Annotated in this window: 44 protein-coding genes (1 of these 44 running past the window's edge); 32 read left to right on the top strand and 12 right to left on the bottom strand. The window is 47.6% G+C overall.

Annotated elements, in window-relative coordinates:
- Positions 1–465, top strand: the 3' end of a protein-coding gene (tkt, locus tag RID09_RS23390; RefSeq protein ID WP_446338318.1) for a transketolase. 1,554 nt of this gene lie to the left of the window's left edge; the window shows 465 of its 2,019 coding nt (coding positions 1,555–2,019); the start codon falls outside the window, past its left edge; it ends in the stop codon at positions 463–465.
- Positions 466–740: 275 nt separating this feature from the next.
- On the opposite strand, the gene RID09_RS23385 is transcribed toward tkt, so the two are convergent.
- Positions 741–2,522 carry an autotransporter domain-containing protein gene (locus RID09_RS23385; protein ID WP_446338317.1) on the bottom strand — a complete coding sequence of 594 codons (1,782 nt, stop codon included), beginning with the start codon at positions 2,520–2,522 and terminating at the stop codon, positions 741–743.
- Between the two features lie 254 nt (positions 2,523–2,776).
- On the opposite strand from RID09_RS23385, the gene RID09_RS23380 reads away from it, so the two are divergent.
- Positions 2,777–2,998: a hypothetical protein gene (locus tag RID09_RS23380; protein ID WP_446338316.1), complete on the top strand. Its 222-nt coding sequence runs from the start codon at positions 2,777–2,779 to the stop codon at positions 2,996–2,998.
- 106 nt (positions 2,999–3,104) lie between these two features.
- Here RID09_RS23380 and RID09_RS23375 read toward each other — a convergent pair whose 3' ends face one another.
- The gene (locus tag RID09_RS23375) at positions 3,105–3,326 is read right to left on the bottom strand and encodes a ferredoxin-thioredoxin reductase variable chain (protein ID WP_446338315.1); all 222 of its coding nucleotides are present in this window, start codon (positions 3,324–3,326) and stop codon (positions 3,105–3,107) included.
- Between the two features lie 184 nt (positions 3,327–3,510).
- On the bottom strand, positions 3,511–4,593 hold the full coding sequence (locus RID09_RS23370; protein ID WP_446338314.1) for a PIN domain-containing protein: 1,083 nt from the start codon (positions 4,591–4,593) through the stop codon (positions 3,511–3,513).
- A 533-nt stretch (positions 4,594–5,126) separates the two neighbouring features.
- On the opposite strand from RID09_RS23370, the gene hemW reads away from it, so the two are divergent.
- Complete coding sequence (hemW, locus tag RID09_RS23365; protein WP_446338313.1) at positions 5,127–6,350, top strand: radical SAM family heme chaperone HemW; 1,224 nt, start codon at positions 5,127–5,129, stop codon at positions 6,348–6,350.
- Here hemW and RID09_RS23360 read toward each other — a convergent pair.
- Entirely contained in the window at positions 6,334–7,422 is a 1,089-nt protein-coding gene (locus tag RID09_RS23360; protein ID WP_446338312.1) for an MFS transporter, read from the bottom strand. The two genes, hemW and RID09_RS23360, sit on opposite strands and share 17 nt — an antisense overlap.
- Before the next feature lie 92 nt (positions 7,423–7,514).
- Between RID09_RS23360 and RID09_RS23355 the strand changes: the two genes are divergently transcribed.
- From RID09_RS23355 to RID09_RS23335, 5 genes are all read left to right on the top strand, one after another.
- The gene (locus RID09_RS23355) at positions 7,515–10,301 is read left to right on the top strand and encodes a TIGR02921 family PEP-CTERM protein (protein WP_446338311.1); all 2,787 of its coding nucleotides are present in this window, start codon (positions 7,515–7,517) and stop codon (positions 10,299–10,301) included.
- A 161-nt stretch (positions 10,302–10,462) separates the two neighbouring features.
- Positions 10,463–10,858: a hypothetical protein gene (locus RID09_RS23350; RefSeq protein WP_446338310.1), complete on the top strand. Its 396-nt coding sequence runs from the start codon at positions 10,463–10,465 to the stop codon at positions 10,856–10,858.
- 103 nt (positions 10,859–10,961) lie between these two features.
- On the top strand, positions 10,962–11,918 hold the full coding sequence (locus RID09_RS23345) for a fused MFS/spermidine synthase (protein ID WP_446338309.1): 957 nt from the start codon (positions 10,962–10,964) through the stop codon (positions 11,916–11,918).
- Between the two features lie 352 nt (positions 11,919–12,270).
- A complete protein-coding gene (locus tag RID09_RS23340) occupies positions 12,271–14,523 on the top strand; it encodes a CBS domain-containing protein (protein WP_446338308.1) in 2,253 nt (750 codons plus the stop codon).
- A gap of 137 nt (positions 14,524–14,660) precedes the next feature.
- Positions 14,661–15,863 (top strand): HhoA/HhoB/HtrA family serine endopeptidase, encoded by a 1,203-nt coding sequence (locus tag RID09_RS23335; RefSeq protein WP_446338307.1) that lies wholly within the window; start codon positions 14,661–14,663, stop codon positions 15,861–15,863.
- Positions 15,864–15,974: 111 nt separating this feature from the next.
- Here the strand turns inward: RID09_RS23335 and RID09_RS23330 are convergent, their stop codons facing one another.
- Positions 15,975–16,532, bottom strand: coding sequence for a hypothetical protein (locus tag RID09_RS23330; protein ID WP_446338306.1), 558 nt, complete (start codon positions 16,530–16,532; stop codon positions 15,975–15,977).
- A 186-nt stretch (positions 16,533–16,718) separates the two neighbouring features.
- On the opposite strand from RID09_RS23330, the gene RID09_RS23325 reads away from it, so the two are divergent.
- From RID09_RS23325 to atpC, 3 genes are all read left to right on the top strand, one after another.
- A complete protein-coding gene (locus RID09_RS23325) occupies positions 16,719–17,750 on the top strand; it encodes a choice-of-anchor L domain-containing protein (RefSeq protein WP_446338305.1) in 1,032 nt (343 codons plus the stop codon).
- A gap of 321 nt (positions 17,751–18,071) precedes the next feature.
- The gene (gene atpD, locus RID09_RS23320) at positions 18,072–19,520 is read left to right on the top strand and encodes a F0F1 ATP synthase subunit beta (protein ID WP_446338304.1); all 1,449 of its coding nucleotides are present in this window, start codon (positions 18,072–18,074) and stop codon (positions 19,518–19,520) included.
- Positions 19,521–19,675: 155 nt separating this feature from the next.
- Positions 19,676–20,086 carry an ATP synthase F1 subunit epsilon gene (atpC, locus tag RID09_RS23315; protein WP_446338303.1) on the top strand — a complete coding sequence of 137 codons (411 nt, stop codon included), beginning with the start codon at positions 19,676–19,678 and terminating at the stop codon, positions 20,084–20,086.
- A gap of 162 nt (positions 20,087–20,248) precedes the next feature.
- Here the strand turns inward: atpC and RID09_RS23310 are convergent, their stop codons facing one another.
- The gene (locus RID09_RS23310; protein ID WP_446338302.1) at positions 20,249–20,548 is read right to left on the bottom strand and encodes a 30S ribosomal protein PSRP-3; all 300 of its coding nucleotides are present in this window, start codon (positions 20,546–20,548) and stop codon (positions 20,249–20,251) included.
- An 81-nt stretch (positions 20,549–20,629) separates the two neighbouring features.
- Here RID09_RS23310 and RID09_RS23305 point away from each other — a divergent pair, with 81 nt between their 5' ends.
- The 4 genes from RID09_RS23305 (at position 20,630) to RID09_RS23290 (ending at position 24,479) form a co-directional block, all read left to right on the top strand.
- Positions 20,630–21,445, top strand: coding sequence for a TIGR01548 family HAD-type hydrolase (locus RID09_RS23305; RefSeq protein WP_446338301.1), 816 nt, complete (start codon positions 20,630–20,632; stop codon positions 21,443–21,445).
- Positions 21,446–21,699: 254 nt separating this feature from the next.
- Positions 21,700–21,855: a hypothetical protein gene (locus tag RID09_RS23300; RefSeq protein WP_006103253.1), complete on the top strand. Its 156-nt coding sequence runs from the start codon at positions 21,700–21,702 to the stop codon at positions 21,853–21,855.
- Between the two features lie 256 nt (positions 21,856–22,111).
- Positions 22,112–23,305 carry a D-Ala-D-Ala carboxypeptidase family metallohydrolase gene (locus RID09_RS23295; protein ID WP_446338300.1) on the top strand — a complete coding sequence of 398 codons (1,194 nt, stop codon included), beginning with the start codon at positions 22,112–22,114 and terminating at the stop codon, positions 23,303–23,305.
- A 274-nt stretch (positions 23,306–23,579) separates the two neighbouring features.
- Positions 23,580–24,479, top strand: coding sequence for a sugar phosphate nucleotidyltransferase (locus RID09_RS23290; protein WP_446338299.1), 900 nt, complete (start codon positions 23,580–23,582; stop codon positions 24,477–24,479).
- A gap of 327 nt (positions 24,480–24,806) precedes the next feature.
- Here RID09_RS23290 and RID09_RS23285 read toward each other — a convergent pair whose 3' ends face one another.
- Both RID09_RS23285 and der read right to left on the bottom strand, forming a co-directional pair.
- Positions 24,807–25,811, bottom strand: coding sequence for an energy-coupling factor transporter transmembrane component T family protein (locus RID09_RS23285; protein WP_446338298.1), 1,005 nt, complete (start codon positions 25,809–25,811; stop codon positions 24,807–24,809).
- Positions 25,812–25,867: 56 nt separating this feature from the next.
- The gene (der, locus tag RID09_RS23280; RefSeq protein ID WP_446338297.1) at positions 25,868–27,253 is read right to left on the bottom strand and encodes a ribosome biogenesis GTPase Der; all 1,386 of its coding nucleotides are present in this window, start codon (positions 27,251–27,253) and stop codon (positions 25,868–25,870) included.
- 223 nt (positions 27,254–27,476) lie between these two features.
- Between der and RID09_RS23275 the strand changes: the two genes are divergently transcribed.
- Positions 27,477–28,688 (top strand): aspartate aminotransferase, encoded by a 1,212-nt coding sequence (locus tag RID09_RS23275; protein ID WP_446338296.1) that lies wholly within the window; start codon positions 27,477–27,479, stop codon positions 28,686–28,688.
- Positions 28,689–28,763: 75 nt separating this feature from the next.
- Here RID09_RS23275 and RID09_RS23270 read toward each other — a convergent pair whose 3' ends face one another.
- Positions 28,764–28,919: a hypothetical protein gene (locus RID09_RS23270; RefSeq protein WP_446338295.1), complete on the bottom strand. Its 156-nt coding sequence runs from the start codon at positions 28,917–28,919 to the stop codon at positions 28,764–28,766.
- Positions 28,920–30,143: 1,224 nt separating this feature from the next.
- Between RID09_RS23270 and RID09_RS23265 the strand changes: the two genes are divergently transcribed.
- From RID09_RS23265 to RID09_RS23230, 8 genes are all read left to right on the top strand, one after another.
- Positions 30,144–32,141 (top strand): S8 family peptidase, encoded by a 1,998-nt coding sequence (locus RID09_RS23265; RefSeq protein WP_446338294.1) that lies wholly within the window; start codon positions 30,144–30,146, stop codon positions 32,139–32,141.
- A 348-nt stretch (positions 32,142–32,489) separates the two neighbouring features.
- Positions 32,490–32,726 carry a cyanobactin biosynthesis system PatB/AcyB/McaB family protein gene (locus RID09_RS23260; protein ID WP_446338293.1) on the top strand — a complete coding sequence of 79 codons (237 nt, stop codon included), beginning with the start codon at positions 32,490–32,492 and terminating at the stop codon, positions 32,724–32,726.
- Between the two features lie 250 nt (positions 32,727–32,976).
- Entirely contained in the window at positions 32,977–33,198 is a 222-nt protein-coding gene (locus tag RID09_RS23255; RefSeq protein ID WP_446338292.1) for a cyanobactin biosynthesis PatC/TenC/TruC family protein, read from the top strand.
- Positions 33,199–33,441: 243 nt separating this feature from the next.
- Complete coding sequence (locus tag RID09_RS23250) at positions 33,442–35,775, top strand: TOMM precursor leader peptide-binding protein (protein ID WP_446338291.1); 2,334 nt, start codon at positions 33,442–33,444, stop codon at positions 35,773–35,775.
- Between the two features lie 44 nt (positions 35,776–35,819).
- Complete coding sequence (locus RID09_RS23245) at positions 35,820–36,302, top strand: hypothetical protein (RefSeq protein ID WP_446338290.1); 483 nt, start codon at positions 35,820–35,822, stop codon at positions 36,300–36,302.
- A 128-nt stretch (positions 36,303–36,430) separates the two neighbouring features.
- Complete coding sequence (locus RID09_RS23240) at positions 36,431–36,712, top strand: microcyclamide/patellamide family RiPP (RefSeq protein ID WP_446338289.1); 282 nt, start codon at positions 36,431–36,433, stop codon at positions 36,710–36,712.
- A gap of 163 nt (positions 36,713–36,875) precedes the next feature.
- A complete protein-coding gene (locus tag RID09_RS23235; RefSeq protein WP_446338288.1) occupies positions 36,876–37,796 on the top strand; it encodes a LynF/TruF/PatF family peptide O-prenyltransferase in 921 nt (306 codons plus the stop codon).
- 64 nt (positions 37,797–37,860) lie between these two features.
- Positions 37,861–38,808, top strand: coding sequence for a LynF/TruF/PatF family peptide O-prenyltransferase (locus RID09_RS23230; protein WP_446338287.1), 948 nt, complete (start codon positions 37,861–37,863; stop codon positions 38,806–38,808).
- 15 nt (positions 38,809–38,823) lie between these two features.
- On the opposite strand, the gene RID09_RS23225 is transcribed toward RID09_RS23230, so the two are convergent.
- Positions 38,824–39,480: a hypothetical protein gene (locus RID09_RS23225; protein WP_446338286.1), complete on the bottom strand. Its 657-nt coding sequence runs from the start codon at positions 39,478–39,480 to the stop codon at positions 38,824–38,826.
- 157 nt (positions 39,481–39,637) lie between these two features.
- On the opposite strand from RID09_RS23225, the gene RID09_RS23220 reads away from it, so the two are divergent.
- Both RID09_RS23220 and RID09_RS23215 read left to right on the top strand, forming a co-directional pair.
- On the top strand, positions 39,638–42,700 hold the full coding sequence (locus tag RID09_RS23220; RefSeq protein ID WP_446338285.1) for a PatA/PatG family cyanobactin maturation protease: 3,063 nt from the start codon (positions 39,638–39,640) through the stop codon (positions 42,698–42,700).
- A gap of 152 nt (positions 42,701–42,852) precedes the next feature.
- Entirely contained in the window at positions 42,853–43,653 is an 801-nt protein-coding gene (locus RID09_RS23215) for a DUF5829 family protein (protein WP_446338284.1), read from the top strand.
- A gap of 419 nt (positions 43,654–44,072) precedes the next feature.
- On the opposite strand, the gene gcvT is transcribed toward RID09_RS23215, so the two are convergent.
- Positions 44,073–45,194 (bottom strand): glycine cleavage system aminomethyltransferase GcvT, encoded by a 1,122-nt coding sequence (gcvT, locus tag RID09_RS23210; protein WP_446338283.1) that lies wholly within the window; start codon positions 45,192–45,194, stop codon positions 44,073–44,075.
- Positions 45,195–45,202: 8 nt separating this feature from the next.
- On the opposite strand from gcvT, the gene RID09_RS23205 reads away from it, so the two are divergent.
- Positions 45,203–45,379 (top strand): hypothetical protein, encoded by a 177-nt coding sequence (locus tag RID09_RS23205; protein ID WP_446338282.1) that lies wholly within the window; start codon positions 45,203–45,205, stop codon positions 45,377–45,379.
- Positions 45,380–45,463: 84 nt separating this feature from the next.
- Positions 45,464–45,763 (top strand): RNA recognition motif domain-containing protein, encoded by a 300-nt coding sequence (locus tag RID09_RS23200; RefSeq protein ID WP_446338281.1) that lies wholly within the window; start codon positions 45,464–45,466, stop codon positions 45,761–45,763.
- 112 nt (positions 45,764–45,875) lie between these two features.
- Here RID09_RS23200 and RID09_RS23195 read toward each other — a convergent pair whose 3' ends face one another.
- Positions 45,876–47,939 (bottom strand): ABC1 kinase family protein, encoded by a 2,064-nt coding sequence (locus RID09_RS23195; protein ID WP_446338280.1) that lies wholly within the window; start codon positions 47,937–47,939, stop codon positions 45,876–45,878.
- A gap of 320 nt (positions 47,940–48,259) precedes the next feature.
- Here RID09_RS23195 and recN point away from each other — a divergent pair, with 320 nt between their 5' ends.
- The 4 genes from recN to RID09_RS23175 all read left to right on the top strand — a co-directional run bounded on the left by recN (position 48,260) and on the right by RID09_RS23175 (position 57,565).
- Positions 48,260–50,029, top strand: coding sequence for a DNA repair protein RecN (recN, locus tag RID09_RS23190; RefSeq protein WP_446338279.1), 1,770 nt, complete (start codon positions 48,260–48,262; stop codon positions 50,027–50,029).
- A 329-nt stretch (positions 50,030–50,358) separates the two neighbouring features.
- Positions 50,359–52,986, top strand: a complete 2,628-nt coding sequence (locus RID09_RS23185) for a GAF domain-containing protein (RefSeq protein ID WP_446338278.1) — start codon at positions 50,359–50,361, stop codon at positions 52,984–52,986.
- Between the two features lie 226 nt (positions 52,987–53,212).
- Positions 53,213–55,663 carry a CHASE2 domain-containing protein gene (locus RID09_RS23180; protein WP_446338277.1) on the top strand — a complete coding sequence of 817 codons (2,451 nt, stop codon included), beginning with the start codon at positions 53,213–53,215 and terminating at the stop codon, positions 55,661–55,663.
- Positions 55,664–55,981: 318 nt separating this feature from the next.
- Positions 55,982–57,565, top strand: a complete 1,584-nt coding sequence (locus RID09_RS23175; protein WP_446338276.1) for a tetratricopeptide repeat protein — start codon at positions 55,982–55,984, stop codon at positions 57,563–57,565.
- Positions 57,566–57,671 lie beyond the last annotated feature (106 nt).

The following is a 57,671-nucleotide window of genomic DNA, read 5'->3' as shown; positions in this document are numbered from 1 at the left end:
GCCAATGGAATGTCAACACCGAGTCTGTTAGCATTGTCCCGGCAAGGGCTACCTAACCTAGACGGAAGTTCGATTGATGCTGTCGCCCAAGGTGCTTACATCCTATCTGATAGCGATGGCACACCCGACATCATCTTAATTGGCACAGGTTCCGAAGTTCACATCTGTGTTGATGCGGCGGAAAAACTCCGGGGTGAAGGCAAGAAAGTCCGCGTGGTTTCGATGCCAAGCTGGGAACTGTTTGAGGAACAGGATGAAAGCTATCGGGAATCTGTACTACCGAAAGCCGTAACCAAGCGCCTAGCAGTGGAAGCGGGTTCTAGCTTTGGCTGGTGTCGCTATGTTGGCGCTGAAGGTGACACGATTAGTATTGATCACTTTGGCGTATCGGCTCCCGGTGAGGTTGCTTTAGAGAAGTTTGGCTACACGGTAGATAATATCGTGGCTAAGGCTAAGGCGCTTTAAGGATAGTAATTTCAGTCGTAGGGAAACGGAACTGCCGTATCCCTAAGTAGTCGGACAAAACTTTTGGGTGCTGTATAAAGTTTTGTAAACATCACCCAGCCTCTCTTGAGGTAAAGGTGACAAGCATTTTTAATGTCTTGATACAGTACCGTTTATTTATGTTCGACCACTTACAATCAGAAAGGCTCCCTAGAAATAGAGAGCCTTTTTCACTATTCTTGAGTGCTTGACCTCAGATTGGCAATTATAAAACATCTGTGTTGTTTAGGTGTTGTTTAGAATTGGTAGCGCAGTTGTGCTCTAACCCTATGGTCGGTGTAGTCTTCGCGCCCGACGACAGTTTCGTAATCGATCGCGCTGGAAAAATTCTGGGAAAACTGCACGTCCACTCCAGCCCCTAATCTGACGTAATCGCGATCGGGGTCGTCTGTAGTCGCCCGCATCGGGATGCCGGGTTGGGTGAGGAGTTCCGTCTCGATTTCGCGGCTGTCGTTGGCGAACTGGTGTTCGTAACTTGCCCGGATATTGGGTGTCACTGTAGTGTTGCCAGCTTTGAACACATAAGCCGCCTGAACGCCCGCACTGAGAACCAGCGATTCCACTTCTTGGTCTTGGACTTTCATGTTGAGGCTAAGAGCACCTTCCTCAGTGTAATCATCAATTTCGACGCGATCATAGCCAACTCCTAGGGTTGGTCCATAAGAAAAGTTGCCCAATCTGGTATTGTAACCACCGTTCACTTTGACCGATAGCTGGTTCCCGTCCGTGTCAGCAGTAGCCCTGCGGTTGTCGAATTCGATTTGGCGGGTTATCTCATAGTCATTCCAACCATAACTGACAACGGCATCCGTATAAAAGTTACCCCGAACATAGTTGCCATAGATAGAAACGGCATAACCATCAACTTCAACCTCGCCAAGGTCATCATCAAGTTCGGTGTCATTGCTGAGGTGACCGACAGCAACTCCCATCGCTAGGTCGCCCGTGACGCGATAGTCAATGCCAGCAGTAATGCCTGTTGTTGTCAAATCATAACCCGGTTCGCTATTGCTGGTATCTTTATCGCCGAAGTTGATGTCACCGTTCACGAAGGCACCGACCCGTTGTTCGGGGGGAGTTTCGCGGACACCTCGCAGGGACCGCAACCGAGCGTCAATCGTTTGAGTCTGCCTGCGAGCAACGCTTAAGGCAATGTCGGCTTGGGGGATAACTGTTTGAGGACTAATCAGCACTGCCAAAGCCGCTTCTCCAAGCAGCTCATGAACGGCAGCAGTCGGATGAATTTCATCCCAAAAAAAATACTCGTCGGGGTTGGGACAAACCGTATCTGTTGCATCATTTAAGCAAGGTTCGGTCACGTTTGTTATGCCGTATCTGGCTGGCTCGGCGAGAACTTCATTAACCAGAGCATTGACATCGAGCGGTATGATCTGAACTTCACGGTTTTGAGCTAACATTTGCATAGCTGCATTTAAGTTGCGGTTGTATTGATTGACTGCGGCGGTGATGGCGTCGGGAGGAAAGGGAGAGGTTAATCTTAGAGGCGTCCTTCCCAAATCTGGCAGGTTGACTACTATAATCGTTTCAGCACCGTTTGCAATCAGCGTTGTCACCGCATTAGATAGGGTGTTGACCGTGGTTGTCGTGTCTATATCTGTTGGGTTTGTGCCTGGAGCTACGTCGAGGTAGTCGTTGGCGCCGCCCCAAACAGTATAAAGACCATTGGAATCGAGTGGTTGCCTTGTGGTGGTCAACTCAATAACCTGCTCCAGCACGTCCTCTGAGGTTGCACCACCAAGGGCAAAGTTATTAGCTGGATTGTTATCAATTCCTAACTCTAATCCGAGAACTTCCACCCAGACCAAGCCGTTAGTAAAACGTCCCTCAAAATAGGGAGGGCTAGGAGGGAAGAGACCTTGAGAGCTTTCAAATCTGTTACCAACGTCTGAGAGACTATCGCCAAAGATGTAAAACTCCTCAAATTTCTGTGCCGAAGCATCGAGCGGCAACAGGGTAGATAATAAAACAGATGCGATCGCTAGAGCTTGTTTTTGCATGAATATTACCCTAAGCTAAATAGCGCTGACTTAAGCACTAATGTGCTACTGAAACTTTAGTAATGAGAATGACATGATCCCCCGATCATCTTTGCAGTTACTCTAAGTTTTTCTAGTCTAACTTTAATTGGATTTCCATACAGATAACCAATAAATTCGCTAAATCTATCAGCATAGTGAACATATCCTGACCGAGCCTGTTACACTAAACATCGTGGTCGTTGACTTGTGCTAAACCCAATACTCTTTAATCCATGTCAGAGGAATTCCGCCAAATTGTCCCCACTCCTCCACCTGCTGCGGATATTTTTGCCACCTACCAACTCACCTACGAGTTCCACCGAGAAACCCAGTATCGCCAAGAATTCCAGTCCTACTGCCAATGGTATCGCCAAACCGCCAAACGCCACCAACAAGAACTCCAAAAAATGCAAGGCGACATCAACCTGTTTAGGTGGTTCTGTCGCCGTCGCTAATGATTCAAATGAATAATAATACGCCGTTAACCGTCAACAAAAAAGCTGACTAGGATAGGTATTTTCACCGAGCAACTGACTGATTTTGTTGAGAAGAACTGAACATTCATACCACTTCTAACTCATCTTCCCGGAAGTGACCGCGAAACTTTTTATCAAATTTGACCTGAATCGGTAAGTTAGCGCTCACAGGTCGCCCTTGCCATTCCGTAACGATAGCAATGACTTCGCCTTCCGTACCCTTGATATCAAACGGCTCATTGCGGTGGGCAGGATTGTGGTAAACAATAACAGATGTCTTAACTCGAACGCGATCGCCAACTTTCATAAAAAGCTCGTTTTCTCTTAAACAGCCTACATCTTGCCAGAAATTTCTCTGACAATCCTAAACCATTCTTACACAGCAGTGTTCCTTCCTAGAGATTAGTTAGACAACTGATCAAAAACGATGCTGATTTTCCAGCACCGTTTCCAGAAGTATAAGCCACCTCAACCGCAGCCGATTTATGGCTTCACGCCGCCACAGAAGCTTGAGGACGAGCAAAAATCATCCGTCCGGCAGAAGTCTGTAAAGCAGAGGTCACCACAACCCGCATTTCAGCGCCGAGGTAGTTACGTCCTTCTTCTACAACCACCATCGTGCCATCATCTAGGTAACCCACGCCTTGAGAGGGTTCTTTCCCCTCCTTGAGGATTTTCAGTTCCAGACTATCACCCGGTAGATAAATCGGACGCATAGCGTGAGCCAAGTCATTGACATTGAGTACAGGGACTTTTTGCAAATTAGCCACTTTACTCAAATTGTAATCATTGGTCAAAAGCGTGCCATTAATGTCCTGAGTAAACCGCACCAATTTGGCATCCACCGTCTGAATATCCTCATAATAATCAGCCGGGTGAATAATCAGGCGTTCCGGATAAGCCGTTTGCATTGCCTTGAGAATATCCAACCCACGTCGTCCCCGAATCCGCTTTTGATCATTCGCTGCATCAGCGAGCTGCTGCAACTCCTGCAACACAAACTGGGGGATCAGGATTTGACCCTCGACAAACCCTGTATTCAACAGTTCCTCAATGCGACCATCAATAATACAGCTTGTGTCCAGTACCTTACTCGCTGCCGCTTTGAGCGTCCCTTCTGCCACCAATATCGTGTCCAAGCTGTTCGGATTAATAAGTCGCAAAAAAGTCCGACCGTGGGTATCTGCCAAACTGATTCCCAGAAAGGCAAACATCACACTGCCCAAAATTGCCGCTAGGGGCTTGATAAAGGCAAACTCAGAGGGAAAAGGCAGTAAGAAAATCGGTGCTAGCATTAAATTCGCTAACAGCAGCCCCAACACCAAACCGACTGCCCGGGTTAAAATTACCTCAATTGGCAGTTGGCGCACCTGCTTTTCCAAACGACGATAGGTCACCTGCACGGTTAACCCAACCGCAAAACCGATAATGGCGGTAAAACTGGCTAAAATCCAGCGCAGCGCTTCCAGATTCGTGATCTGTTCCTGCACGGAGGGCGGCAGCAATTCAACGGTGTCGAACCCTACACCGGCTCCTCCTAGGATGAATAAAAGAATAATGACAAAATCAAGCATGGTTCCAATCCAAGTGGTTTATCTGACAAATCTTCCAATACTATTCGAGATTTATAATCATAGAGGTTAATCTCATTTATTATATCTTTCACTTCATTTTGTTTTCCTATGCCTATCGGCTTAGCTCAAATCTTCAGTTTTTCGTATATTCGTATAAGAGAATACTGTTCTCGGCAGGCGGCAAAATCAAGGTGAACGGTCAGGAGCGTCATTTTTCATTGGCAAAAATTTGAGACAAATTTACATAACGTAATAAAGTTGAGTTTATTTCTACCCACCTACTTAGCCCTGCTTTAGTTGATGGCTCAAGACTTGTTCTAAAACTATCTTGAAATAACAATTCATTTGTCATACTCGCTCATCAAGAAGCAGGCTACGTCTTATGTCAGGGTTTAAGGTGTATTTACAGAACGTGATAGAGTTGGGTTGATTTCCATTGACCTACTGACTTGTTAATCAAACTTTAAGAATTGCTCCCCGAATTCCGGAAAAATGTGTTAAATTTTTTAAACAAATCTGAGAAAGTCATAGAGATGGGAATTCCTCGTTCTGCCTACATCCACATTCCCTTCTGCCGCCGTCGCTGCTACTACTGTGACTTTCCTGTATCCGTAGTCGGCGATAAAGCCACGGGTAGCACGTCCGGCACGATTGAGGAATATGTTGAGGTATTGACTCAGGAAATCCAAACAACACCAGCCTCGACTTGTTCTCTATCAACCATTTTCTTTGGCGGTGGCACCCCCTCTCTGTTATCGACTCAACAGTTAAGCCGCATTCTGGATACCTTAGCACAGCAGTTTGGCATAGCTACCGATGCGGAGATTTCCTTGGAAATGGACCCAGGCACATTCGACCTGTCCCAGATCAAAGGATACCGGGATGCTGGCGTGAATCGAGTTAGCTTAGGAGTTCAAGCCTTTCAAGATGAACTATTGGGCATTTGTGGGCGATCGCACCAGCTTAATCATATCTTTACCGCTGTCGAGTTGCTCCGCCAAGTAGAGGTTCCCGACTGGAGTTTAGATTTGATTTCTGGATTGCCCACTCAAACCTTAGAACAGTGGCAGGAATCCTTGAGATCCGCCATTCAGCTTACCCCTACCCATATCTCATGCTATGACCTGACTATAGAACCCGTCACCGCCTTTGGACGACAGTACAGCCCCGGCATTTCTCCCTTACCGACTGACGAGACAACCGCTCAAATGTACCGCCTTGCCCAGACGCTCCTCACTGATGCCGGGTATGAACATTATGAGATATCCAACTATGCTTTACCCACTCACCAATGCCGACATAATCGGGTGTATTGGGAAAACCATCCTTTTTATGGGTTTGGTATGGGGGCGGCGAGTTATGTCCAGGGGCGGCGGTTTACTCGCCCCCGCACTCGGCGAGAGTATTATACTTGGGTGCAACAGTTCATTGAAGCGAATGGGATCTGGGAAAGTCCAGAACTCTCGGACGTGGATATTTTGTTAGAAACTCTAATGCTAGGACTACGCTTGGCAGAAGGTGTGAGTCTATCTACACTGGTGCGGCAGTTTGGCGAGAAGACTCTCGAACAGATTGGGACAACTTTGCAGCCCTACTACCAGCAAGGTTGGGTAGAAGTTGTAGAACGAGATGGAAAAGCCTGGGATTGGCACAATGCCCAGAAACTACCGATGACTGGGCGGCTGAGATTAAGTGATCCAGACGGGTTTTTGTTTTCTAATCAGATTCTGGCTGATTTGTTTAGTCGCTGTATGTGAGTGAGGGTACAGAAATTTTTCGGCTCATCCCATACAGAAGTAGTGCCAGCGCAATAAACCCGTAAGGGAAATAGGCTGGGTTACCGATTTGACCTAAGAGTGCCGGAACAGAGGTTTTGCCCAGGTAGGCAGCGTAAAATAGATAGCCTATTGCCACATGACCACACTTGTGTTGCACTAAAGCAAATACGGTGGCAAAGGTGGGACCGTAGAGGAAGGCAGCCACAGCAAACAAGATACCAAAGGGAAAAACACTCGTCAAGCTCACCACGGCTAATCCAGCCAGCAGCAACCATTGCAATCGTCGAATCGGTTGGGGATTGACCCAAATGCTCAACGTTAAACGCCCCACTGTCAATCCTCCCCAATAGAGAGAAAGCAGGGTGCCACTCCAAACAACACTCTCACCCAAGCTTCTCAAGTAAGCGCCACTCCAGGTACCGATCGCACTCTCTAACCCGACATAGAGGAAAATCACCACCAGAAAGGGGGTAGCCTGTTTCCAAGGCATGCGATCGCGCTTAGGTTGATAGTTTAAAACATGGGGCGCTCTCCAGGCTAAAGCAACGGAACCCAGCGCCAAAATTGCCACGAGTCCAAACGCCAATCGCCAAGGGAGAAATGTTCCCATCAGAGGCGCACTTAATGCTCCAACTCCAAAGGTAGCATTTGCCCAGTTGAGCAGCACAATTCGCCGTTGGGGATGAAGTTCGCCAACTAAGCTGTTGCATTGGAGATTGAGAATTCCGTCTCCAAATCCGATCAGGAGTGCGGCTAGTCCAATCCAGGTAAATGTAGGGGATAGGGAGATAAGGGCGAATGCTACCATAACCGTAACAAATGCCAGAGCAAACCAAGGATGACGTTCGACTCGCCGCGATGCTAATACCAGTCCAGCTAAACTACTAGGCAAAAACGCCGTGTAAAAAAGTCCAACATTCACGGTTTCGCCAAATGCTGCCGTCCATTGGGGCAGAAACGCCCCTGGTGCTGCCACAATAATGCCATGTAAAAATAGTCCCATAAATCCGGCAGTAGTTAGTCGCAGGGATGCTAATTTTTGAACGGTCATGAATTTCTCGGCATAAAATGGCAGATATATTTGAAGGTTAAACAACAATCCCCCGTCTTCCGGAAAAATCCTAACTTATATCATTGGGTTTTATGAAAAAAAACACAACACTGAAAACATTACTCCACACAAGCAGCCATGCTATCTTTTGGCTCTGGAATCTTACCTTTTTGCTGGTCGTATACTTTGGGATATTGCCCCAGATTGGGGTTGATTTGGTCGTCGCCATATTTTCTGGTGAGATTGAAACTGAATTCCTCCTCCCCTTGGTCGGTCTAATTGCCGTACCCACCGTCTGTACCTTGATTGGATGGTGGCGTTTGCGCCGACAACCTTTAGAGCTAATGCGTCTATTCTATGGCGTAGAAGCTCCCCTATTTGCCCTGTGCCTAGTTCGCCTATTCCTCCTGCGAGAACTCACCCCCGCTAGCACCTTGATTGTAGGAACAGCAGTGGCGTGCATGGTGGCATTTTTGCTGGAGGTGCTGTATGGCTATGCTCAACGGAATCAAAAATTAGCATGGCTACAACTGTTCGCTCACAGCTTGATGCTGTTGGTTGGTGTATTCACCGGATTGTTGCTGCTATTCTATGCCGTACCTGCGGCGGCGGTTTTAGTACGTCAGTTTTTTACCTTTGACTGGATAGACGAACTTTGGTGGATTTTGCAGGATGACCTGTCTTTCGCCTTTTGGGGAGTACTTGGGCTTCTACTCTATGGGTTTAGCTTTACCCTATTCCTAGGGATGCCCTCGGCATTAGCCGCCTTATATGTTCAATCCGGGCATCGTATCTTAAACAAGTTTGCCTCCCAGTATGGCAAAAAACGCAGGGTTCAGGGTACTGTTGCGGTAATCAGTGTCTGGATGATTCTGTTTATCTCATTCACGACACAGCCCCAAGTAAAAGCCTTTAAGTTACTGGCTCAACCCGCCCAAACCGATAGCGCTAGGACAGCACTCCTAGACCAATCAGAGGTGATTCGCACCGGACTACTGAACGCCTATTTGTCATCCTATCGCTATCTCAGTCCAATAGAAGAGAATAACCATATCCAGACGATGTATCGTAGCGTCTTTGGTTTACCAGAGTCGCTTTGCCTGTTTTTACAAGTGAGTTATAACCAACTGATGTCGCCGTTTTTGTACAACGGTTCTCGTTCAGATATCGAAAAAGCCGAAAAACTCTACGCCGAATTCTTTGACACTCCCATCCAAAAAGCTGAGCGCAAGGCAGTACAACGCGCCTTGCAATCCACGGCAATTGTAGACGAGGCAAAGGCAGGTGTCTTGAATATTAACCAGAAAAAGGTATGGCTGCGATCGCAACAAGTCAGCGTTACCGAACACGGGGATTGGGCGGATGTGGAACTCTACGAGGTGTATGAAAACCAAACCAATGATGTAGAGGAAATACTCTACTACTTTTCTTTACCCGAAAGCGCCACAATTACAGGCTTGTGGCTTGGGGACACCGATAAGCGATCGCAAAGTTTCCCATTTAAAGTTTCACCACGGGGGGCGGCGCAAAAGGTTTACAATTCTCAGGTGAGACGATCGCGACCCGTTGATCCAGCGTTACTCGAACAGGTTGGACCCCGCCTTTATCGCCTCAGAGCCTTCCCAGTTCCGCCCAAATTATCATTTCGGGAACAAAGAAATTCAACCGAACGACCCACGCAAATGCATCTATGGTTAACTTATAACGTGATGCGACAAGCACAGGGATGGGCGCTGCCTCGATTAGCAGAAAAACGGAATATCTTCTGGACAAAGGACACCCAACGCTTGGGAAATGGAGACGCGATCGCAACATCTGAAGATGAGTGGCTTCCTCCATTTTTAAGAGCCACCGATCAGCAGCAGCCAAAAGTCCATCAAGTGAATTTCCCAGAGGGTTTCCAGATTACAGCAAAGCCACTCGCTCAAGAGGATTACGCCTTACCCCAAGGCAAGCGGTTTGCTGTCGTGGTGGATAGTTCGCGCAGTATGTCAGCCCAGGTTAAATCACTGATAAAAACCTTCAATTGGTTAAACCAACAGGGCTTCGCGGATAACACCTTTGCCAACAATGATGCCGATTTGTACGTTACGGCTGCTGCGGGGAAACAACCTCAGCGTATCGACAATATCCAGACGTTTAATCCGGCAAAGATCACGTTCTATGGCACAATCCAATATCGGGAGATGCTGCAACAGTTTCTCCAATTACAAGGTGATACGCCTTATGATGGTATTTTACTGGTAACGGATGAGGGGAGTTATGAATTATCCGAGGATAGTAAAGATGGGCTAGACATGCCTGCACCGTTATGGATGGTGCATCTGGGGGCATTGCCACCCGCTTATGATGATGGGACGTTAAAAGCCATTCAAGATAGTGGGGGTGGTGTGTCTACAGAACTCCCAGAGGTCTTGCAGCGACTGGCAACAAAGGCAGCATTAGCCCCATCGGTGGTGAGTGTTGTGGATGGCTATGCTTGGTCGATGGTAAAAACTCCCAGTGAAACCACGGCTAACAAAGGTTTTGAGCCATTAGCCGCCAGACAACTCGTCAAAGGATTGAGTCAACAGATACAGGGAAATAATCTGGCTCAACTGGATGCCATTCATGCGATCGCCAAAACCTATAAATTGGTGACGCCCTACTCATCAATGATTGTCCTTGTCAATGATGAGCAGCGAGAGGCACTGAAGAAAGCCGAAGCCGAAAATGATCGTTTTGATCGGAAGGTGGAAGACGGAAAAGAACAGCTCCCTCAGCCAAACAATCCTAATTCCGTCAGCGTGTCCGAACCTGGCATGGTCATGGGTCTGTTAGCGATCGCGCTGATCCTATTCCTCAAACGCCAGCAAGGATTGAATCAGAGGGCATCGTAAAGGTTCAACATCAATCACTTGATAGGTGGCGGCAAATTTCCTCTCTCCACCTAGAAATCCGGAGTCATTGGCGATATGGGCGTATCCAGTATATAGTTTTAGCGATCAGCTTACCTTTATGGGGATATACCAGGGAGCTGAGACCCAAATTCGTGACGCAGATGGATCAAGATGAAATTAAACGATTAGGGGCTTCCCTCAGACAGATCGATCCAGGGATATTAAGCCCAGCGAAAGAGGGAATTACCAAAGTTTGGTATCAAGGAGGCGAGCCTTATTTCGACGTAGTGGTTGAACTTCGCCACGACCAAATTGAGTGGTTTCAATTTACCTTGCGGGGTAAATCCATATCCTGGAGACCGAGGTTTTCGGGTTTACAAACGGGAAGTACTAACGAATTAGAAGCTGATGATCTGACGTTTCATCCAGCCAGTAAATTGATTGAGTATAACAACCAACGAGATCATAAGTTTATTGAATTAGCTCGCGCCATTTTACAAACTCGCGCTCATGAACCTCTATTTAACCAAATTCTCACCTTGTTCGATTCAGCTTAGATCATCGGCTACGATGTCAAACTGGGATGTTCCCGTTACCTGTTGTCTGTTGGCTATTTCTGCAATAATGACGATCGGTATAACCTAGGAAGGAGGGGGCTATATGGCTGGCAGTCATGTTGGTGCTGATTTGTGGATAAGCGAGTATATCACACCTTGGGATATGTATGTTCATGGGATTACCAAGGTTTTGGCTTACAAGAAAACCGCCTATCAGGAGATGTATATTGTTGAAACAGGAGCTTATGGCAAAGGCTTAGTTTTAGATGGCAAATGGCAGTCCTGTACGGGCGATGAGTTTATTTACCATGAAGCCTTGGTTCAGCCTGTGATGATCAATCACCCTAATCCACGCCATGTTCTCGTCTTGGGAGGGGGTGAAGGAGCAACGGTGCGCGAAATCCTGCGCTGGAAAACAGTTGAGCGGGTGATGATGGTGGATATTGATGGTGAGGTTGTGGATGCTTGCCGACAACACCTGCCGGAAATGCACCAAAATGCCTTTGATGATCCTCGGACTCAATTGGTGATTGGTGATGCTCTAGAGGTGTTAGACAACCTGGAGCAACAGTGGGATATTATCATATCCGATCTGTCTGATCCGATTGAAGAAGGACCATCCTATAAACTTTTTACCAAAGAGTTTTTTGAGAAAGTCCAGCGAGTTTTAACACCTGATGGGTTTTTAGTCCTACAAGCCGGACCCGTTGGACCTGTCTCCGTCAAAGCCCATGGTCGCCTAGTTCACACCCTAAACACCGTTTTTCCCAATGTACATTCCTATTGTTGCTACACCCCCACCTACGGTGAGCCGTGGGGATTTGTGATCGCCTCTCTCCAAGCCATTGATACTCAACCCCTACCTGCCACTGTTGACCAACGCCTGCAAGAAAACACAACCGGGGGCTTGCGCCTAATCGACGGCGTAGGGTTATTAGGAGTGTTACAAACCCCTGCCTATATCCGTCAGGCGATCGCTTCTGCCACTCAGGTATACACCTTAAATGAACCACCGAAATTCTTTGGCAAGGGAACATTGGGTAAATCGTCTCAATCTTGATTGATCCAGTATCTGTTGAAAATCCCTGGTATTTATACCAGGGAGAGGTTAGTGTGAATGTAATGATTTATTACAACCTTAAAAAAAATAGGCAGCAACAGGTCAAGCCACAGCGTAAAATTGCCTGTAAAACCGAGTGATTGAAGTTCTACAGATTTCTAGGGTGCAACTCTCATATTTCTATAGTTCCCAATGTAAGCTCCTCCTTGGCAGGCGAATAGCTGCCATAGCTATAAAACAGCATATACCATAACCAAGCCAAATTGTCAAGCTCTGTCTAATCGTTAGTGTTCACTTCCCATCGCCGTAACTCTATCCAACTACGCCAATCATCACCCCAGAGACATTGCTCATGCAGCCGAGTGGTCTGCCTTTTCATTCCTTAGCGCTAGAACCAGCAATTGATGCTCATTTTTTGACCGTCGCACCAGATACCCCTCTGGGGGATGTCTTGGCGCTCATGAGTCGATTTCGCAGTTGCCGGTTACCCACCCAGGCGTTAGCGACTGACATTAATCAAAGCCTAGGAAATCTCCCAAAAATTTCATGTTTATCTCAGGAAGAAGATACAGCTTTTGGTATCGCTGATACGGCGGCGGGTTGTGTATTGGTGATGGAGGGAGGGCGACTGGTGGGAATATTCACCGAGCGCGATATCGTTAAGTTAGCGGCTGCGGGTCTTCCCTTAAGCCGAGTCAATATTGCCCAAACCATGACTCAACCCGCGATTACGCTGCAACCGTCACCGTCTCACGATATCTTTACCGCATTGGGACTCTTACGCCAGCATCGGATTCGTCACCTGCCGATTGTCAATGAGCAAGGGCAACCTATGGGAATTGTGACTCATGAGAGTATTCGCAAAGCGCTGCAACCGGTGAATCTACTGACGCGATTACGCTGTGTACAAGATGTCATGACCACAGCGGTGATTCATGTACCCGTGACCACATCGGTGCTACAGTTAGCACAGCTAATGACAGAGCATCAGGTTAGTTGCGTGGTGATTACTCAACTCAGAGTTCCAGAAATTCAGTATCAGGAACAAGCCGCCCTCAGCCAAACCGGACGTTCTGTTCCTTTGACTCAAGTTTGTCCATGCCCAATGCTTCATTCTCAGTCCCTAATTCCTGTGGGAATTGTCACTGAACGCGATATTGTCCAGTTTCAGGCACTAGAACTGGATTTATCGCGCCTGAAGGCTCAAGAGGTGATGAGTACGCCGCTATTTTGTCTGTGTCCCTCGGATTCCTTGTGGCTAGCCCACGAAAAAATGCAGCAGCATCGGGTGCGACGGTTGGTGGTGCGCTCAAATCAGGGAGAATTAGTGGGAATCGTTTCCCAAACCAGCCTGCTGCAAGTACTTAACCCGGTGGAAATGTATGGAGTAATCGAACTACTGCAACAGGCGGTGGAGGAAAGAACCTCTGAATTAGCCCAGACGAATGAACGACTGCGCCATGAAATTGGGGAGCGCCAGCGAGCGGACTTAGCCCTGCAAAAGTCCCATGATCAATTGAAAATTCAAGTTGAACAGCGCACAGCACAGCTCACTCAAGCTAATGTCCAGCTTCAGCAGGATATTCTCGAACGCCAGCGGGTAGAAACAGCTCTGCGGCAAAGTGAAGCTCAATTAAAAAAACAAACCCGCGAACTCAAGCGGATGATCCAGCAACTGCATTCTTATCAAAGTCAGTTGATTCAGACTGAAAAAATGTCGTCTTTGGGACAACTGGTTGCTGGTGTGGCTCACGAAATTAATAATCCGATTAATTTTATTTACGGCAATATCGCTTACGCTTCTCAGTACGTTCAGGATGTGATGGGGCTGCTGGAACTCTATGAGCAGCACTATCCCCAGCCTGTACCCGAAATTCAAGAAACCACCCAAGACATTGACTTGGAGTTTGTCAAAACTGACCTGCCTAAACTAATAAACTCCATGAAACTAGGTGCCGATCGCATTCGCAACTTGGTGCTGTCGTTGCGGAATTTCTCCCGCTTGGATCAAGCCGAGATGAAATCGGTGGATTTGCACGAGGGACTGGATAATACGTTGTTGATTCTACAAAATCAGCTCAAAGCGACGCCCGGTCTGGTTGAAGTGCAATTGGTGAAGGAATACGGGGATTTACCCTTGGTGGAATGTTATCCGGGGCAACTCAACCAAGTCTTTATGAATCTGCTGAGTAATGCCATTGATGCCCTCGAAGAGTTGAGACGCTTAAATGCTCAAGCCCAGTTGTCTGATGGACAATCCTCTAGTCCTTATCCCACGATTGTGATTCAGACCGCCATTAAAGACGTGAAGCGTCCTAAATCCCAGGCAAAATCATTGTTGGTGAATAAATGGGTGGTGGTTCGGATTGCGGATAATGGAGCTGGGATGACTGAGATTGTGCGTCAACGTCTATTCGATCCGTTTTTCACCACTAAACCTGTAGGAAAAGGCACGGGTTTGGGGTTATCGATTAGCTATCAGATTGTCGTGGAAAAACATGGGGGATATCTTCAGTGTAATTCTGAACCGGGGCAAGGCAGTGAGTTTGTGATTGAAATTCCGCTGCGACAGCATCATCATTCATCGATGCTCTCTCCAGAGTAGAAGATTAGGAAGCAGGGGAAGCAGAGGCACTCTTAAAAGGAAGGTTGTACAATTAAAGGCAGCAACAAGAGCGCAATTGGCGAGTTGCGATCGCGCTTGTCAACCCCGGCAAAAACTATCCCATAGTTTTCAAGACCATGAGTTTATCTTTAAAGCAGCTAACCGTTTATCTGACCTTGCTAGGCTTAGGCGGTGGAGCAGGGGTTTTGGGCAGTCGCTACCTTATGGCTCAGCCTCAAGGACTCAATCCTCCAGAAGCGATGCCTGCGGTATTGGAACCCTTATCCCCAACTCGACGCACCAATCGTTCGGCTCCTGCCAATCTCAATTTTATTGCCCAAGCCGTCGAGCAAGTAGGACCTGCGGTGGTGAGAATTGATGCGGCGCGTCAGGTCAGCCAAGACGTTCCCGAAGCCTTTAGAAATCCCTTCTTCCGCCGCTTTTTTGGCAATGAGATGCCTGTTCCTGAACCTCGCGTAGAACGGGGAACGGGATCGGGTTTTATTCTGGAGTCGGATGGGCGAATTATTACCAATGCTCATGTTATCGACGGGGCGGATATCGTCAAGGTTACGCTTAAGGATGGGCGGACGTTAGAGGGTCGGGTGTTGGGTGCAGACCCGGTAACCGATGTGGCGATTATTAAAATTGAGGCAGAGAATTTGCCAACCGTCCGCTTGGGTAAAGCCGAACAGTTGATTCCTGGCGAGTGGGCAATTGCGATCGGTAATCCTCTGGGTTTAGATAATACCGTAACCGTAGGCATTATTAGCGCTTTGGGGCGATCGAGTTCTCAGGTTGGTGTTCCCGAAAAACGAGTAAGCTTTATCCAAACTGATGCCGCAATTAATCCAGGGAATTCTGGAGGACCGCTATTAAATGCCAGTGGTGAAGTTATTGGCATTAATACTGCCATTCGCGCCAATGCTCAAGGATTGGGCTTTGCCATTCCCATTGAAACCGCTCAACGCATTGCTGAACAGCTTTTTGAAAAAGGTCGGGTTGACCATCCTTATCTGGGAATTCAGATGGTAACATTAACCCCCGAGTTACGCAAAGAAATTAATCAGGATCAAGATGCTGGTTTAAAGGTGACTCAAGATCAAGGCGTCTTAATCGTCCGCGTCGTTCCCAATTCCCCAGCTCAACAAGCGGGTCTTGAACCGGGCGATATTATTCAAAAAGTTGGTGGAAAACCGATTAAAACGGCTTCGGATGTACAAGAGGAAGTAGAAGCGAGTGAGGTGGGGGCGAATCTCGATATTGAAGTGAATCGTCAGGGGAAAACGAAAATGATTCTCGTTAAACCTGGATCGTTTCCGGTGAATGAGTTACAATAGAAAATTACTTCATTCTTATTGGAGACGTTTAAGGCAGCGTCAGCCATTCCATTACCAATCGGCTCTGGCGTTGATTGGCTATAATTGTACCGATTATCAATACGAAAACGGCTAATCCTGCACGAGTTGCACCACAAACTCAGCCGCCGTCATATAACGTCGCCATTCTCCCCCATTTCTAACTCGCTGCACCCTCCACCCTGGACAATTATCCGGCTTTTCCCATAACTTTAGATGCTCTACGGCGGGGTCAGCATAGAAACGACTCCCGCCACTCCCCAATAAGGCGGAACTCCAGTGGGTAAAATAATCGTGACTCAGCCGATAAATGGGAAAGGTTCCATAGAGTGGCACACCCCACCCATCCAACGCCACCAAAGCTTTCACGGTTCCCCCGAGCATCTGCCACCCCCATGCTGCACCAATCGCCCCCACCACTCCGGCACTAAAACTGATAAAAGTAAGGGAGGTGTTCCCTGGGCTAATATGACGCTGCAAATAGTTCAAAATATGAATAGCTGAATAAGCCGGATACTCTTGGCTCTTAAATATTAATAATTGCTGAACACGCCATGCATTTCCAGAGTCATAGCGTTGCAACCCCGCTAAAAACTCTTGTGTCAACTGTGGATTGTGAATACCGGGACAAATGATAACGGCTTTTTGCATCAGAAGGGAACGGGAATCAATCAATTACTTGTATTACAGAGTAAAATAGAGAATACAAGAAAATTATTTTAAACCCTATCTTTAACAAAAGTTTACATTAATGTGTTATTTCTGTGAAGACAAGCCGAAGAGCTTGAAATCCGTGAGAACACTATGCGACTATTTTCCTTTAAGGAGGGAAAAACAATGGGGCTTCTACCAATCAAGACAACAACGATCACTATTGCAACAACCGCTCTTCTGAGCTTGTGGGGACTGCCAGCAATGGCATTTACAATCATACCCAATAGCAACGCCCAAGATTTACTTAATGCTTTGCTAGGGGATACGGCTGGACTGAGTAACTTTGGTTTAACAGTTTACGATGATCTGGGAAGAGTGAATGATCAAGCCTTTGGTCTTTTCAGCGACGATCCCTTTGGTCTAGGTGAGGGCATCGTATTGAGTACGGGTAGAGTTGACAAGCTACCCGGACTCAATACGAAAGATGGAGGCAGAGTTCCTAACTTGGAAGATCCTCAGGCGGACTTAAGCACAGATTTTGATCCGCAAGGACCGTTGAGTGAGACAAATAATTTTGCTGGATATGAAGGAGACTCCATTACACTAGAATTGAGCTTTGATGCTGATAGCACAGTAGATAAGGTATTCTTTAAATACGTGTTTGGCTCGGAAGAATTTGTCGAGTTTGGCGGGACACAATTCAACGACTCGTTTAAAATGTTGCTGAATGGGGAGTCCTTGGCTCTGTTAAGCGATGGTAAAGCTGTCACAATAAACAACTTAGTTCCTAACCCCAACGACGAGATCTCGTATCATCCTGACTTTATTTATAATCCTGTAGAGTCTAGTATCAATACGAAGCTGGATGGGTTTACCAAAAATTTGACCTTTGAGGGTCAGCTCATAAAAAATAGCAGAAATACGATCAAGATTAATGCAGCCGATTGGGGTGATGGCATATTAGACTCGGCTGTTTTCATAAAAGGCAAGTCTCTTGGGACAAAACCGCCACAAATAAAACCTCAACCCACTCAAGAGCCGCCTAATGAACCCCAATTTCCCTCAGAAGATCCTGGACCTTTATTTCCCCCGGATGAGCCGGAACCCGAGAGTGTGCCAGAACCATCGGGGGTACTCGGATTGCTGGGAGTGGCAACTGTAGGCGTTCTGACAAGGCTTAGACGCAAACAGCAAACTCAATCCCAGGAATACTGAATGGGAGCAGCTAATCCCTAAATGGCTACTGGGTTTGCGATCGCCTATAAGTGGTAATCTAGAGAACGGTATTGTTAAGCGCTTAAGCTCTAGAGAACGGCACGGGAATTTCCATTCCAATGGAAGCCCGGGTTAACTACCTTGCCCATGGCTAAAACCGTGATGAGAATGCCCCGAATGCCTGAGTGCGTTTGGCTTAACCGGAATTTATACCCGTGGCTAACGTTGAGGCGGAAACTCGCAAGAGCCAGCTTTGATTGAATAGCTCACGACCGATCAACTTTCTTTGTAAAGAAACATCAATCACTTATAGACGCAAGCATGGTAGCCACCACAGAAAAGACAAACACCGGCGTTATTACTCAAATCATCGGACCTGTTGTCGATGTTGAGTTTCCTGGGGGCAAAATGCCCCGGATTTACAATGCTTTGAAAATTGAAGGTAAGAATGCAGCAGGACAGGATGTTGCGGTAACCTGTGAAGTGCAGCAGTTACTCGGTGATAACAAAGTCAGAGCCGTTGCCATGAGTGGTACGGACGGCTTAGTTCGAGGGATGGAAGCAGTAGACACGGGTGCCGCCATTTGTGTTCCCGTCGGCGGTGCTACCCTGGGACGAATTTTCAATGTGTTAGGTGAGCCTGTCGATGAATTAGGTCCGGTCAATACCGAAGAGCGATCGCCAATTCACCGTTCGGCTCCTAAATTCACCGAACTGGAAACCAAACCGTCGATTTTTGAAACGGGGATTAAGGTTGTAGACTTGCTGGCGCCCTACCGTCGCGGAGGTAAAGTTGGGTTGTTTGGTGGTGCGGGTGTTGGTAAGACCGTTATCATTCAAGAACTGATTAACAATATTGCCAAAGCTCACGGGGGTGTATCCGTATTTGGTGGTGTTGGCGAACGCACCCGCGAAGGAAATGACCTTTACAACGAATTTAAAGAGTCAAAGGTTATCAACGAAGAAGACCTCAGCCAATCTAAAGTGGCGCTGGTTTACGGTCAGATGAACGAACCCCCCGGTGCCCGGATGCGTGTTGGTCTGGCGGCGCTGACGATGGCGGAACATTTCCGTGATGTCAACAAGCAAGATGTGCTACTGTTCATCGACAACATCTTCCGGTTTGTGCAAGCGGGTTCAGAAGTATCTGCACTCCTCGGTCGGATGCCTTCGGCTGTGGGATATCAGCCCACATTGGCTACAGAAATGGGGGCACTGCAAGAGCGGATTACTTCAACCAAAGAAGGATCAATTACCTCGATTCAAGCGGTCTATGTCCCAGCCGACGACTTAACCGACCCAGCACCAGCAACCACCTTCGCTCACCTAGATGCGACGACGGTATTATCTCGTGCTTTAGCCTCAAAGGGAATCTACCCAGCCGTAGACCCCCTGGATTCAAGTTCCACAATGCTCCAACCCAATATCGTGGGTGAAGAACATTACAAAACGGCGCGTGCTGTGCAGTCAACCCTACAGCGCTACAAGGAACTCCAGGATATTATTGCGATTCTGGGCTTAGATGAATTGTCAGAAGATGACCGTCAGACGGTTGCTCGGGCTCGGAAGATTGAGCGCTTCTTATCTCAACCCTTCTTTGTGGCGGAAGTATTTACCGGTTTGGCCGGTCAGTACGTTTCTCTTGAAAAAACGATTAAGGGATTCCAAATGATTCTGAATGGAGAATTGGATGACCTGCCCGAACAGGCATTCTACCTGGTCGGTGATATTGATCAAGTGATCGCTAAAGCTGAGAAGATGAAAGGTTAATCTCTTCTTTCGTTTTGAGTCATTAGTCATGTTTGCTCCTCCAAGCTGCTGACTAATGACCGGAAATTTGGGTTCAGGCTCCCCGTCCTTCAAGGACGGATGTCAAGTAGCTTGATTAACGCAGCGCGAGTATGACAAAGGACGACTAACAGATTATGAGCTTAACGGTTCGAGTTATTGCTCCGGACAAAACTGTCTGGGATTCTGAGGCTGAAGAAGTAATTTTGCCCAGCACGACGGGTCAACTGGGTATCTTGATGGGTCACGCCCCGCTGTTATCTGCACTGGACATTGGGGTGATGCGAGTTCGTTCCGCCAAAGACTGGATACCCATCGCACTTATGGGTGGATTTGCCGAAGTTGAAAATAATGAAGTAACTATTCTCGTCAATGGGGCGGAACGGGGAGAGACGATTGATAAGGAAGCAGCACGGGAAGCTTTCTCTCAAGCCCAAGAGCGTCTCGATCAAGTCCAAAACAGCGAGAATCGGCAAGAGAAAATTCAAGCCACGCAAGCTTTAAAGAGGGCAAGAGCTCGCTTTCAAGCGGCGGGTGGTATGGTTTGATGCTAAGCGAGCATGACCTGTGAAAAACAAAGGAGCTATCCAGACATTAACTGGCTGGATAGCTCCTTTGTATAATCAATTCAGTTAGATGAGGCATCAGTGAGGAAAACTAGAGACTATGCATGGAACGTCTCTACTAACCCCTACGGCTGAACTGACACTCTAGGCGCTGCCTGTAAAGGTGATTTCGGGGAATTTTGCCTGAGCTTCATTCATGGGACGATTTTTACCTTCTTCTTGCCAGTAGTTAATTACTTCAGTGGCTGTGTTGAGCAACTCAATGCGATCTGCTTCGCTAATCCAATGTTTAGCTTCCAGTTCGTTTTTGATTTGTTCCCAAGCATCGTTACGGGGCCAGAAAAAGTATGATGTCAGTGGGCTAGTTCCTTTACCCACGACTTGATCGACGGCGAGTGCCACATTCTCTTCTAACCAGAGAACTTTTAAGATAAATTTAGACAAACAAACCTCCAAGAATAGATCAAGAATAGATCAAGAATAGATCAAGTATCTTATAATTAATGTACGATCAATAATTTCACATTGACAAATTTAGAATCAAGGATAAAATCAGGGTCGGGACGAGCGATTGTGGTTTTCGATATCGATGGTGTCGTTCGGGATGTGAGTGGCTCTTACCGCAGAGCGATCGCAGATACAGTTGAGCATTTTACCGCCGGAGTGTATCGCCCGTCTTCAGCCGAGATTGATCACCTCAAATCCGAAGGGTTATGGAACAACGATTGGGATGCCTCACGAGAACTCATCTATCGCCACTTTGAGCAGCGAGGTCAGGCGCGATCGCAGGTTGCCCTAGATTATGATAGCCTGATTGCCTTTTTTAATGCTCGCTACCGAGGCAGTGATCCAAATCATTGGACAGGATACATCTGTCATGAACCATTACTCCTCCAACCCAACTATCTTGAACATCTAACCTCAGCCGGTATTTTATGGGGCTTTTTCAGTGGGGCGACGCGAAATGAAGCACTTTATGCTCTTTCAAAACGTCTCGGTTTGCCAGCCCCCGTACTCGTGGCGATGGAAGATGCACCTGGTAAACCTGATCCGACAGGACTATTGGCGGTAATTAACCAGCTTCAGCAGCAGCACCGGATTGAGCAACCATTACCCACCATTTATGTAGGAGATACCGTGGCTGATATGTACACGGTTAAGGCAGCTAAAACTCTTCATCCAGAAAGAACCTGGGTTGGTGTTGGTGTTCTCCCGCCACACGTTCAGGAAACAACCGAACGCCTTTGTGCATACCAGCAAACTTTACAAAAAGCAGGTGCGGCTCAAGTTTTTAGCAATGTTGAGCAGATTACCCCTGAACAAATTCAGCAATTGCTTTAACCGCTAAGAACTCAAGGATACTGTTGGTCAATTAACTCCCTCCCGTCCCCCTTTAGATCCCCCTCCCGTCCCCCTTCTTAAGGGGGAAGCCATAGGATGCTTCGCTTTTTTTGCACGGGGGAGATCAGAGGATGCGGGAGCCTCGGAGCTTTTTTATCCTCGTTTTATAGAAAATAGCAAGCTATATTAGTATTGCTACATTAGTCTTAGCGATTTAAATGCCCAAAATAGCATTGTGAATCCATATAAAAGCAATGAATTTAGACTATGATACTGCCGTGATCATGCTAGCCATCACGTTCCCTTTAGTGATGACTTGGTTGTTAGTGAGTGGCGAGTTAGAACTTTGGGCTTATTTAGGGATATATGGTATCTGTTTGTGGGGACTAGGAGCTTTAAAAAAAGAGTAGTGATAGTGTTATCGTTTTTAATCCTGCAACGAATCCACCCCTCCAGGCTATCGCCGTTCCCCCTGAGCAAGGGGAAACTACAGTTCGGTAGAATAGGGCGCAACATCATAGAGAATTGGTATAAATTTATCACCCCTTAAAAACGCTGAAACTCTGATAAAAAGAGACGTTTAACCCCAGAAGCCGTACCAAACTCGATTCGAGCAGAGTAAAATATTAGCTAGAGTAAATTGTGCCAAAAGGGCTAAACACAACTATGGACTTTCGCCTCAAGACACTCTTGCCTAACTACGAAAAAGCCTTCCTGACCTGTAACTTACAAAAAGAAAAAGAATCCGAAGTTCAGCAAATTGTCGAGCGAATGAAGGATTTGCGACAACACTACGAAACTGTTGAACAAGCGACAGGTATTCCGTGGTGGTTTGCGGCGGTTATCCACTACAGCGAGTGGAATCTCCGCGAACCGGACTTATTTGTGAAGAAAGTGACAGAACTATTACTGGCTAAGGAGTTCCACAAAGCCCGAACGCGCACCCTCGGAGCCTATCTGTGGGGGTTTGACTTGTGGAATGGATTCAGACATGGAGCCGGAGATGAATCCGAGTGGGTTTGGGGGGGTACCACTGTTCTGAAGCATCCCTCCACCAGCATTGGCGCTGCGGCTATTATTTACTATCTCCAGTCCCAAAAAATCATTGATATCCCTAAACCGGGAACCGGCATTAAAATCAAGATCTTATCCGATACAGTATTTAAAGCGCGACCCGATCAATCATTTCGGCTCAAACCCGAAGAGAAAATTACCGTAAAAGGGGGTACTCGCCTGGAAATTATCGAGGATGAACCCTCTGATGGAGGACACGTCAAAGTCCTTTTACCGGATGGGGTTTTGTTAGGGCAGAATAATCAGACTGATTGGTACGTTTTCAAAGAACATATTGAAATTCAAGGAACTGAACCGAATAACCGCCCCAGCGATAAAGCAGAAGCACCAGAAACTACAATTGCTTCACCCAATAAAGGACGTCCCATCACCGTACCAAAATTAGGAACAGTCTATCTGGGGAATCCAGTTCTTGAAGGTGGACATTTTAGTTGGGCGGAAGCAACCATGAATGGTTCAAGGATTCCTGTTAATAATGAGGTGGTTGAGGGGATTTTGAGAGTGGCTCATGTGATGGAAGAAGTCAGAGAATATTTGGGCGCTCGTCCGATTAGCATCAATTCCTGGTATCGTGACCCTGTCTCAAATCGTAAAGCAGGAGGGGCAACAAAATCTAGACATTTAGTTGGTGATGCGGTGGATTTTGTGGTTCAAGGGATCTCCCCACCCCAAGTCAATCAGCGCCTAGAATCCTGGTGGGGAAATCGGGGTGGACTCGCCAGTGCAAGCTGTTTTACTCATATTGATGTAAGAGGGTATCGCGCTCGGTGGAGCTACGGATTTTGATCCAATTTTGTCACTTGTTGATGGTTCAGTGTTGATTGAATTTAGCTAAAAAAACTCAACCCAAGCTGTCTGGGCTTGGGTTGGTTCACTTATTTATATGCCAGCCATATTATCTATTGGGGGCGGCTAGCGGTATTAAAATTTTTATCCTTATAATATTAGCAATTTACTACAGAGAAACGATAAAAACTGCATAATTTGATACATTTTTTTATTCTTGTTCACAATTTACATAGATTGTCTTTTTCTTGATTCATAATTCATACTTTAGATCATGTCCAGCCAGATTGTTCGTAAAGCCGTAATTCCCGCCGCCGGATTTGGCACTCGTCTATTTCCAGCCACAAAGGTTGTGAAAAAAGAACTGTTTCCTATTATCGATCGCGATGGGCGAACTAAGCCAGTGATTTTGGCGATTGTGGAGGAAGCAAGGCGTGGCGGTATCGAAGAAATCGGGATTGTGGTGCAACCGAGCGATCGCGCCATTTTTGAGGCGTTCTTTAAAACTCCCCCTAAACAAGAACTCTGGGACAAACTCTCTGATGAAAATCAGGAGTATTGTCAGTATTTGCAAGAGTTGGGAGAGCGTATTACTATTTTGACCCAAGCGGAGCAAGAAGGCTATGGTCATGCGGTATTCTGTGCCAAAGATTGGGTGAATCAAGAGCCATTTTTACTGTTACTCGGCGATCATCTGTATGTCTCAGATACAGAGATTCCTTGTACTCGTCAGGTGCTAGAGATTTATGAAAAAATGGGTCAAAGTGTAATTGGTTTGACAGAAATGTCTGCCGAGATTATTCATAAAGCGGGTTGTGTGGCGGGAGTTTGGCAGGAGGTTAATTCAGTTTTAGCGGTGACACAAGTCTGTGAAAAACCCGATCTAGATTATGCGCGATCGCATCTGCGTGTGGAAGGGATGGCGGAGGATAAGTTTTTGGGGATTTTTGGCATGTATGTACTCAAGCCGAAAATCTTTGATATTCTCGCTGATAGTATTAACCAGAATCGGCGCTATAAGGGTGAATTTCAGTTAACCACTTGTTTGGATACCTTACGCCAAGACGAGGAATTGATTGGATATTGGGTCAAAGGGCGATATTTTGATACCGGAATGCCAGAGTTTTATCGAGAAACCCTGATTAATTTTGGTCGGGATTATCGCTGTTCGTAGTTCGTAGTTTGTAGTAAGGGATGCGAGCCATTCATTCCTTATGAACCTAATTTTAAGGCACTTTAGTGCATACTACAAACAGTGCGATCGCATAACCCAAGCAAGCACGAATATCCTCAATTTCTAAGTCTTGATAGTAGCATGTCGATACGGAGGGCGCATGTCGATGCGCCCCTACAGCGAATGCGTGCAGGTACAATAAACAAGAGAAAAGTTCCCCTTCTTTTACCCACCTTTCAAAGGGGGGCAAGGGGCGGGTTTAGTTAAGTTATCAGTGTGTAGCCATAAGTTATCTGTAAAACCCGCCCCTACAAATCCTCTCCTTCATCATCCCATTCCTCCCCAAATCAACCGGGCTACCCAAAACGGCGCTAAACTCGCGATCGCGATCCAGTCACCCCAGTGTAAACGAAGCTGGTGCCATTGGACGCGATGCTGGTTAGGGCTGGTAAAGCCGCGCACCGTCATGGCTTTAGCAATTTGATCGGCTCGCATGAGTAGATTTTCTAATAACCGTTCCGTTACCATAATCCAAACTTGGGCGCTGCGGCGAACCCCTAACTTTTTCCAGTTAATCGCACGAGTCCGAATCGAACGGACTAAATTTTGGACTTCTTCCAAAACTAAGGGAATAAAACGCAAGGATAAGGTTAACGTCAGGGCAATTTCTGTAACCGGAATATTCAGACGCCGTAAGGGGAGCATGAGGCTTTCTAACCCGGCGGTAATTTCTTCTGGGGCGGTGGTGAGCAAGTAAAGATTGGTACTATAAATTAAGGTAAAAATTACCGTACTCACCCGAACCGCCAGATCTAATGAGCGACGGGTAATCGTCACCGGACCTGCTTCTAGGAGAATGTAGCTGTAGTCCGTCGGTTGGGGTAAATTGGTCAGGATAAGTGTTTCACTAAAAGAAGCCTCCCGAACCGATTCCCGTCCGATACCAAAGGGATTATACCAGGGTCTAGGTTGAGGCGATGCCTGCACGGATGTTTCAGCAGACTCAGCCACGATAATGTCCGCCTCAGGAAGCCGAGGCTGATGATCAACCGCCAATCCATCGGGTGCGATCGCGGTGAGAATAAATACAAATACCGATAGCATCAGCAGCCAACCCATTTGCTGACGCCAAACCCGCAACGGAATAGCGGCTGAGAGGGTCAGCAAAATGAGCAGCACAACAACTGCCAAACGGCAATAGGGATTAGCTAATAAGGGTACTGCCAAAAAGCTCATTAACCAAATGAATTTTACCCGAGAATCCAGGTGATGTAGCCAAGTTACAGGTTGTTCCAGGTATAGCCCTAACGGGAGCGATCGCAGTAAGTCCATGGTTGGTCATTTGTCATTCGTCATTTGGACGGGTTTGAGGAATATTTACAAGACAATTAAACCCGAATTGCTCGATTAGCATTGCTGCTTTCAACCTCGCGGACTTTCTTCCCACGCCATAACAGACGCAAAGGTGTACCTATAAAACCCAGTTGTTGACGAAATTGACGCTCAATATAGCGGCGATAGTTGTCGTTAAACCGTTTCGGATCATTGACAAATAGGGCAATCGTTGGCGGTTTACTTTTGACCTGAGTACCGTAGTAAATTTTGCCTTGGCGCCCTTGGCGGTTGGTGGGAGGTGAATGCCAGTTAATGGCTTCTTGGAGGACTTCATTAATCACAGACGTACTGACGCGGCGCTGGTGTTGTTCGGCGACACTATCCACTAAATCCAGAATTTTGTCTACTCGTTTTCCCGTCAAGGCGCTGACAAAAATCATTGGCGCCCATTCGATAAAGTAGAGGCGGTCTTGAATCAGTTTTTCCTGTTCGTAGATCGTATAGGTATCTTTTTCAACCGCATCCCATTTATTTACCAAAATCACCGCCGCCCGTCCGTCTTCAGCAATGCGTCCGGCTAGTTTTTGGTCTTGTTCGGTGACACCATCTAGGGCATCAACAACGAACAGAACCACATCGGAACGGCGAATGGCTTTGAAGGCTCGATTAATGCCAAAAAATTCCGGTCCATATTCGACATTTTTCTTCCGGCGAATCCCTGCCGTATCAATGAGACGATAGGTTTGGGGTGCACTCCCAGTTTCTGGATTACCGGGGCGTTCGACGACCATATCAATGGCATCGCGGGTGGTACCGGAAATGGCACTGACGATCGCGCGTTTTTCTCCGGTTAGGGCATTTAATAGGCTGGACTTACCCACATTCGGACGCCCGACAATAGCGACGTTGATTTCTGAGGTGTCGGGAAGCATTCCCACCGTGGGCAAATAGGTAATCAGTTGATCCAGGAGTTCCCCAGTTCCTCCACCGTGAATCGCGGAAACGGGAAAGGGTTCGCCTAAACCAAGTTCCCAAAACTCAGCGGCTTGGATCAGTCCTTGTTGGGGGGATTCACACTTGTTTACAGCCAGGACAACGGGGACAGGGTGATGGCGTAGCCAATCTGCGATCGCGTGATCGGCGGCGGTGGAACCCATTTGACCATCGACCACTAATATAGCGGCACTGGCTTCGCTCAGGGCTGCCATTGCCTGTTCTCGAATCAGGGGCAAAAATTCGGTATCATCATCAAAAACCAAGCCCCCGGTGTCTACAACCACGTAATCGCGGTCTTGCCAGAAGGCTGGACGATAGGTGCGATCGCGCGTGACTCCCGGTTGGTCATGGACAATCGCATCCATCACCCCTGCCAACCTATTGACAAGGGTTGATTTGCCCACATTAGGGCGTCCGATTACAGCAACTACGGGCAAAACCATCGTCCTTATCCCCCTTACTTATAGGAAGCGTTATGCTTCAGTCTTATTATTGTAGCGAGGTTAGGGGTAGTGACAGGGGAGATGTTCATTGGTCATAGTTTACAATACTCGCTATTCGAGAGTTAAACCTTCAAGAATGTCATCAAGCTTATGGACAACGTGATGAGTCAATTTCCCGATAATGCCGATATAATTTTCTAGTTTAGGAAGGCTGCATTTTTAAATGAACTTAGATTGGATTACCCCAGCAAAGCGTCTGAGCGCACTGCCCCCCTATGTGTTTGCTCGTTTGGATGAACTCAAAGCCCGTGCCCGTGAGCAAGGGTTGGATTTAATTGATTTAGGGATGGGGAATCCTGACGGTTCAGCACCTGCACCAGTTATTGAAGCAGCCATCAAAGCCCTAAATTATCCGAGTAACCACGGCTATCCCCCCTTTGAAGGCACAGCGAATTTTCGCCGAGCGATTACCAGTTGGTATCACCGCCGCTATCAGGTTACTCTCGATCCCGATAGTGAAGCCCTACCCCTGTTGGGTTCTAAGGAAGGATTGACTCACCTTGCCCTAGCTTATGTCAATCCAGGGGATTTGGTCTTAGTGCCGAGTCCAGCTTATCCGGCTCATTTCCGAGGTCCCCTGATTGCTGGGGCAGAAATTCACAGTATGATCCTCAAGGCGGAAAATGATTGGCTAATTGATTTAGCCGCTATTCCTGACGAGATTGCCGAACGGGCAAAGATTCTCTATTTTAACTATCCGAGTAATCCGACAACGGCGACGGCTCCCCGTGAGTTTTTTGAGGAGATTGTTGCCTTTGCCCGTCGTTACTCGATTCTGTTGGTGCATGATTTATGTTACGCGGAACTGGCATTTGATGGCTATCAACCGACGAGTTTATTAGAAATTCCTGGCGCGAAGGAAATTGGCGTGGAATTTCATACGTTATCAAAAACTTATAATATGGCAGGTTGGCGTGTGGGATTTGTTGTCGGAAATCGCCATATTATTCAAGGATTACGGACGTTAAAGACGAATTTAGATTACGGAATTTTTGCCGTATTACAAACAGCCGCAGAAACGGCATTGGATTTACCTGATAGTTATGTGCATCAGGTGCAAGAACGGTACTGTCGCCGCCGAGATTTTTTGATTCAAGGGTTAGCTGAATTAGGGTGGAAGATTCCCAAATCAAAGGCGACGATGTATTTATGGGTTCCTTGTCCACCGGGTCACAATTCAACGGATTTTGCTCTGGATGTCTTGCAGCAAACGGGTGTGGTGGTGACGCCAGGAAATGCCTTTGGTGTCGGCGGTGAAGGGTATGTGCGGGTGAGTTTGATTGCAGAGTGCGATCGCTTGGCTGAGGTGTTACGGCGTCTGAAGCAAGCCGGGATTCGCTATCAAGCCGAACCTGTAGCATCTGGAGGGGGGTAGAGAAGATGAGGGAGATGGGGTATTCGTAGGGGCTCTCGCATTCGCGCCCAAATCTATCGGTTTTCTATTCACATCTCAACGCGAATGCTTCGCCCAATCCCCATCGAGAAGATGGGGAAGCCATGTAGAGTGATGACAGTCGTAGGGGCGGGTTTGACAGCTATCGTTTCCGTTGCACCCATAAGTAACTAAACCCGCCCCGACTAAATGACGAATGACAACGAGTGTCAAGTTTTATTACAAAACTGAACGGTTGTAGGGGTCAAGTGAACCGACTTATGAGACAATTCACGAATATCACCCACTAGCACAACAAGCATCGTACTTAAGTATGATAGTTGTGACTTAGCTGGTCAGTGCCGCATTTGTTTTGTGCCATGTCTACACAATCAATGGCGTATTCAACTGACAAGTTGGTGTTTTTTGCGGGTTTAAGGTGCGATACGTTCTGAAGGAACAGGCTTCGCCAACGCGCTCGGAATGCATTATTCAAGAGGCGAGCAAGCCACCGCAGGGGCTTGGTGACCAAGCTCTTGCTCAACAGTGTTTCTAGCTTAAAAGAATCAACAAATAAGTTAACAAGCATTTAAATTGGGATTTTTGCCGCCCCTACTCATTAGCAGGGTTTCGGATCAAAACCATAAATGCCTAAGAGCTTATCCTCAGCTCACGGTTATTGCCGTTTGAGTAACTCATTGCTGACAAGGAATTTCTTATTCCTATGTCCAAAATTGTGATGGGTTTTTAGGGGTTTTATATATGAGTTAGACAACTCAGATGAAGTTGCCAAGGTCAATTAATGATTCCATAGTTTTAAAGGAATTGAAGAATGTTTATTTAAATCATTTGTACAAATAAGAGAGGGTAGGTTTTGATGCTGAATAGGCTTGAAAAGAATGTAAATCAAGCTTTTCAGCTTATGATTTTGGGTTTTGTGGGTTAGATGGATCTGTACAACTCAAATGGAATTTATAGATATATAAATCTTCAATCGGTTGTAGTAATTTAAGAACGCGATCAAGACTAGGCTTGGGTTTCAAGTCGCTAAGCTATCACTATCTGTCGATATATAATTTATTTTAATAACTCAAAAGGTTGTCAAGGATATTTAGAGATGCTATAAAAAATATATGAAATTTAATTTTGTCATAAAAGAGATAAATGATAACTGAAAAGCGATACCATAAGTACTGGATGAAATAGCCAAATAATAGCTATTTGAACACCTTTAAGCGCCAATGGCGTTGACAGTTTATATTCAATTTATCCGAGTCGTTTAGGGGGTGTGGGGCGACCGAACTAACTAAGTAGGTTGGTGGAAATAAACCCACCTATATTAGTTGTGTAAATACCCCTCAAATACAAATGACTTAGCTTGCTTCTCAAGGGTAGCGAGTATGACAAATGACGCTCCCCACCGTTCACTTTAATTGTCCCCACCGACTTAACTGATTTATGTCTGCTGTTTTGGCGATACCCGCATTGCCGGAGTTGATGGCGATGACCCAGGGTGACAAGGATATTTGCATTGCCGTGTTGGATGGACCGGTTGACCAAACCCATCCCTGCTTTGCCGACAAAGCCCTGACGCGCTTGCCGTCTCTGGTGAATGAGGAGGCTCATCCCGATGGCAATATGTCGGTTCACGGTACTCATGTTTCCAGCATTATTTTTGGTCAACCTGGGAGTCCGGTGACCGGGATTGCACCGCAATGCAAAGGGGTGATTGTCCCCATCTTTTCCGATAGTCGCCGCCGTGTATCGCAGTTAGACTTGGCGCGGGGCATTGAGCGGGCAGTGAACGCCGGAGCGCATGTCATCAACATTAGTGGGGGTCAACTCACGGATTTTGGGGAAGCCGACGGCTGGCTGGAGAATGCGGTGCGCTTATGTGAGCAGCAGAATGTTTTGCTGATTGCGGCGGCGGGTAACAATGGCTGCGAATGTCTCCATGTCCCGGCTGCCCTGCCCGCTGCCCTGGCTGTTGGCGCCATGGATGCCAACGGCAAGCCCTTGGACTTTAGTAACTGGGGTGACACCTATAAAACCCAAGGCATCCTTGCCCTCGGGAAAGATGTCTTGGGGGCAAAACCCGGTGGGGGAACTCAGACGCTGAGTGGTACGAGCTTTGCCACGCCGATTGTGTCGGGGGTGGCGGCACTGCTGCTAAGTCTGCAACGGGAACGGGGGGAAACCCCTGACCCCCAAAGAGTGCGTCAAGTGTTGTTGCAGAGTGCATTGCCCTGTGACTTTGACCTGCCCGCTGATGCCGAGCGGTGTCTGGCGGGCAAACTCAACATATCTGGAGCTGTAACGTTACTAACAGGAGGAACTATGTCAGAGGAACTTGCATCAGCCGTTGATGCAGCCACCGTTGATGCAGCAGGCGTGGAAGGCGCAGGTTGCGGTTGTGGGGGGGGATTGACGAGTGGGACGGAAGCCCCAAGCGCTGAGCCAGCCCCGTCTGCACCCCCAGGGGCAATGCCCACAAATACTCCCAACCTGCAAAACCTGATGAATTCTGTACCCCAACCCCCTGCTATGCCCACTATGCCCAATCTTACTGCTCATTCCGTTACCGCCAGCGAAGCCCCCAGCGAGATCCCCTCTCTCGGTGAAATCGTCTATGTTTTGGGAACTCTGGGCTATGACTTCGGCTCAGAAGCCCGCCGGGACTCATTTAAGCAACTGATGCCGCCCTTTGACTTTCAGGGGACGATGGTGCCGGCAAACCCCTACGATGCCCGCCAGATGGTGGACTACCTAGCGGCTAATATGTCCGAAGCGCGATCGCTGATTTGGACGCTTAATATTGAACTGACTCCAGTTTATGCGATCGCGCCCACGGGTCCCTTTGCTGTGGATGCCTACCGCGCCCTCCAGGAACTTTTGGCGGGTCAAATCCAACCGGAAAATGATGCTGAATATGTTGAGCGGGTCAGCATTCCGGGTATCTTAACCAAGCGCACGGTTAAGCTCTTCTCCGGTCAAGTTATCCCGGTGATTGAACCTCTGGGAACCCGGGGCATTTACGGCTGGAAGGTGAACAACTTGGTGAGTGCGGCGATGGAAGCCGTACAAACTGAGGAAACAACAGCAGATGAAGGTCGTATCCGTCAGACGTTGGATGGCTTCCTCAACCGCATCTACTATGATCTCCGCAACTTGGGTACCACGTCCCAAGACCGCGCCCTCAACTTCGCTGTTACCAACGCCTTCCAAGCGGCGCAAACCTTCAGCCAAGCGGTTGCTGTGGGGATGGAACTCGACAGTATCACGGTTGAGAAGAGTCCCTTCTGTCGTATGGATAGCGACTGTTGGGATGTGAAGCTGAAATTCTTCGACCCGGAAAATAATCGTCGTGCCAAGAAGATTTTCCGATTTACGATTGATGTGAGTGACCTGGTTCCGGTTACCTTGGGCGAAGTCCGTTCCTGGTCTTCCCCTTACTAAGGGACAGCCAAATTTGGGTGAGGGTTGGGCTTATTGTTGTAGGGGTACGGCAGTACTCATTGTTGTCAACTTAAGCTAAAAAAGAAAGCAATAGCTTGATATAACCCCACCCTAACCCTCCCCTTATAAAGGGGAGGGAACCGGAAGGGAAAAAGAACGGCTTTGATTTCCCCCCTTAATAAGGGGGGACTAAGGGGGGTTAAAAGGAAATTTGACGAGATTCAACGTCTCACAAGGAACGCTTTTAACCTTACGTTGACACCAATAGGCAGTGCCGTGTCCCGACGATAAATGCCGAACCCTACACCCCTGGTCACTCTATAAGTTAAATGTGGAGGATTCTCAACGATGCGACTACCTGTATTGTCTCCCCCGGTCAAACGACCCCATTTCGTCCAGCCGGCACTATGCGTGGATGTGGAAAATGGTCGGCTCGAAGATTTAGTCCATATTCGCATGGATTTGCTCCATGGCGCTAACTATAATGATCCGTCCGCCTATGCCAACCGCAGTTTTAACCAAGTGATGCACTCAAGTTCCAGCTCAGGCTGGGGTGGCTTTGGGGGAATGGGAAGCTTCTTTTAATCAGTTAATGGTTTGAAAGTTTAGCACGTCCAAAAGCAAGCACCGTGGCGGCTGCAACCCAGGGATAGTTCTGACTTTTCACAGCATGTGGCGCAATGTGAGTGTTCCATTGTGTAGGGGCGGGTTTCACTACTATCTTTTCGGTGACACCCGGATGTAACTAAACCCGCCCCGACTCAGGTTTCTAGGTTTCCCGTGAAAAGACAGAATCCTCTGTGGTAGCCAGACCCCTATCTATAAGGAGATTAACATGAGCAAGAAATCGAACAGCCAACCATCTGAAGCTCAGGCGCCAGAAGCCCCTCCAGCCGATGAGACGCCTACGCCTGAACCCCAAAAGTCCTACGTGCCAACGTCGATGACCGGGCTGCAAGACTACTCCTATTGGTGGGACTACGCTAGGGAGCAGGCAAAAAAATCCGGGAGCAAATCCAAGTCCAAGTCTTTCCGCCGGGGTCGTATCTGGGCTTAACCGAATGGCACGCTCAGATGAGGCTGGTGGGCAATGCCCACCCTACGGGATATCAAAGGTTTTGGCTGAGTCGGGGCGGGTTTAGTTACTTAGGGTTGCAACCGAAAAGATAGTGGTGAAACCCGCCCCTACACAATTCACACTCACCTTGTGCCACATACGGTGAAAAGTCAGCCCCACCTTCCTTACCTTTTCCACCTTCTGCCTTCTTGCACTCACACTTCATTACTGACTGTTCGCGCTATGGAATCCACGACACTGCCCCAAATTAAGCCCCACTTCCATGTGGAGATCATCGAGCCGAAGCAGGTGTATCTCCTGGGAGAGCAGGGCAACCACGCCCTCACCGGACAACTCTACTGCCAGATTCTGCCCTTCTTAAATGGGCAATACACCATCGAGCAGATTGTGGAAAAGCTGGATGGGGAAGTCCCCCCAGACTACATCGACTATGTGCTAAATCGCTTGGCAGAGAAGGGGTATCTCACCGAGGCTGCGCCAGAGTTATCTCCGGAGGTGGCGGCATTCTGGAGTGAGTTAGGGATTGCCCCACCTGTGGCGGCACAGGGGCTACGGCAGTCGGTGACGCTGACAACGGTGGGTCAGGCTATTAGTGAGGTGACGGTGGCTGCGCTGAAAGCTGCCCTGGGGGACGTGGGCATTTCCGTGGCAACTGCCACAGACGCGGGTTCGCCAACGGCACTGAATGTTGTCTTAACCGATGACTATTTGCAACCGGAACTGGCGACGATTAACCAGCAGGCTTTAGAGCGTCAGCAACCCTGGCTGCTCGTGAAGCCGGTGGGTAGTGTCCTGTGGCTGGGTCCTGTGTTTGTGCCGGGGAAGACGGGGTGTTGGCACTGTCTTGCCCATCCCCTCCGGGGCAATCGGGAAGTGGAATCGTCGGTGTTGCGGCAAAAACAGGAACAGCAGCAGCGTAATGGTGAGAATGGGCAGGGGATGCTGGGTTGCTTTCCCACAGCACGGGCGATGCTGCCCTCAACTCGGCAAACCGGGTTACAGTTGGCGGTGACGGAGATTGCTAAGTGGGTGGTTAAGCACTATATCACTACCACGACATCGGGAACGGCACGCTTCCCCACCCTAGAGGGGACGATTATCACGTTCAACCAGACGATTCTGGAGTTGAAACGCCATATCCTGATTAAGCGTCCTCAATGTCCCACCTGTGGTGATTCGGGACTCTTGCAACGGCGGGGGTTTGAGCCGCTAAAACTAGAGCCGCGTCCCAAGCAGTTCACCACAGATGGCGGTCATCGCGCCACTACCCCTGAACAGACGGTGCAGAGATACCAGCATCTAATTAGTCCGGTGACGGGGGTGGTAACGGAACTGGTGCGGATTTCTGACCCAGCGAATCCCTTGGTGCATACCTACAAGGCGGGGCATGGCTTTGGCAGTGCCACTACCTTGCGGGGACTGCGGAATACCTTGAAACACAAGAGTTCCGGCAAGGGGAAAACTGATAGCCAATCCCGGGCGAGTGGGTTGTGTGAAGCAGTGGAACGGTATTCGGGGATCTTACAGGGGGATGAACCCCGGAAACGGGCTACCTTGGCGGAACTGGGAGACTTGGCATTTCATCCGGAGCGGTGTTTGTGCTTTAGTGAGGCGCAATATGCCAACCGGGACACCCTGAATGAGCAGGCAACGGTGGCTCATGATTGGATTCCCCAGCGGTTTGATCCGAGTCAGGCGATAGATTGGACGCCGATGTGGTCCCTCACGCAGCAGACTCATAAATATGTACCCACGGCGATGTGCTACTACCACTATCCCTTGCCCCCAAACCACCGCTTCTGCCGAGGTGACTCCAACGGTAATGCGGCGGGGAACACCCTGGAAGAGGCAATCCTGCAAGGGTTTCTGGAACTGGTGGAGCGCGACAGTGTGGCGCTGTGGTGGTACAACCGCCTGAAACGTCCAGGGGTGGATTTGAGCAGCTTTGATGAGCCGTATTTCCTAGAGTTGCAGCAGTTCTACCGGGAGAATGACCGCGATCTGTGGGTGCTGGATTTGACAGCAGACTTGGGAATTCCAGCCTTTGTGGGGGTGTCAAATCGGAAAACCGGAAGCTCGGAACGGCTGATTCTCGGCTTTGGAGCGCACCTCGACCCCAGAATTGCTATCCTTCGCGCCCTGACGGAGGTGAACCAAATTGGCTGGGAACTGGACAAGGTGCCAGATGAGAACCTGAAGGGCGAGGCGTCGAATTGGTTACTGAATGCGAAGTTAGCGGATCATCCCTATCTGGTTCCTGATGCCAAGCAACCCCTCAAAACAGCCCAGGATTACCCCAAGCGTTGGAGTGATGATATTTACGCCGAGGTACTCGCCTGTGTGGAGATTGCCCAGCAAGCGGGGCTAGAAACCTTGGTGCTGGATCAAACCCGACCAGACATTGGTTTAAATGTGGTTAAGGTGATTGTGCCAGAGATGCGCCATTTTTGGTCACGGTTTGGGGCAGGGCGGCTCTATGATGTGCCAGTGAAGCTGGGGTGGCGGGATGAACCACTCACTGAAGACCAGATGAACCCGACACCGATGCCATTTTAAGACTTGTATGTACACTGTAAGTTTTGATACCGAGCAACATCATCATGGAACTCACCATCGACCTGCCTGAATCTGCCTTTGAACGCCTATCTCTACTGGCAGAACTGATGAACCAACCGTTGTCAGATCTAGTGATTCAAAGCATCACCGCCAATTTACCCCCGGCGATTGAAACGGCTCCGGTTGAAGCTCGGGCTGAACTGTTAACTCTGCCAACTCTGAGCGTTGAAGCTCTGCGGCAAATTGCCCAAAGCCAGATTCCTGTGGAGCAACAGGAACGCCATATCACCCTGCTAGAACGCAATCAGGAGGGCTTACTCTCAGAAGCCGAGCAACAGGAATTGCAGGAACTCTCCCAGGTAGCGGATCGATTCATGCTCAAAAAAGCTCATGCCTGTGCCATCTTACGGTGGCGAGGGCAGCCCATCCACGATCTGAGCGTTCGTAGTGGACGCTTTAGCGCCTCCAATCTTGCCGCATCACGTCGAATTTGGGTGGCGGAAAATTGGCACCCACCAGATAATTAAGAATTTGATTGGCAACTGATAATTCCCTTCAAACCAGTTGCCAACTAACAAGCTTCGCCGCAAGGTGGAAGGGGACTAACCCACCCTAACGGGTTAATAAAGTAAACAACAACATGAGGATTAGTCCAATGGATAAGAAAAACATTCTGCCCCAACAAGGCAAGCCCGTGTTCCGTACCACCACAGGTAAACTCCCCAGCCGTTTAGCTGAACTGTCTGAAGAAGCTCTTGGTGGTGGTGTAGAAGCGGCTACAATTCCCACCGTCTGCTCCTATGACGGTGCTGAAGCGGCTACAATTCCCACCGTTTGCTCCTATGACGGTGCTGAAGCGGCTACAATTCCCACCGTTTGCTCCTACGACGGTGTAGAAGCGTCTACAATTCCCACCGTTTGCTCCTACGACGACTAATCTAGCGGTTATCGAGAGTATGCCCACATAATACTAGAGCTGTGGGATGGAGATGAGAGTCAAAAGATATAAACTATACCCGGAGATATTGTCTGAGTTAACGTTTCATATCACTCTCATCTCCACGAAGTTGTTTTTTAATTAGCATCCTGATATAAATTGAATGATGATTCTGACTACTACTTGGCAAGATAACAAGAAAAAAGATCGGCGCATTCAACACCTACGCCATCATTTTGAGTCTTTCGATGTAGAACCGGCTTTTCCCCTTCCTCTGTTTGAGCAAGCCGTTTTTGATCTGGATAGCTGTCCTTTTTTGGAACCCTCTTGCAAAGTAGAAGGAAATACCTTGTTTGCCGGTCGAATTAATGCTTATACAAAAAAGCATTGGCGGCAACTGATTAGCTCGGCTCTAGAATTTTTAGATGGTGTTGAAAGTCGGGTAGAAGTTACAATTGACCGTAATTTATTAGAAAAGTTCTTAACGCTTCATCTAAACTCTGGCAAAATCGAAGCCAGTTTGATGGGGATTGATTTACGTCCGAATGTTAAAGATTCCAGTCTTAAAGTTCACCTTCGACTTGACCCCCATCAAGATGTTGACGAACTTGTGATGACGGCAATTAGTCTTGATGGCGGTTATTATTCACCAGAGCTGACGCAAGTTCTTCTCAAAGATACTTTTTTGATTGGGTTTGATTTTTTCTTAGATGGTCGCAGTGCTGTAGAAATGTATACTTGCTGCTCGGGCAGGAATCTACTACCTGTTTTAGGAAAAAGAGGAGTTCACCTAAAACATTATGCTTGTCAAAAATTATCCAATAAAGCTGTTTCTTTGTTAGAAGAAGTAACAATATTTATGATGGGGTTTTCTCAAGCAAATATAAACCCTGTTTTATATTTTGAATTTGAAAATACGAAACATATACAATCCCACTTTTTATTTAATACTTTAGGAGATAAAATTATAAATTTTTGTCTGAATGATAAAATCGAAGATTCTATTAGTATTGGAGTGACGGAACAAGATTTAGAGAAAAGCAGATTGGAAAATTTCCGTTTTTATTATCGCAAAGCGGTATAGCTCGGAGTTTTGCTTAATAGGATTAAATACACTCAAAAATACACCGGATTTCTTAAACGCTAAAATGGTTCTCAATCAATTATTTCGACAAAGTAGCTTGCGAGAGCGCCGTCTACAGTTTTTGCGGACTCATTTGGACGCCTTTGAGGTAGAACCTGTTTTTCCTCTGCCTATCTATGAAGAAGTTTTACTTCAGATGGAAGGAATTTGTGGAGTTGAATCCACTTGCCAGGTTGTCGGAAATCAATTATTTGCAGGTTGTTTTGATGTCTCTGATATAGGAACAGATTGGCGGCTATCTATTGACAGACAGCTTCAATTTTTTTTGGGAAAAGTTGAAAGCAGAGTTGGCATTAAGTTCAATTGCAATCTGCTGGAGCAATTTGTGGGTATCCATAGGGGTTCTAGCCAAATTTTAGATGCCAGCCTGGGACTTCATCGGTATCCCCACCTTAAAGACTCTTTTGTCAAGATATGCTTCCATCTTGATCCAAAAACAGATCCCGGAGAATTGGTGAAAACAGCGATGGCTATTGATGGTAGCTGCTACTCGCTTGAATTAACGCAGGTTCTACTTAAAGATACTTTTATAATTGCCTTTAATCTTTTTTTTGATGGTCGTAGTGAGATTGAATTATATCCAGGTGCTCCAGGGGGAAAGCATGGAGAACAAGGGCATTGGGGACAGGATTTAACACTCTATATCCGCAAACATTTTGGCAAAAAAGTTAATGATTTATTTAGCGTTTCAAATATTGTTGCGGCTAGCTTTTCTAGAGCAAAGGCAGAACCGATTTTACATTTTTCGTTTACGAATATAAAAGAAATTCCTAACTCTTTTAGGTTCAATAATTTAGGAAATAGAATCTACAGCTTCTGCGAAAGTCAAGATTGTATCGCCTACGCTATTGTAGGAGCTACTGAAAAAAACTTGGAATCTAGTAGATTAGAACATTTTTATTTCTCCTACAATCGATATGATTCAGGCAATGCCACCCTTGTTTTTGACTGACTTTCCCAATCTTCATTATTCTTCCAGTGCTTGCTGCTGATTTGAAAATCGTTGAATTCGCTTTTGAGTATCTGCTAAAATCCTCTCGACTTCATTGAGATCGCTTTTTAATAAATGGTCTGATAAAATAGTAAGAACTGCATCTAAATCAACCGAGTAGTTTAACAACAATAAAAGGATATCATTTTCATAAATGCTGGCGCGACTAAATTGACCTTGACGATAGAGAGATGGCAATGCATAACACTTTAAAATTAGGAGTCCTATGACTGTGACACAGCGAACTGTTCGGTTCCCAAAGCTCTGCTCTGCTACAAACTCTTGCGATATTTTTCGGAAGAGTTTGTTTTGGGTTAATAATATGTCAACTTGTAATCCCTCAAAAGTGCCACGAATGAAATCTTTCTTTTCATTCTGGATACCAATCTCAGGTAAAGCATCAAGATCGCCACGAGCCAGGATTAGGTTAATATCTTGAGTATTTCGACCCTCTACATAGCTGAGTAGAGCAACTCCCCCAACCAATACATAAGGAATCTCTCGTTCAATCAATGTGTCAAACAATACTTCAACCGTCTGAAAAAAATCATAAGGCTTTGACATTAAAATCTGCCAATTTTTTACATCAAATAAGATGCCGTTTCTGATAATTTCCCCGATCGCGGCAGCCATAATATTTATCCTTTAAGTTATAAAATATATGTCATATCGTCTCTATGTTAGCCCTTTTTATTGCTCAAAGTTCCCCTTAAGAAGGGGGATTTAGGGTGATTTACTGTGTCAAAAATTGACTCACTTGCCCAATCATCTTTTCCCATTATCCATGACCATGAGTAATCACTCCTTCGCTGTTGCCCTCAACCCCAATATCCAAATCACAAGCACTGGAGATCACTACACCCTGCAATCGGCAGAATCAGATCCGACGGCTTGGCTCACCCTTGCCACAACGCCCGGAATCAGTATGGCTCTTGAGCGTCTCAAGACAGGCAACACCACCACCGAATCACTGGTGCAAGCATTAGCCGAACTTGAGGGTTGGGCAGCTGGGGAACAGTTCGCCCTGACGCTACAACAACTAGGTGAACAGGGCTGTCTCAATTACGCCGTATTACCGTTAGCCGTGGCAATTCCGAGGGTGGAAACAGCAAGGCTTAATCCCAGTGAATCCGACTGGGTGCATACCAGTGTGGGTCTTGTCCCTTCGGCTTCCCAGCGTCCCCAGGCAGGCGTGATGGTGCTGGAGTCGCCTGATTCAGAATTCCAAGTGAAACTGCTCGACTGGCGAGGGAACGCCCTTCTAGCTCAACTCGCGGAACCCAAACCTTTAGCCAAACTCACACCACCACCCAACTTAGGTCCAGAAACCGCCTATCAATTTCTTGACCTGCTGCGAGCGGCTGGGTTTCTCACCATTGAGCATGAGCCGTCCTCATGGGTAGCCTCTGACTTAAATGAATCAATGGAAACGGCTGTTGCCGATGCATCTGGGGAAACAGAGGAAATAGCGGCTGAGTTGAATGAAGTAGAGGAAGCTTTGAGTGCAACTCAATGGGTTGAGACAGAAATGGTAGGGGAAGAAGCCGATGCGGTTGATGTTGGGTTTCGTTCCTCAACCCAACCTACAGAGACTTTCCCTGAAACGACTGAGGTAGATGCTTTAGAAGAACAGCCGATAGAAGTTACAGATACAGATAGTTTAGAGGGTCAAGCAGAACTTGATGCTGAAACTGAGCCGATTGCACTTGCAGCCTCAACTCAACCAACCCAGGATGCTGAGGTTGAGAGTTCTGCCAAGAAAATGGTGGTAGCCCTCCACCCCCACGATCTCGACGATCGCATCCCCGGACTCGCTGAACTCCACAACCAAACCCTTGGCGATCCGCGTATTATTGTTGTCATTATCGATGGCGAACCCGACTACGATCTGGCTTGTTTGCAAGGGGCGGAAGTATCCAAAGCATTCCCGTATTGGCATGAACCCGCCGAAGCCATTCCCCAAGAAGATTACGCCACCTTCCAAGACATCCGCGACCAAGGGCTGAAAGGGAAAGCTAAACAAGAAGCTCTGGACGCGGCGATTCCAGAAACTCGAAACCGCGTAGAACTGAATGATCATGCTTGTCATGTCACCAGCATTATTGTCGGGCAAGAGGGCAGCCCCGTATTCGGTATAGCGCCTCGCTGCCGGGTGATTAATATGCCCCATGATGCGATACTCAAGCCAGACAATGGTACTGAATTGAGTGGCTATAGCGACCTGCTATCGCCGCTGAATATGGCACGGGCTTTGGATTTTGCCTTAGAGTTAGGAGCCAATATCATTCACTGCGGTTTTTGTCGCCCTACCCAAACCGGAGAAGGGGAAGAACTGCTCGTGCAAGCCGTTAAAAAGTGCCAGGATAACAATGTCTTGATTGTCTCGCCAACAGGCAACAACTTAGGCGAATGTTGGTGTATGCCTGCCGTACTACCAGGAACCCTAGCCGTGGGAGCTGCAAAAGTCGATGGTACGCCCTGCCACTTCAGTAACTGGGGCGGCAACAACACAGAAGAAGGCATCCTGGCTCCGGGGGAAGATATTCTGGGGGCGCAACCCTGCACCGAAAAACCTGTGCGCTTAACCGGAACCAGTATGTCAGCTCCGGTGATGACTGGAATCTCCGCCCTGCTAATGAGCCTACAACTGCAAGAAGGCAAACCCGTTGATGCGGAAGCCGTCCGCATGGCACTCCTCAACACCGCCATTCCCTGCAACCCCGATGTTGTCGAAGAACCAGAACGCTGTTTACGCGGCTTTGTGAATATCCCTGGTGCGATGAAGGTGCTATTTGGGCAACCCTCGGTCACGATTTCCTTTGCTGGCGACCAAGTAACCCGCACCGAACGCCCTGGCTATTCCATGCCTACCCCCGCCAGCATTACTGCCGCCAGCCCCGCCGTACAACCCGCTACACCCACAGAAGCCTCGGTTATCGCGGCGGCTGACTCCGATGCTGCACTAGCCAACCCCGCCACCGTTGAAGCCAGCACCGCCTTTTCCGGTAACGTTTACGCCCTCGGCACCCTGGGCTACGACTTTGGCGATGATGCCCGCCGCGACACATTCAAGCAACTGATGGCACCTGCCGAAATTGACGGCATCATGGTACCGCCAGACCCCTACGATCCGCGCCAAATGCTGGCACACCTGGATCGCTACCCCGACGAACGGCGCTCCCTAATTTGGACACTCAACCTGGATCAAAACACCATCTATGTCTTAGAACCCAAAGGACCCTTTGCCGACGACATTTATGAAATGTTTCTGCAAATGTTGGCAGGGCAATTAGAGCCAGAAACCAGCGATGACTTTGTGGAGCGGATCAGTGTCCCGGCTCACCGCACCACCCGCACCGTGGAACTCTTTTCCGGGGAAGTTGTCCCTGTTGTAACCGTAAATAACGTGCGTGGGATGTATGGTTGGACGGTTAACGCCCTAGTAAACGCTGCCCTAGCCGCGATTAGTAACCGATTTGACCCCGAACAAGAACCCCTAATCCGGGAAGCCTTAAGCGCCTTCCTGAATCGCGTCTACCACGACTTGCGTAACCTGGGACAAACCTCACGCGATCGCGCCCTGAATTTCGCCGCCACCAACATCTTCCAATCCGCCTCCGTCTTTGCCGAAGCGATCGCCTCTGAGCGTCAACTGGACACCATTGAGGTGAAGAAAAGCCCCTACTGCCGGATTAACAGCGATTGCTGGGATGTATTACTGATCTTCTTTGACCCCGAAAACGGTCGGCGATCGCGTCGGGTGTTCCGGTTTACCCTAGATGTGGCGCTGAATATGCCCGTCACCATTGGTCGGATCAAGCGCTGGTCAATCCCTGGCAAATCTGTCAGTTGATGAGGGGATCGTCATTTGTCATTTGTCATTTGTCATTTGTCATTTGTCATAGGTGTCAACTTAAGCGCCAAAAGCAGGGGGAGCTGGGGAAGCTGAGGAAGCCCTATATGAAAAGAAAACTTGTATTGGGGCTCGCATCCCCTACTACGAACATGGTAATAGAATTTAACCATTTATATGTTACGCTCGACACAGAAACCCTAGAATCAATCGCCCAATCCGAGTTCATTAACCAATCATTCTGCACAATATCTAGAGATACCGTAGAAACAGATACAGAAAGTTGGTCGGGAATTTATCTCAGGGGAAACTATGCCTATCTTGAACTTTTTCCTCCAGGAGGTGCTGAAGGGTTGAAGGAAGGGTTTTCGGGTATTGGGTTCAATACTCAACAAGCCGGACAAATTGATAGTGTAGCGGAAACGCTAAGATCATTAGGCGCCAAAGAAACGTTTTCTGATTTGCAAGTTCGTCACACCGAATATGGAAAAGTCCCCTGGTTTCATTACTTGACGCTCAACCCATCAGAGAGAGAAGCCTTTGCTTCGTGGTTAATGGAATTTCATCAGGATTATTTAGACTATAAAAACATCAAACTTACCCCTACAGGTTGCTTTGATCGTGCGGCGTATCTGAAAACCTTGGATACTTCCGAAACGTCTTTATTTGAGGACATATCAGACGTTCATCTTGAATTGACTGTATCGGAACATGAGGAACTCGGATTACTGCTGCGAGCCTTTGGCTATCACTCATCTGGCGTAGGAGATAAGACGATCTATCGTTCTGATGGTTTTACTGTACAAGTATCCCAGAACGTTGCTCCAAGGTATCGAATTCGCCAGGTTGTTTGCACGATGAAAGCTCAACCGCATCCGGAAAAAACCTTCACATTTGGTGACAATGCCAAGTTAAAAGTAGGTAGAGAATTGGCAATTTGGCAATTTGGCTAACTGAAGCAATTCGTTAAAAATAAAGACTTTCCTTGGCAGGCAAATGTGTAGCTTACTTTTCACGGGATCTAGAAAACCTCTCTCCATCCCCCCTTGCCCCAGGATTTTCCTAGCGCTCCTCAAATTCACAAATTGACAATGGATAATGAACAATGGATAATGACCTCTCCTTAAAAGAAGAGGATTGAAATCAAGGAAAATCTTTTTTAATTTCTTCGTAAACGAAGAGGTCTTAGACCCAATTAATCAATTGTCAATTATCAATTATTAATTATCCATTGATTAGTAGACCGACGCTCTAGTCGGGGCGGGTTTAGTCACATCTTGGTGAAACGAAAAGATAGTAGTAAAACCCGCCCCTACAGGTTGCATCAACCCACAGCAAACCCTGTATGCGGATCAAGACAATACTACTCGGTTTAAAAACGTTTTTTGGTGCGATAAAAGGGTTTTTTCACAACAACAGCGGGATAAGTCTTACCGCGAATTTCCACCTCTAACGGTTGACCTATCTTAGCTAAGGATGTGGGACAATAAGCAAGCGCGATCGCTCTCCCTAGGGTTGGTGAATAAGTACCACTCGTCACCTCTCCCACGACTTTGCCATCGGATAGCACCGAGTAACCGTGACGAGCGATATGTCGCCCCTGCATTTCAATCCCCACTAACCGACGTTCCACGCCCTTAGCTTTTTGGGCTTCTAATACAGAACGTCCGATAAAATCCCCTTTACTATCCAGATGCACCAGCCAATTTAAACCTGCTTCTAGGGGAGTCGTCGTATCATCAATATCTTGCCCATAAAGTGCCAACCCTGCTTCCAATCGCAACGTATCTCTCGCCCCCAAGCCACAGGAAGTCACTCCCGCTTGGAACAGACGACGCCACAGTTCAACTCCAACCTCTGGTTTGACCATCACCTCAAACCCATCTTCGCCAGTGTACCCTGTCCTGGCGATAAATCCGGGTTGACCTAGAATTGTTGCATTGAGATGTCCGAAGGATTTCAGCGCGGTTAAGTCTTCCTGGACAAAGGATTGTAGATAAGTCTCAGCTTGGGGTCCTTGCAAAGCAATTAAGACGTTTTCCCCAGAAAGATCTAGTAACTTGACCCCGGTGTTTTCCAGTTGCGCTAACAACCAATCTTTATCCTTCTGACAGGTTGCCGCATTAACAATCATCATCCCCTGGGGTTCGCCCGTTTCATCCTCCCCTTGGTGGTAAACAATCACATCATCAATGATGCCCCCTTGAGGATTTAATAACACCGTATATTGAGCTTGAGCGGGTTGCAATCGACTCAAATCTGAGGGGACTAATCGCTGTAACTCTTGCCAGAGCGGCTTTCCGGTAAAGGCAAATTTTCCCATGTGGGAGATATCAAACATACCCGCATTGGTGCGTACTGCTTCGTGTTCTTGTCCGATACTGCTGTATTGGACGGGCATTTCCCAACCCGAGAAGCCAGTGAAGCGGGCATTTTGTTCAACCGCGAGGTCAAATAGGGGAGTTCTTGCAACAGTTGGTTTTGACTGAGCCACAGATAGTCTTGAGTTACAGGGTCTTTCATATTCTACCCAGTTGGCAGGCGTCAACCCCTGATCTGGAAAATTGCGATCGCGCCACGGCACTGATAGAGTGTAATTTAGACGTTCCGTACCCAAACCTTCAAGGCTGTGCTAGCTTAATCATTGAGAATGTGTTCGGTTTCAGTGTTTGTGCTTAGTACAGATGGGCTTTTTTCCTTTCGACTTGACAGACTTGTCTCCGATACCCACATCTTTATACAACTTTGAGTTTGGAGACAATCATGTCAATTTACGTAGGCAATCTATCCTACGACGTTACTGCAGAAGACCTGAATGCTGTCTTTGCAGATTATGGTGCTGTCAAGCGGGTGCAGTTACCCACTGATCGGGAAACCGGACGTCCCCGGGGTTTTGGTTTTGTAGAGATGGAGACAGACGACGAAGAAACAGCCGCTATTGAGGCACTCGATGGGGCTGAATGGATGGGGCGCAATCTGAAGGTGAATAAAGCCAGACCTCGCGAAAACAAGGGGGGTTCAGGCGGTAACCGCAAAAACGGTAACTTTTCGCGTCGTTACTAATTCTCATTCACTCAATGGGCTCAATTCTTGCGGCACAACTAGTGCGTCGGGTAAGGATTAGTTATTAGACAAGAGCCGGGAAATTAATTTCCCGGCTCAAAGCTTAATGAACTCAGTGAATCGCCGCTGCTGGTGGCAGGACGAGCTTAGGCACAGGCTTGACGCTAGAACCATTAGAGGGCTTTGCACCTTGAGCTTGAGTCTCCTGAAGTAAAACTTCCCGAATTAACCGTGCCATCACCCGTTGAGCTAAACCGCCAGCAATTTTTTGTCCCATTTGCTGAGTTTCCTGCTTCATCAAGAGTTGGGGAACCAAGGGGGCAAGTTGGAAGGGATCGAAACCGGGCGTATCTTGCAGAATTTGCCAAATTCGTTTGATATGTTCTGCACTTTGCGGCAGTTCTACAACTTTGCTAGTAGATGTCGTTGTCTGCTGTAATCCCACTCGTTGGCGCAGAGACTCCGTAACATTATCAAAAGTTCGACGCCCAAACATATCCACAGCTTTGATAATTTCCTCGATCAACTGTTCCCGAATTAAAGCACCACGTTCTGAGAATAAAAATTCTAAGGTTTGATTCAAAACCTTATTCAAATCGTAGTCTTGGGAATTGGCGGCATTCCGCAATAAATTTTCCAGGCGATTCCAGCGGAAATTGCCCTCTTTGACAAGTAAGTCTTTTAGAGAAGCGCGTAATTGGGGGGAAGAGTCGGTTAACAAACGCTTCGCCACATAAGGATAGGCTTTACTGAGAACCTTGAAGTTCGGATCAACATTAATCGCAATCCCTTCTAAAGTGACCAAGGAACGAATAATCAGAGCGTAGTAGGCTGGAACTCGAAATGGATATTCATACATCACTTCCGAGAGTTGATCTGTGATGCTCTTGAAATTGAGTTCGGCAACACTAGCGCCTAAAGCATTGCTAAATACATTAGCCAGCGCTGGAATAATCGGGGTTAAATCTGTATCCGGCGTGAGAAACTCTAAATTTACATAGTCATGAGCCAAACCCGCGAAGTCCCGGTTAACTAAATGAACAACCGCCTCAATCAACCCATAGCGTTGATAGGGTTTGACTTCGCTCATCATCCCAAAATCTAGATAAGCCAGTTTACCTTCTGGTGTAGCTAATAAATTTCCAGGATGGGGATCAGCATGGAAAAATCCATGTTCCAACAACTGGCGTAGCGAACATTGCACGCCAACTTCAATCAAATACTTGGCATCAATTCCTTGAGCTTTAATCGCTTCCAGATTAGTCAGTTTAGTACCACTGATCCACTCCATTGTCAAGACACGCCGTCCTGTATATTCCCAGTAAATTTTGGGTACATAAATATCCTGAAGGTGTCCGTAAAGATTGGCAAAGCGTTCTGCATTACACCCTTCTTGGGTATAATCCATTTCTTCAAAGATGCGGGTACCAAACTCATCCATAATCGCAACCAAGTCACTCCGCACCCGCTTGATATTCTTTTGTACCCACTGAGCTAAGCGGCGTAAAATATAAACGTCTAGGGCAATGCGCCGTGCTAAGCCAGGTCGCTGCACTTTTACGGCGACGGTTTCTCCAGTTTTGAGTTTCCCTTTGTAAACTTGTCCTAGGGAGGCGGCGGCTACTGGTGATGGGGTAAGTTCGGCATAAATTTCTTCAGGGCGAGCGCCTAATTCTTCCTCAATGAATTGAAAAGCGACTTCATTGGCAAAGGGAGGGAGTTGATCTTGTAGCAACGCCAACTCTTCCAGGTAAATGGGTGGCACTAAGTCAGGTCGCGTCGAAAGTGCCTGCCCTACCTTAATATATGCCGGTCCGAGTTGGGTTAAGAGTTCCCGCAACTGAATCGCTCGTCGCCGTTCTTTGATCGGTCGGCGCCCCCACTTGCGATCCCACCATAGATTGATGGCAAAGGCGGCTGTCGGTAAAGTAATCCTGAGTAGCCGTCCTAGGACTTGTAGCGGCGCTCGTCCATATTGGGCTTCAATCGCCACTGGATCATAGCGCAGCGCTTCTGTTTTGTTTTCGCAGTACTCCTGTGGTAGCGCTGATGAAGAAGAAGGCGTCTGTTCATACTCAACCACAATTGGCTCAGGGGGTAAGGGAACAACTGAGGGATTGAGTTCGGTGATTGAATCTCGGTGGGGAGTGGATGGGGGAATTGTTTTAAGATTCATATTAATTCAGGATTTTACCAGCAGGAGCGACTATGTAAAGAATTGTAACAAAAATTGATTGAGATACCACGCCACTCAGTTTATCCTGATTAGGGCGTAGGCTTAAGCAACAAGGTTGGCTGGCTCGACAAGCAAGGTAGTATTTTGTGAAAGGGTCACCATATTGGTGACGAGACGGGGTACGCTCGCACCAGTTGGGTATATCTACTACATCCCAGTATCTCTCTGGATTAGCTGTTGTCGCCTCTTCCTTCCCGGTGAATTTTTTTCCGGACGGTTGATTTATGAATTATTACTTATGACTTATTACTTTAAATACTATGTTGCTATCATTACGGATTCAAAACTTTGCCTTAGTTGACCACTTGGAACTGGAATTTGCGGCGGGTCTGAATGTCTTGACGGGCGAAACGGGTGCTGGTAAATCAATTATTCTGGATGCCATTGATGTGGCGTTGGGAGGAAAAGTCACCCATCGTCTGATTCGCACGGGGGAAAAACGGGCGCTGGTTGAGGCGACGTTTCGCATCGATGCGACGTTGATGGCTTGGTTGAGTGAACAGGAAATTGATTTGTTCGATGAAGCGGATTTGGTCTGTAGTCGAGAGATTACGGCAAAACAGAACTCGCTGCGATCGCGATCGCGAATTAATGGTATTTTAGTAAACCGTCGCTTAATGGAACAATTGCGCGATCGCTTGGTGGAAATTACCGCCCAAGGTCAAACGGTGCAGCTTTTCGCCTCAACCCGCCAGCGGCGACTCCTGGATCTTTACGGTGGTTTTCCCCTCAACAAACAACTTGATCTTGTCGCTACTGCTTATCTAGCGTCTCAGGAAACCTTCCAAGCACTGCAAAAACGGCGTCAGTCAGAACAGCAGCGCTTACAACGCCTTGACTGGCTAGATTATCAAATTCAGGAACTGAGCGCCGCTAATCTTACTGATTCCGAAGAACTGACCGAACTCGAACAAGAATCTCAGCGGTTAACTCATGTCGTGGAACTCCAACAACACAGTTATCAGATCTATCAGTCACTTTACCAAAATGATAGCGGTGCATTTGCCTGTGCCGATTTACTAGGGGAAGCTGAAACCACGTTGAGTGATATGGTGCAATATGACACCCAGTTACAACCGATCCTGGAGTTAGTCAGTGGCGCCTTGGCGCAGGTGGTGCAAGCAAGTCACCAAATTAATGCTTATGGGGATGGACTCGAAACTGATCCCGAACGCCTAGAAGAAGTCGAAGAACGTATCCGCGCCCTTAAACAAATTTGCCGTAAATATGGACCGACTCTAACCGATGCGATCGCACACTACGAAAAACTTAACTCAGAATTAGCTGAACTCAGGGGTAACGGTCAATCCTTGGATGAGTTGGAAAAAACTTACCGCCAATGTCAGGAAACCTTAACAGAAGCTTGTACTCAGCTCACCCAGTTGCGTCGAGTCGCGGCGGAGGAACTGGAACATCGTCTAGTGGAGCAACTGAAGCCTCTAGCCATGTCCAAGGTACAATTTCAGGTGGCGATCACGCCCATCGCGCCGACAGCGACAGGTGCGGATCAAGTCACCTTCTATTTATCTCCAAATCCGGGCGAACCCCTGCAACCGTTGGCAGCAACGGCATCGGGTGGGGAAATGAGCCGTTTTTTACTGGCGTTGAAAGCCTGTTTTTCCAGCAGTGGGGATCAAGGAGTCAGCTTAATTTTTGATGAAATTGACGCCGGGGTATCAGGGCGAGTAGCGAGTGCGATCGCAGAACGACTTCATCACCTGAGTCAGCACAATCAAGTGTTGTGTGTAACGCACCAACCCATCATCGCCGCCATGGCAGATCGACATTTCCGCGTCGATAAACAGGTGATCGATCAAACCCCCTTAATCAAAAACAGTCAGACGAATACTCTAGCCGATGAGGAAATGCCTGAAATTGACCTGCGTACAGTCATTCGCGTCAGTCTCCTGGATCATCATTCTCACCGCCAGGAAGAAATCGCCCAGCTAGCTGGTGGGCAATCCGGTCAGGAAGCCATGACTTTTGCCGATTCGCTCCTGACTCAAGCCCGTCATTGGCGTCAGAATTAGTTTGATGGTTGAGTGTTGATCCTGCGTTTCGCGAGTAGAAACGGGTTTGTCGGGGCGAGTTTGACGATTATCGTTTTTTCCTCTCACCAGGGATGGGACTAAACCCGCCCCAAGCCAGTTTTAAATGCTCTCCCTCTGCTCCCCCCGCTCCCTCTGCTCCCCCGCTTCCGAGTCCCCGACTTGCTGAGAGAACGAATCAAACGTTAAGCTCAACAGCAGAGTAGTCTAAATCGTAGCTCACTGATTAAACTAACCTGAGTGGTAAAACTTTAACTGATAGAGTACTCTTATTCGTATGCCAGGAACGTTCTCTGACCCTAACAAGAGATATGACAGCTACATCGCCCACCGGGTCTGCGGCTAACAATGGAAACACCATTGAAGTACAGCCGATCTATACCGAAGACCAAGTCGTGCATGAACATCAACCCGCGTCTGATGGTGCCCTAGCGACCACCAATGGAACGTTTACGGCGTTTCTTGCTCCCCTAACCCAAGACAGTTTTAAAGAAGTTGTTACGGGGGTGGAAAAGAAGCTCGAAGTGGTTCATCAAACCCTGTCCATGCTCCTCGACAGCCAAGGGTTTGAGACAATTCTCCAGGAGATGCTCAATGCTATCACCCTGAAGACCGCAGAGCTTTTGGGTGCAGACCGGACAACGATATTTTTACTGGATGAAAACAAGAATGAATTATTTTCGATTGTCGCCGAGGGTGAGAATGGCAAAACCATAGAACTGCGGATTCCTGCTGATCAGGGAATCGCTGGGGAAGTGGCAACATTTAAAAATGTGGTCAATAATCGCTACGATTTCTTCGATGATCCGCGTTCTGAAGGGTCGAAAAAGCTCTATAAAACAACCGGCTACCGAACTTATACGATGCTGACGCTCCCCTTACTCAATGACAAGGGAGACTTGGTGGCTGTGGTTCAGCTGTTGAATAAACTTAAGCCCTCTCATGATCCAGAGGATTCTTTACCCTTAGAAGAAAAAATCGATAAACAAGGTTTTAGCGAAACCGATCAGAAACTTTTTGAAGAATTTGCCCCCTCTATTCGCCTGATTCTGGAGTCGTCTAAATCATTTTACTTGGCAACTCAGCAACAGCGAGCGGCGAATGCTCTGATGAAGGCGACTGAATCCCTGAGTAAGAGCAGTTTAGACTTGGAAGAAACGCTCAAACGGGTGATGGAGGAAGCCAAGGAGCTGATGAATGCGGATCGCTCGACCTTGTGGTTGATTGATCACGAACGCAATGATTTATGGACGAAGATTCCTCAGGCTGGGGGTTCGATGAAAGAACTCCGGGTTCCCATCGGAGCGGGTTTTGCGGGTCGAGTCGGACTAACCGGTGAAATTCTGAATATCCCCTTTGACCTGTACAATCATCCCGATTCAGAGAAAGCTAGGGAAACCGATCGCAATACCGGGTATCGCACCTGCAGCTTACTGTGTATGCCAGTCTATAACGCCGATGGCGAGTTAATTGGCGTCACCCAATTGGTGAACAAGAAAAAGAAGGGAGATTTTCCCACTTACAATCCCGATCCCAATAAGGAAGAACAAGACGCACCCGAATGCTGGAAGGCGAGTTTCGATCAAAGCGATATCGCCTTTATGGAAGCATTTAATATCCAAGCGGGTGTGGCGCTGCAAAACGCCAAACTGTTTGCCACGGTGAAACAGCAGGAGCAAATGCAGCGGGATATCCTTCGCAGTCTGACCAATGGTGTAATTTCGACAGACAAAGCTGGTAAAGTGATCGCGGCGAATGAAAGTGCCAAGAAACTGTTGGGGTTTAGTAAGGGATATAGTATCGAAGGGCAATCGGTATCAGAGTTGGTCAAAATTAAAGAAAAAGAGGGCAGTTTTGCCAGCTTTGCCAAATTGCTACAGAATGCCTTAGACGCGAAAAATGAGAAAGACCGCAATCAGTACTACCCTGATCAGATATTGCTGACGCCGAGCAATGAAGAACATAGCGTGCATCTTTCTATTAACTCCATTGCCGATACGAGTGATTTGACCAATGTGTATGGGGCACTGGTTGTCATGGACGACATCAGTGATGAAAAGCGGCTCAAGAGTACAATGTATCGGTACATGACTCAGGAGTTGGCAGAAGAACTACTGAAACTGGGCGATGCCAAAATGGGAGGCGATCGCAAAGAAGTTTCGGTGCTGTTTTCCGATATTCGCAGCTACACCTCTTTGACCGAAAAACTCCAAGCCGAAGAAGTGGTGGGTATGCTTAATGACTATTTTGAATCCATGGTCGAGGCTATTTTTAAGCATAAAGGCACCCTCGACAAATATATCGGTGATGCGATTATGGCGGTGTTTGGTTCGCCCTTTCCTTTACCCGATCATGCCTGGAGAGCGGTACAAACGGCAGTGGAAATGCGTCACCGATTGGTAGATTTTAATGCCCGTCGTTTAGCACAGAAAAAAGAAGAAATCCGCATTGGGATTGGGATTAACTCTGACAGCGTGATTAGTGGCAATATTGGTTCGAGTAAGCGGATGGAGTTCACCGCCATTGGCGATGGTGTGAACTTAGGCTCTCGACTCGAAGGTGCCACCAAGCAATACGGCTGTGACATTATCATTAGCGAATATACCTTTGCTCCCTGCCAGGATAAGATTTGGTATCGGGAACTCGATTGCATTCGTGTCAAAGGCAAGAATAAGCCTGTGAGAATTTACGAATTGGTGGGACTGCGTTCTGATCCCATTTCCGCCGAAAAAGAGGAAATTATCGAACATTACCACAAAGGACGGGAGTATTATCTCAGTCGGAAGTTTACCCGGGCAATGGGTGAATTTGGCATTATTCTGGAAGAATTTGACAACAATGACAAAGCCGCTGCGTTACACCTGAATCGGTGTCAACATTTTCTCCAAGACCCACCTCCTCCTGACTGGGATGGGGCTTACACGATGACCGAGAAGTAAGTCAAACAGCTAGCACCTCAAGGATGAGGACTAAAAACAAGGTTGAACGTTTGGATAGGATGGGCATTGCCCATCCTATTGATTTATCGTTCTTCAGAGAATTATTGCTCAACCAAGCTTGAGTCATAATGGATACCAGCGTCTGCGTCAATTCTGTGTTGATGTCAGTTACAGTTCAGGGAAATTCTTGCTAGCGTTAAGGTGTTAGTTGTGAGTAATCAGATACGTGAAAGAGACTAGTGGGGAGTTAGCTCAAAACCATGCCCTTAAGCGAAGCGAAGGGTCAAAGCTCTCTGCCTTGTGGTCGCGCTTTAAGCGCATTGGTAGTTTTGCGTTGAAATATCCAGAATGGCTGACCAGTTTAGCCATTACAGGTTTGTTTGTGGGGATTCAGCTAGGATCTCAGATAAATGTTGAGGTACTCGGAGTTCAGCTCAGAATTGAAGCACTGAAGATTCTACTCGATCAGTTGGAACAGGCAGAGATAAGTGCCTATGATGGGTTGATGCAGTTGCGACCCTCATTGCCGCCAGACCGACGTCTGTTGGTGGTCGAGGTGACTGAGAAAGATATTCAATCCCTAAAGCAGTGGCCCATGAGCGATGCGGTGATGACGCAGCTACTGCAAACCCTACAGCAGTATGAGCCAGCGGTGATTGGTCTGGATATTTATCGGGATATTGCCATACCCCCCGGTCATGCTGAGTTATCCCAGCTCCTGCAAACGAGTGATAATATCATCCCCATCTGTCAAATTAGTGAAAGTGAGAATCGAGGCACTCTCCCACCCCCAGGCGTTCCCGATTCACGGGTTGGCTTTGCCGATTTAGCCATTGATAAAGGTGGTGTCGTGCGCCGAGCGCTGTTATTTCACTCTGTCGATATTCCCGCCGGTTGTACAACCCAACTTTCCTTTAGCTTTCAGCTAGCCAAGCACTATCTGGAACAAAAAGGAATCGAACCAACTATTACGCCAGACGAGCAAGAGTACCTGAAATGGGGTGATGTGGTTTTCAAGCCTCTAAAGCCAACATCAGGAGGTTACCAACAGGCTGATACTGGTGGCTATCAAATTTTATTGAATTATCGCTCTCCGGACGAGCTAGCCGATACCGTGACCTTGACTGAGGTTCTCGAAGGTCGCCTTGATCCCAGCTTGGTTCGAGACCGCATTGTCTTAATTGGAATCGCCGCCCCCAGTGAAAAAGATAGATTTTCTACTCCTTATAGTTCACAAGGGCTAATTATCGAGACAATGCCGGGAGTTGTCATACATGGTCAAATCATTAGTCAACTGCTCAGTACTGTTCTAAATGGACGCCAGCTTTTTTGGTTTTGGCCCAATTGGGTCGAAGTGAGCTGGATTTGGGGTTGGTCGTTCACAGGCGCTATTCTGGTACGAGTCACCCGCAATATCTGGCAACTGCTCCTGGCTGAAACGCTAGCGGTGGGTCTTTTGGGCGGCGTATCCTTTATCGTTTTTCTGGAGGCAGGTTGGATACCCGTGATGACACCAGCCTTGGGATTGGTGATGGCATCTACGGCTGTCTTGGCTTACAACGCCTACCAAAATCAGCAAGAACGCGCCCATTTTGCCCGTCTACTCCAAGAACAGGAAAATAACCTCATCGCCCTTCAGGGTATGTTACAGGATAGTAGAACCAGCGCTCCTATAACTATTCAGGAAGATGAGGATAAGACTCTGATTGCACAACAGCAAGAGGTAACCCTCAGTGAAGAAACGGCTATTGCCCCATCGCACCAGGAAGGGGATTCAACGGCAATTTGGACGCCTGATGCAGTTCCGAGCCAACCCGCGCCAACGGTTAAACCCTCAGACAATCCCAACCTCTTAGCCGGACGCTATAAGATTAATCGAGTTCTCGGTTCTGGAGGATTTGGTCTGACCTATTTAGCTGAAGATACCCAAAGACCTGGTAAACCCAAATGTGTGGTTAAGCATTTAAAACCAGCCCGTCGTGATGAACGATTTCTTGCCATTGCCAGACGCCTCTTCCACACAGAAGCAGAAATCTTAGAAAAGTTGGGCAGACATCCTCACATTCCCCAATTGCTGGCATATTTTGAAGAAAGTCGGGAATTCTACCTTGTCGAAGAATACATTAAAGGAGAATCACTCAGCGACGAGCTACCTGTGGATAAGCGTATGCCAGAAGGGAAAGTCGTCGAGTTACTCAAAGGACTCTTAGAAATTATGGTGTTTATCCATGAGCATCATGTTATTCATCGGGATATCAAACCCAGTAACATTATTCGTCGCCAAGCCGATGATCAATTGGTGTTAATTGATTTTGGGGCAGTCAAACAGATTCAACCTCAACAAAAGCTTGATCAGGAACACGATACACAAGAACACAATACGGTGGCGGTTGGTACTCGTGGCTATGCACCGTCAGAACAATACGCTGGACACCCGACTCTGAGTAGCGATATTTATGCTGTAGGGGTGATTGGGATTCAAGCGCTGACAGGTATTCCTCCTCACCAGTTAGTCCTGGATTCAGAGACAGGGGAAATTAGCTGGCGTCATTTGGCAAATGTGAGTGATGAACTAGCTGAGATATTAGAAAAGATGGTGCGCTACTACTTCATGGATAGATATCAGTCGGTGACAAAGGTGTTAGAGGATTTACGCACCTTGTCACCTCAATCTTAGAGCGAATGTCACTAACTGGTATGCTGGTGGGTTTCGACTTCGCAAGAGCCCACGATGGCGGCGTAGCACACCTTAATTGGTGGATTAGAATTGTAGAATTGTAGGGTGCGTTACGCTACGCTAACGCACCTTTGCCACGATACTGAACACTGGATTATCTTAAAATTAATCTTGACCACAATATACTGGACTGACACAGCTAAAATTGTGGAATAGATTTGACGTTTAACCCTTCGACTTCGCTCAGGGTTAAACCGGGCGCAAGCCTTGCGCCCCTACAGAGGCGTCAGCTACCGTGAAAAGTCAGCCCTCAATCCCATGTTCAAGTTACTCGCTAAACTCTGGCGTTGGCCGAAACGCTGGTTTGTGCGTCAACCGCCGCCGCCTCCACCTCCACCGATTCAACCCAGTGATTTGGATTACGAGAATGTGGTTGTAGCGTTATTGGTAGAAGTGGCGCAGGGGAAAACTTGGGGACAGTTGCAGGCGTTCTTGATTAATCGGAATGTGAATCAGCAACGGCTGGCGGCGTGGTTGCAGGATTTTGGTCAGCGCTGGTTGGCACAGCCAGAGGTGCATCAGGAGTTGGCGCGGCGGTTGAGGCGGTTGGCAGAGGTGGCAAATGGGGAATTGGCACGGGTGGCGCGGGAATTGGCAGAGGGATTGTTGGTTGTGCCGGAACCGGATAATTCGTTGATAACTGAATCGGCTATATCTGGGGGGAATGAGCAAGGGGCGAGTTTGAGTGAGGTTGAGAAGTTGAATCAGCTATTGGCTGGTTTAAATGGTTCTGGATATAACCAAAAGTCGGTTCCTGTCAGTAATTCTTCCACAGTTTCAGATGCAGAGTTTTGGTTTAACCAGGGCGTCACCTTGTATGAGTTAGGAAGATATGAAGAAGCATTGGCAAGTTATGACCAGGCAATCTCTCTCCAACCTGATGACTCCCAAACCTGGAACAACCGGGCTGCTATGCTTAGTGAGTTAGGAAGAAATGAAGAAGCACTGGCAAATTTTGACCAGGTCATCTCTCTCCAACCTGATGACTACCAAGCCTGGTTTAACCGGGGCGTTGTGCTTGGTAAGTTAGGAAGAAATGAAGAAGCACTGACAAGTTATGACCAGGCAATCTATCTCCAACCTGATTACTCTTCAGGCTGGTTTAACCGGGGTGTTGTGCTTAGTAAGTTAGGACGATACGAAGAAGAACTGACAAGTTATGACCAGGCAATCTATCTCCAACCTGATGACTACCAAGCCTGGTTTAACCGGGGCATTGCGCTTGGTGAGTTAGGACGAAATGAAGAAGCACTGGCAAGTTATGACCGGGTAATATCTCTCCAACCTGATGACTGCCAAGCCTGGAGCAAACGGGGCGTTGTGCTTGGTGAGTTAGGACGAAATGAAGAAGCACTGGCAAGTTATGACCAGGTCATCTCTCTCCAACCTGATGACTGCCAAGCCTGGAGCAAACGGGGCGTTGTGCTTGGTAAGTTAGGACGAAATGAAGAAGCACTGACAAGTTATGACCAATTAATCTCTCTCCAACCTGACAACTACCAAGCCTGGGGCGAACGAGGCAATATACTGGATGAGTTAGGACGATATGAAGAAGCACTGGCAAGTTATGACCAGGCAATTTCTCTCCAACCTCACCTCTACCAAGCCTGGTATAACCGGGGCATTGCGCTTGGTGAGTTAGGACGAAATGAAGAAGCGCTAGCAAGTTTTGACCAGGCAATCTCTCTCCAACCTGATTGCTACCAAGTCTGGGTCAATCGGGGCGTTGCAGCAATGGAATCATTTGGTTATGAATATTTTTGGCAACAAAACTTTACCGACTGCTTTCGCTTAAAATGTAACAAAACCGGTTCTTCAGGACTTATTATGCTAAAATGTTAGTTAATACCTGAATAAACACAGTCGAAAAATGAAGAAACAGCTTACTCAACTTCTTAGTTTGCAAGGCGTTATAGTTAAATCTAAAAAAAACCTTGAAAAAGCCTTA

The sequence above is a fragment of the Coleofasciculus sp. G1-WW12-02 genome (assembly GCF_040219735.1).
In the GTDB taxonomy this organism is placed as follows: domain Bacteria; phylum Cyanobacteriota; class Cyanobacteriia; order Cyanobacteriales; family Coleofasciculaceae; genus Coleofasciculus.
Note: the sequence above shows the minus strand (reverse complement) of the source record. Positions and strands in the feature narration are given on the sequence as shown.

Bases quoted from the DNA above. Each gene is read 5' to 3' on its own strand.
- RID09_RS23215 (WP_446338284.1), top strand. From the start codon at position 42,853: ATGGTAATAGAATTTAACCATTTATATGTTACGCTCGACACAGAAACC.
- RID09_RS23385 (WP_446338317.1), bottom strand. From the start codon at position 2,522: ATGCAAAAACAAGCTCTAGCGATCGCATCTGTTTTATTATCTACCCTG.
- RID09_RS23240 (WP_446338289.1), top strand. From the start codon at position 36,431: ATGGATAAGAAAAACATTCTGCCCCAACAAGGCAAGCCCGTGTTCCGT.
- RID09_RS23325 (WP_446338305.1), top strand. From the start codon at position 16,719: ATGGGGCTTCTACCAATCAAGACAACAACGATCACTATTGCAACAACC.
- RID09_RS23275 (WP_446338296.1), top strand. From the start codon at position 27,477: ATGAACTTAGATTGGATTACCCCAGCAAAGCGTCTGAGCGCACTGCCC.
- der (WP_446338297.1), bottom strand. From the start codon at position 27,253: ATGGTTTTGCCCGTAGTTGCTGTAATCGGACGCCCTAATGTGGGCAAA.
- RID09_RS23355 (WP_446338311.1), top strand. From the start codon at position 7,515: ATGAAAAAAAACACAACACTGAAAACATTACTCCACACAAGCAGCCAT.
- RID09_RS23260 (WP_446338293.1), top strand. From the start codon at position 32,490: ATGCGACTACCTGTATTGTCTCCCCCGGTCAAACGACCCCATTTCGTC.
- RID09_RS23245 (WP_446338290.1), top strand. From the start codon at position 35,820: ATGGAACTCACCATCGACCTGCCTGAATCTGCCTTTGAACGCCTATCT.
- RID09_RS23250 (WP_446338291.1), top strand. From the start codon at position 33,442: ATGGAATCCACGACACTGCCCCAAATTAAGCCCCACTTCCATGTGGAG.
- RID09_RS23195 (WP_446338280.1), bottom strand. From the start codon at position 47,939: ATGAATCTTAAAACAATTCCCCCATCCACTCCCCACCGAGATTCAATC.
- hemW (WP_446338313.1), top strand. From the start codon at position 5,127: ATGGGAATTCCTCGTTCTGCCTACATCCACATTCCCTTCTGCCGCCGT.
- RID09_RS23295 (WP_446338300.1), top strand. From the start codon at position 22,112: ATGGACTTTCGCCTCAAGACACTCTTGCCTAACTACGAAAAAGCCTTC.
- RID09_RS23360 (WP_446338312.1), bottom strand. From the start codon at position 7,422: ATGACCGTTCAAAAATTAGCATCCCTGCGACTAACTACTGCCGGATTT.
- RID09_RS23225 (WP_446338286.1), bottom strand. From the start codon at position 39,480: ATGGCTGCCGCGATCGGGGAAATTATCAGAAACGGCATCTTATTTGAT.
- RID09_RS23265 (WP_446338294.1), top strand. From the start codon at position 30,144: ATGTCTGCTGTTTTGGCGATACCCGCATTGCCGGAGTTGATGGCGATG.
- RID09_RS23290 (WP_446338299.1), top strand. From the start codon at position 23,580: ATGTCCAGCCAGATTGTTCGTAAAGCCGTAATTCCCGCCGCCGGATTT.
- RID09_RS23185 (WP_446338278.1), top strand. From the start codon at position 50,359: ATGACAGCTACATCGCCCACCGGGTCTGCGGCTAACAATGGAAACACC.
- recN (WP_446338279.1), top strand. From the start codon at position 48,260: ATGTTGCTATCATTACGGATTCAAAACTTTGCCTTAGTTGACCACTTG.
- RID09_RS23285 (WP_446338298.1), bottom strand. From the start codon at position 25,811: ATGGACTTACTGCGATCGCTCCCGTTAGGGCTATACCTGGAACAACCT.
- RID09_RS23175 (WP_446338276.1), top strand. From the start codon at position 55,982: ATGTTCAAGTTACTCGCTAAACTCTGGCGTTGGCCGAAACGCTGGTTT.
- RID09_RS23340 (WP_446338308.1), top strand. From the start codon at position 12,271: ATGCAGCCGAGTGGTCTGCCTTTTCATTCCTTAGCGCTAGAACCAGCA.
- RID09_RS23380 (WP_446338316.1), top strand. From the start codon at position 2,777: ATGTCAGAGGAATTCCGCCAAATTGTCCCCACTCCTCCACCTGCTGCG.
- RID09_RS23200 (WP_446338281.1), top strand. From the start codon at position 45,464: ATGTCAATTTACGTAGGCAATCTATCCTACGACGTTACTGCAGAAGAC.
- RID09_RS23350 (WP_446338310.1), top strand. From the start codon at position 10,463: ATGGATCAAGATGAAATTAAACGATTAGGGGCTTCCCTCAGACAGATC.
- RID09_RS23345 (WP_446338309.1), top strand. From the start codon at position 10,962: ATGGCTGGCAGTCATGTTGGTGCTGATTTGTGGATAAGCGAGTATATC.
- atpC (WP_446338303.1), top strand. From the start codon at position 19,676: ATGAGCTTAACGGTTCGAGTTATTGCTCCGGACAAAACTGTCTGGGAT.
- RID09_RS23300 (WP_006103253.1), top strand. From the start codon at position 21,700: ATGAATTTAGACTATGATACTGCCGTGATCATGCTAGCCATCACGTTC.
- RID09_RS23330 (WP_446338306.1), bottom strand. From the start codon at position 16,532: ATGCAAAAAGCCGTTATCATTTGTCCCGGTATTCACAATCCACAGTTG.
- atpD (WP_446338304.1), top strand. From the start codon at position 18,072: ATGGTAGCCACCACAGAAAAGACAAACACCGGCGTTATTACTCAAATC.
- RID09_RS23370 (WP_446338314.1), bottom strand. From the start codon at position 4,593: ATGCTTGATTTTGTCATTATTCTTTTATTCATCCTAGGAGGAGCCGGT.
- RID09_RS23235 (WP_446338288.1), top strand. From the start codon at position 36,876: ATGATGATTCTGACTACTACTTGGCAAGATAACAAGAAAAAAGATCGG.
- RID09_RS23375 (WP_446338315.1), bottom strand. From the start codon at position 3,326: ATGAAAGTTGGCGATCGCGTTCGAGTTAAGACATCTGTTATTGTTTAC.
- RID09_RS23255 (WP_446338292.1), top strand. From the start codon at position 32,977: ATGAGCAAGAAATCGAACAGCCAACCATCTGAAGCTCAGGCGCCAGAA.
- RID09_RS23220 (WP_446338285.1), top strand. From the start codon at position 39,638: ATGAGTAATCACTCCTTCGCTGTTGCCCTCAACCCCAATATCCAAATC.
- RID09_RS23335 (WP_446338307.1), top strand. From the start codon at position 14,661: ATGAGTTTATCTTTAAAGCAGCTAACCGTTTATCTGACCTTGCTAGGC.
- RID09_RS23230 (WP_446338287.1), top strand. From the start codon at position 37,861: ATGGTTCTCAATCAATTATTTCGACAAAGTAGCTTGCGAGAGCGCCGT.